The organism is Larkinella bovis (genome assembly GCF_042655385.1).
GTDB lineage: Bacteria > Bacteroidota > Bacteroidia > Cytophagales > Spirosomataceae > Larkinella > Larkinella bovis.
In genome coordinates, this window is sequence record NZ_JBHSMA010000017.1 from 1 (window position 1) to 57671 (window position 57671).

Annotated in this window: 42 protein-coding genes and 1 pseudogene (1 of these 43 running past the window's edge); 22 read left to right on the forward strand and 21 right to left on the reverse strand. The window is 54.0% G+C overall.

Annotated elements, in window-relative coordinates; genetic code table 11:
- Window positions 1-10 precede the first annotated feature (10 nt).
- From ACFPMF_RS26500 to ACFPMF_RS26510, 3 genes are all read right to left on the reverse strand, one after another.
- Window positions 11-3229 (reverse strand): SusC/RagA family TonB-linked outer membrane protein, encoded by a 3219-nt coding sequence (locus tag ACFPMF_RS26500; RefSeq protein ID WP_379850896.1) that lies wholly within the window; start codon window positions 3227-3229, stop codon window positions 11-13.
- A gap of 513 nt (window positions 3230-3742) precedes the next feature.
- The gene (locus ACFPMF_RS26505; protein WP_379850898.1) at window positions 3743-5233 is read right to left on the reverse strand and encodes a glycoside hydrolase family 130 protein; all 1491 of its coding nucleotides are present in this window, start codon (window positions 5231-5233) and stop codon (window positions 3743-3745) included.
- 101 nt (window positions 5234-5334) lie between these two features.
- Entirely contained in the window at window positions 5335-7677 is a 2343-nt protein-coding gene (locus ACFPMF_RS26510; RefSeq protein ID WP_379850900.1) for a glycosyltransferase family 4 protein, read from the reverse strand.
- A gap of 370 nt (window positions 7678-8047) precedes the next feature.
- Here ACFPMF_RS26510 and ACFPMF_RS26515 point away from each other — a divergent pair, with 370 nt between their 5' ends.
- A complete protein-coding gene (locus ACFPMF_RS26515; RefSeq protein ID WP_379850902.1) occupies window positions 8048-10411 on the forward strand; it encodes an efflux RND transporter permease subunit in 2364 nt (787 codons plus the stop codon).
- 137 nt (window positions 10412-10548) lie between these two features.
- On the forward strand, window positions 10549-10692 hold the full coding sequence (locus ACFPMF_RS26520) for a hypothetical protein (protein ID WP_379850904.1): 144 nt from the start codon (window positions 10549-10551) through the stop codon (window positions 10690-10692).
- Window positions 10693-10871: 179 nt separating this feature from the next.
- Here the strand turns inward: ACFPMF_RS26520 and ACFPMF_RS26525 are convergent, their stop codons facing one another.
- Both ACFPMF_RS26525 and ACFPMF_RS26530 read right to left on the reverse strand, forming a co-directional pair.
- Entirely contained in the window at window positions 10872-12344 is a 1473-nt protein-coding gene (locus ACFPMF_RS26525; protein ID WP_379850906.1) for an MFS transporter, read from the reverse strand.
- 79 nt (window positions 12345-12423) lie between these two features.
- Window positions 12424-12726: a DUF4286 family protein gene (locus ACFPMF_RS26530; RefSeq protein ID WP_379850908.1), complete on the reverse strand. Its 303-nt coding sequence runs from the start codon at window positions 12724-12726 to the stop codon at window positions 12424-12426.
- Window positions 12727-12881: 155 nt separating this feature from the next.
- On the opposite strand from ACFPMF_RS26530, the gene ACFPMF_RS26535 reads away from it, so the two are divergent.
- The 3 genes from ACFPMF_RS26535 (at window position 12882) to ACFPMF_RS26545 (ending at window position 16042) form a co-directional block, all read left to right on the forward strand.
- On the forward strand, window positions 12882-13337 hold the full coding sequence (locus ACFPMF_RS26535) for a cytochrome B (RefSeq protein WP_379850910.1): 456 nt from the start codon (window positions 12882-12884) through the stop codon (window positions 13335-13337).
- A gap of 385 nt (window positions 13338-13722) precedes the next feature.
- Window positions 13723-14895 carry a glutathionylspermidine synthase family protein gene (locus tag ACFPMF_RS26540; RefSeq protein ID WP_379850912.1) on the forward strand — a complete coding sequence of 391 codons (1173 nt, stop codon included), beginning with the start codon at window positions 13723-13725 and terminating at the stop codon, window positions 14893-14895.
- A gap of 109 nt (window positions 14896-15004) precedes the next feature.
- Complete coding sequence (locus tag ACFPMF_RS26545; RefSeq protein WP_379850914.1) at window positions 15005-16042, forward strand: alpha/beta hydrolase family protein; 1038 nt, start codon at window positions 15005-15007, stop codon at window positions 16040-16042.
- A gap of 15 nt (window positions 16043-16057) precedes the next feature.
- Here ACFPMF_RS26545 and ACFPMF_RS26550 read toward each other — a convergent pair whose 3' ends face one another.
- Complete coding sequence (locus tag ACFPMF_RS26550) at window positions 16058-16855, reverse strand: SDR family oxidoreductase (RefSeq protein ID WP_379850916.1); 798 nt, start codon at window positions 16853-16855, stop codon at window positions 16058-16060.
- A 150-nt stretch (window positions 16856-17005) separates the two neighbouring features.
- Between ACFPMF_RS26550 and ACFPMF_RS26555 the strand changes: the two genes are divergently transcribed.
- The gene (locus ACFPMF_RS26555) at window positions 17006-17353 is read left to right on the forward strand and encodes a DoxX family protein (protein ID WP_379850918.1); all 348 of its coding nucleotides are present in this window, start codon (window positions 17006-17008) and stop codon (window positions 17351-17353) included.
- On the opposite strand, the gene ACFPMF_RS26560 is transcribed toward ACFPMF_RS26555, so the two are convergent.
- Window positions 17346-17450 carry a hypothetical protein gene (locus ACFPMF_RS26560; protein WP_379850919.1) on the reverse strand — a complete coding sequence of 35 codons (105 nt, stop codon included), beginning with the start codon at window positions 17448-17450 and terminating at the stop codon, window positions 17346-17348. The two genes, ACFPMF_RS26555 and ACFPMF_RS26560, sit on opposite strands and share 8 nt — an antisense overlap.
- A pseudogene (locus tag ACFPMF_RS26565) lies at window positions 17428-17889 on the reverse strand (GNAT family N-acetyltransferase); the annotation flags it as partial. The pseudogene ACFPMF_RS26565 and the gene ACFPMF_RS26560, both read right to left, overlap by 23 nt.
- A gap of 323 nt (window positions 17890-18212) precedes the next feature.
- On the opposite strand from ACFPMF_RS26565, the gene ACFPMF_RS26570 reads away from it, so the two are divergent.
- Together ACFPMF_RS26570 and ACFPMF_RS26575 are read left to right on the forward strand one after the other, a co-directional pair.
- The gene (locus ACFPMF_RS26570) at window positions 18213-20249 is read left to right on the forward strand and encodes a M13 family metallopeptidase (protein ID WP_379850921.1); all 2037 of its coding nucleotides are present in this window, start codon (window positions 18213-18215) and stop codon (window positions 20247-20249) included.
- Window positions 20250-20394: 145 nt separating this feature from the next.
- Window positions 20395-20808 carry a globin domain-containing protein gene (locus tag ACFPMF_RS26575; protein ID WP_379850923.1) on the forward strand — a complete coding sequence of 138 codons (414 nt, stop codon included), beginning with the start codon at window positions 20395-20397 and terminating at the stop codon, window positions 20806-20808.
- A gap of 4 nt (window positions 20809-20812) precedes the next feature.
- Here ACFPMF_RS26575 and ACFPMF_RS26580 read toward each other — a convergent pair whose 3' ends face one another.
- The 5 genes from ACFPMF_RS26580 to ACFPMF_RS26600 form a co-directional block, all read right to left on the reverse strand.
- Window positions 20813-21469, reverse strand: a complete 657-nt coding sequence (locus tag ACFPMF_RS26580; protein ID WP_379850925.1) for an outer membrane protein — start codon at window positions 21467-21469, stop codon at window positions 20813-20815.
- A gap of 209 nt (window positions 21470-21678) precedes the next feature.
- Window positions 21679-22755 carry an aminotransferase class V-fold PLP-dependent enzyme gene (locus ACFPMF_RS26585; RefSeq protein ID WP_379850927.1) on the reverse strand — a complete coding sequence of 359 codons (1077 nt, stop codon included), beginning with the start codon at window positions 22753-22755 and terminating at the stop codon, window positions 21679-21681.
- Window positions 22756-22761: 6 nt separating this feature from the next.
- Complete coding sequence (locus tag ACFPMF_RS26590) at window positions 22762-23148, reverse strand: hypothetical protein (protein WP_379850929.1); 387 nt, start codon at window positions 23146-23148, stop codon at window positions 22762-22764.
- Window positions 23149-23207: 59 nt separating this feature from the next.
- Window positions 23208-25112: a phosphoglycerate dehydrogenase gene (gene serA, locus ACFPMF_RS26595; RefSeq protein WP_379850931.1), complete on the reverse strand. Its 1905-nt coding sequence runs from the start codon at window positions 25110-25112 to the stop codon at window positions 23208-23210.
- Window positions 25113-25206: 94 nt separating this feature from the next.
- On the reverse strand, window positions 25207-26232 hold the full coding sequence (locus tag ACFPMF_RS26600; RefSeq protein ID WP_379850933.1) for a YheT family hydrolase: 1026 nt from the start codon (window positions 26230-26232) through the stop codon (window positions 25207-25209).
- A 242-nt stretch (window positions 26233-26474) separates the two neighbouring features.
- Here ACFPMF_RS26600 and ACFPMF_RS26605 point away from each other — a divergent pair, with 242 nt between their 5' ends.
- The gene (locus ACFPMF_RS26605) at window positions 26475-27011 is read left to right on the forward strand and encodes a DUF2911 domain-containing protein (RefSeq protein WP_379850935.1); all 537 of its coding nucleotides are present in this window, start codon (window positions 26475-26477) and stop codon (window positions 27009-27011) included.
- A gap of 165 nt (window positions 27012-27176) precedes the next feature.
- On the opposite strand, the gene ACFPMF_RS26610 is transcribed toward ACFPMF_RS26605, so the two are convergent.
- Together ACFPMF_RS26610 and ACFPMF_RS26615 are read right to left on the reverse strand one after the other, a co-directional pair.
- Complete coding sequence (locus ACFPMF_RS26610) at window positions 27177-29192, reverse strand: c-type cytochrome (protein WP_379850937.1); 2016 nt, start codon at window positions 29190-29192, stop codon at window positions 27177-27179.
- Between the two features lie 5 nt (window positions 29193-29197).
- The gene (locus ACFPMF_RS26615; RefSeq protein ID WP_379850939.1) at window positions 29198-31054 is read right to left on the reverse strand and encodes a 3-keto-disaccharide hydrolase; all 1857 of its coding nucleotides are present in this window, start codon (window positions 31052-31054) and stop codon (window positions 29198-29200) included.
- Window positions 31055-31333: 279 nt separating this feature from the next.
- On the opposite strand from ACFPMF_RS26615, the gene ACFPMF_RS26620 reads away from it, so the two are divergent.
- Window positions 31334-32125 (forward strand): 3-keto-disaccharide hydrolase, encoded by a 792-nt coding sequence (locus ACFPMF_RS26620; protein ID WP_379850941.1) that lies wholly within the window; start codon window positions 31334-31336, stop codon window positions 32123-32125.
- A gap of 174 nt (window positions 32126-32299) precedes the next feature.
- Window positions 32300-33169 (forward strand): ChaN family lipoprotein, encoded by an 870-nt coding sequence (locus tag ACFPMF_RS26625; RefSeq protein WP_379850943.1) that lies wholly within the window; start codon window positions 32300-32302, stop codon window positions 33167-33169.
- 5 nt (window positions 33170-33174) lie between these two features.
- Here the strand turns inward: ACFPMF_RS26625 and ACFPMF_RS26630 are convergent, their stop codons facing one another.
- A complete protein-coding gene (locus ACFPMF_RS26630) occupies window positions 33175-33765 on the reverse strand; it encodes an RNA polymerase sigma-70 factor (protein WP_379850945.1) in 591 nt (196 codons plus the stop codon).
- A 250-nt stretch (window positions 33766-34015) separates the two neighbouring features.
- Here ACFPMF_RS26630 and ACFPMF_RS26635 point away from each other — a divergent pair, with 250 nt between their 5' ends.
- The 9 genes from ACFPMF_RS26635 to ACFPMF_RS26675 all read left to right on the forward strand — a co-directional run bounded on the left by ACFPMF_RS26635 (window position 34016) and on the right by ACFPMF_RS26675 (window position 48289).
- The gene (locus tag ACFPMF_RS26635; protein ID WP_379850947.1) at window positions 34016-35077 is read left to right on the forward strand and encodes a FecR family protein; all 1062 of its coding nucleotides are present in this window, start codon (window positions 34016-34018) and stop codon (window positions 35075-35077) included.
- Between the two features lie 228 nt (window positions 35078-35305).
- A complete protein-coding gene (locus ACFPMF_RS26640) occupies window positions 35306-38701 on the forward strand; it encodes a TonB-dependent receptor (protein ID WP_379850949.1) in 3396 nt (1131 codons plus the stop codon).
- Between the two features lie 11 nt (window positions 38702-38712).
- Entirely contained in the window at window positions 38713-40401 is a 1689-nt protein-coding gene (locus ACFPMF_RS26645; protein WP_379850951.1) for a RagB/SusD family nutrient uptake outer membrane protein, read from the forward strand.
- Window positions 40402-40409: 8 nt separating this feature from the next.
- A complete protein-coding gene (locus ACFPMF_RS26650) occupies window positions 40410-42818 on the forward strand; it encodes a hypothetical protein (protein WP_379850953.1) in 2409 nt (802 codons plus the stop codon).
- A gap of 33 nt (window positions 42819-42851) precedes the next feature.
- Window positions 42852-45323: a hypothetical protein gene (locus ACFPMF_RS26655; protein WP_379850955.1), complete on the forward strand. Its 2472-nt coding sequence runs from the start codon at window positions 42852-42854 to the stop codon at window positions 45321-45323.
- A gap of 294 nt (window positions 45324-45617) precedes the next feature.
- Entirely contained in the window at window positions 45618-46187 is a 570-nt protein-coding gene (locus ACFPMF_RS26660) for a hypothetical protein (RefSeq protein ID WP_379850957.1), read from the forward strand.
- A gap of 106 nt (window positions 46188-46293) precedes the next feature.
- Window positions 46294-46767, forward strand: coding sequence for a response regulator (locus ACFPMF_RS26665; protein ID WP_379850959.1), 474 nt, complete (start codon window positions 46294-46296; stop codon window positions 46765-46767).
- 36 nt (window positions 46768-46803) lie between these two features.
- Entirely contained in the window at window positions 46804-47229 is a 426-nt protein-coding gene (locus ACFPMF_RS26670) for a response regulator (protein WP_379850961.1), read from the forward strand.
- A 112-nt stretch (window positions 47230-47341) separates the two neighbouring features.
- Window positions 47342-48289, forward strand: coding sequence for a hypothetical protein (locus tag ACFPMF_RS26675; protein WP_379850963.1), 948 nt, complete (start codon window positions 47342-47344; stop codon window positions 48287-48289).
- 89 nt (window positions 48290-48378) lie between these two features.
- On the opposite strand, the gene ACFPMF_RS26680 is transcribed toward ACFPMF_RS26675, so the two are convergent.
- From ACFPMF_RS26680 to ACFPMF_RS26690, 3 genes are read right to left on the reverse strand one after another with little or no spacing between them, the layout of a single operon-like run.
- Entirely contained in the window at window positions 48379-51762 is a 3384-nt protein-coding gene (locus ACFPMF_RS26680; protein WP_379850965.1) for a DUF1080 domain-containing protein, read from the reverse strand.
- A 39-nt stretch (window positions 51763-51801) separates the two neighbouring features.
- Window positions 51802-53073, reverse strand: coding sequence for a Gfo/Idh/MocA family oxidoreductase (locus ACFPMF_RS26685; RefSeq protein WP_379850967.1), 1272 nt, complete (start codon window positions 53071-53073; stop codon window positions 51802-51804).
- A gap of 46 nt (window positions 53074-53119) precedes the next feature.
- Complete coding sequence (locus ACFPMF_RS26690) at window positions 53120-53497, reverse strand: hypothetical protein (RefSeq protein ID WP_379850969.1); 378 nt, start codon at window positions 53495-53497, stop codon at window positions 53120-53122.
- 176 nt (window positions 53498-53673) lie between these two features.
- On the opposite strand from ACFPMF_RS26690, the gene ACFPMF_RS26695 reads away from it, so the two are divergent.
- Both ACFPMF_RS26695 and ACFPMF_RS26700 read left to right on the forward strand, forming a co-directional pair.
- Window positions 53674-55077 (forward strand): Gfo/Idh/MocA family protein, encoded by a 1404-nt coding sequence (locus ACFPMF_RS26695; RefSeq protein ID WP_379850971.1) that lies wholly within the window; start codon window positions 53674-53676, stop codon window positions 55075-55077.
- A 96-nt stretch (window positions 55078-55173) separates the two neighbouring features.
- Window positions 55174-55875 (forward strand): 3-keto-disaccharide hydrolase, encoded by a 702-nt coding sequence (locus ACFPMF_RS26700; protein WP_379850973.1) that lies wholly within the window; start codon window positions 55174-55176, stop codon window positions 55873-55875.
- Between the two features lie 80 nt (window positions 55876-55955).
- On the opposite strand, the gene ACFPMF_RS26705 is transcribed toward ACFPMF_RS26700, so the two are convergent.
- The gene (locus ACFPMF_RS26705) at window positions 55956-56732 is read right to left on the reverse strand and encodes a LytR/AlgR family response regulator transcription factor (protein ID WP_379850975.1); all 777 of its coding nucleotides are present in this window, start codon (window positions 56730-56732) and stop codon (window positions 55956-55958) included.
- Between the two features lie 72 nt (window positions 56733-56804).
- On the reverse strand, window positions 56805-57671 hold the 3' portion of the coding sequence (locus ACFPMF_RS26710; RefSeq protein WP_379850977.1) for a sensor histidine kinase. The gene runs 330 nt beyond the window's last position; 867 of the gene's 1197 nt are visible here — the last part of the coding sequence; its start codon lies off the right edge, out of view; its stop codon occupies window positions 56805-56807.

Genomic DNA, 57671 nt, shown 5'->3' on the forward strand with positions numbered 1-57671 from the left:
TTTTAATCAATTACAACCCAATCTGCAGGCCGAACATCCAGGTGGTCGGTTTGGGGTAGTTGTGCCAGATCATCCCCTGCGAGAAGGCACTGTTGCCATCGCCCTGGTTGGTCGGCGTTACTTCCGGATCACCCACGATCGGATCATCCACTAACAAAAAGAAGTTCTGCACCGTCGCATACGCTCTGAGCCGGTTGAGCTTCAGTTTGCTCGTCACATGACTCGGGAAGCTGTAGCCCAGCAGCAGGTTGCGGCCCCGCAGAAACGAGCCGTCCTTGATCCAGTGGCTGTCCACGTTGGTCACATACCCCGCCCGCGTGTCGCGGATCTCGGCAATCATCGTGTTCTGGTTCTGGGGGGTCCAGGCGTTCAGTACCGAGGTGTAGCTGTTGGCCAGCGCCTGGCGGTCTTCGCTCGGGTGCAGGTTCATCAGCATCACATCATTGCCGTAGGAAAACTGCGTCTCCAGCGTCAGATCGAAGCTCTTGTAGCGGAACGTGTTGGTAAAGGCCCCCCAGCTTTTGGGGCTGCCATTGCCAATGATGCTGCGGTCGGCGTCGGTGATGGCTTTGTCGCCATTGACATCCAGGTATTTGATGTCCCCCGGCAGAATCGTCAAGCCGTTGCGGTAGCTGGTGAACTTGGCAGCTTCCTCCCGCTCGGCTTCACTCCAGACTCCCAGCCGCGTCAGGCCCCAGAAAGCGCCCACCGGCTCGCCGATGCGGATGACGTTGGTGGGATTGGTAAAGTTAGGTCCCCCCACGTTGAAGATGTCCGAGGGCGTCGCCAATGTAAGCACCTTGTTGCGGTTGAAGGAAATGTTGAAGGTGGTGTTCCACTGAAAACCGCCCGCATCGATATTGACCGTGTTCAACCCAAATTCAAAGCCTTTGTTCTGCATCGAGCCCACGTTCCGGCGGATGGTGGCGTAACCGCTGGTGCGGGGTACGGGGGCATCCAGGAGCATGTCGGTGGTTTTGCGGTAGTAGTAGTCAGCTTCCAGGTTAATGCGGCCTTTCAGTAAACCCAGTTCAACGCCAATGTCGGTCTGGGCGGTTTTTTCCCAGCGCAAATCCGGGTTGGCCAACCGGCTGAGGCCCGTTCCCGATACGCGGGCGTCCCCATAGATGGTGGCGTAGTTGGAGCTCAGCAAGGAAAGCGAGGAATACGGCGGGATCTCGGAGTTACCCGTCAGACCGAAACTGGTGCGTAGCTTCAGGTTGGAGATGATCGAGTTGCCCTTCAGGAATTCCTCTTCGGAAGCTCGCCAGGCCAAAGCTGCCGAGGGAAAGAAGGCAAACTTATGGTTTTCCCCGAACTTGGAAGAACCATCGGCCCGGCCCGTCACCGTCAGCAAATACTTCTCCACAAAGCTGTAGTTGATCCGACCGAAGTAGGAGTTGAACGAGAACCGCGAAGCGCCTGAACTCACGCCCGGATTGGTCGCTCCGGCCCCCAGGTTATTGAAACCAAAGTAGTCGGTAGCGAAGTTGTTGACACTGGCACTGATGCTGAAGATGTTAGTTTCCTGCCAGGAAATCCCCAGCAGGGCATTGATCGAGTGCTTTTCGTTGAACTGCTTGTTGTAGGTCAAATAGTTCTCCAGCGACCAGAACGACTCCTTGCGGTTGCTGGCCGAAGCATTCCCGTTGCCCCCAATGTTCAGCGTCCGGGTTTGGGACTGGTTGTTTTCCTGGGTCTGGATGTTGGTGCCCAGAATTGTGCGCATCTCCAGGCCCGGGGCGAAGGTGATGTTGGAATACAAGCTTCCCAGCGTCGTCTGCGTGTTCAGGATGTATTTACGACCCATCAGGCGGTGAACCGAGCTCATGGTGCCTTCGGCAAAGGGGAAGTCGCGGTTGTTGGCGTAGGTGCCATCCTGGTACTTGACCGGCAGGAAGGGAAAGTCTTCCACAATCTGGCGCGCTACGGCATCGCCCTGATCCACAATGTTCTCCGACTGGTTGTTATAACTGAGCGTCCCGCCGATTTTCAGCCATTTCTTGACCTGATCATCGATGGTGAAGCGGCCCGAGTAGCGTTTCATGTAGGAGGTCTTGACCAGCCCCTGATCATCGCGGTAGCCCAGAGAGATCGAGTACTGGGTGCGTTCGTTCCCCCCGCTGAAACCCAGCTGGTGGTTCTGTGACAACTTGTTCTGGGTTGCCTCTTCCAGCCAGTTTGTGTCATATTTCGGGCTGCCATCGGGATTCCAGACCCGGGGGTCGGTCCGGCGGAGTTTGGGGTTCAGATACGCCCACTTGCCAGCCGCCCAACCCACGGGATCATACTTGGCCATGTTGGCCCAGGCCAGGTCTTCGACGGCCATGTACTGGGCCGTGTTGAGCACCTGGGGCCGGTTGGGACCGATGGTGTTGACGCTGAAGTCGGCGTTGTAGGTCACCTGGCCTTCGCCGGCTTTGCCCTTCTTGGTGGTCACCAGGATCACCCCGTTGGCGCCCCGCGCCCCGTAAATGGCCGTCGAGGAGGCATCCTTGAGCACTTCCACCGAGACAATGTCGTTGGGGTTGATGTAGTCGATAGCCGAGCTAAACTGGTTCTGGGTGCCCTGGGGCAGCATTACCCCGTCCACTACATACAGCGGGTTGTTCGAGGAGTTGATGGAGCTGAAACCCCGCACGCGGATGGTGGTCCGGCCCCCGGGACGACCCGAGTTGGTGTTGACCTGCACACCGGGCATACGCCCCGAGAGGGCCTGTTGCAGCGAGGGAGCAGGGCGTTCCTTCAGTTCAGCTTCCTTGACGGTGCCGACGGCCCCGGTCAAATCGCTTTTCTTGGCGGTTCCGTAGCCGATGACCACGATTTCTTCCAGAACTTTGTCATCCGCTTTCAGGCTAATGTCAATCGCAGCGCGCGAACCAACATTGACTTCCTGAGAGAGGTAACCCACGAAGGAGAAGACCAGCGTGCCGCCATTATCGGGAACATCGATCCGGTACGCTCCATTGGCATCGGTGACGGTTCCGCGCTGGGTGCCTTTGAGGACAATACTCACACCCGGCAGGGGGGAATTGGTTTCGTCGGTAACTTTTCCCGTCAGGGTGCGGTCGACGGTTTTGATCGCCCGGAGACTGGTGGAAGCCAGGGCGCGGTTGGGGGTGGCAGCCGCCAGGGCGAAGTGAGAACAGGTAGCAGCCAGCAGGAGTTGAGGCACACAGACACTCACCACCCTACCCAGCCGAGCCGGTAGTAGTAAGGGTTTTATCATAAATGATCAGAACCGTATTGCTACGGAAATTAATAGATTGGTAGTAAATGATAAAAAAACGCGATTTTTTTGTAAATCTAGTGAATTACAAAATTCTAATTATACGATGGGACTGTAATTTGTAAAAAATTTAATAATAGTTGTAATAATTGAACTATAGAACCTACTTATTTGAGGTAACGCCCGAACGCAAGGGCTCCAGATCAGACGCATAGTCCGGCACAAATACTTCTCCCATGCCACCGATAACATATTAAAAATCAATAAGATAACAATCGGTTGACTTTTGTTAAGAAAACGGGCTCTGCCCCAACCTATCCTTCCTGGATCCGTTTTTGTCTGGTGTTCTCAAATTCCTGAACAAACCTGGATACGCCGGAGTCGTTCCCAGCCGTTCAATCACCCGGTTTTGGCAGAAAATACCGCCCTTGGTCCATCAGGGCAGATCGGAAGGACAAATAAAAACCGCACCCGAGGGCCTCGGGTGCGGTTTTTATTTGAAAGGAAATGGAATTACATCCTTTGGTCTTCGATACCGACTTCAACCGGCTTTTGGCTGCTGGTCAATTCATTAAGCAATTCCTGAACATTAACGGTAGCAAAACTACTGGCATAGTCGGACATCGCATACGGGATAATCAGGTCATTCCCGTTGATAATCCCCCCGCAACTATAGACGACATTCGGTACGTATCCTTCGCGTTCATTCTCGTCGGGGCTCAACAGTGGTTCTTTTGTCCGGCCAATGACAATGCTGGGATCATTTAAATCCAGTAAAAAAGCGCCAATGGCATACTTTCGCATGGGGCCAACCCCGTGACTAAGCACCAGCCAGCCCGCTTCGGTTTCGATGGGGGAACCGCAGTTACCGAGCTGAACAAATTCCCAATGATAAGTCGGTTTCAGCAGAACTTCTTTCGATTGCCAGAAATATAGGTCATCGGAGTACATCAGGTAAATGTTCTCTCCATCCTGGCGTGAAAGCATCGCATACCGCCCATTGATTTTCCGGGGAAACAACGCCATCCCCTTGTTCTGCACTTCGGCCCCGTTCAGGGTATTGATACTGAAGTGCGTAAAATCCTTGGTCATGAGCAGTTGCGGAAAGGTCACCTGACCGTTGTAGGCTGTATAGGTCGCATAGTAGGTCACTTCGCCATCGTCATCGACAAACCGCACAAAGCGGGCATCTTCAATCCCGTTGGTTTCGTTGGGCGAAGTCGGAAAAATACAGCGTTCATCCAGGCTCTGGTCGTCGTCAAAATCAAGTTCGTAGTTCGACCGAGCCAGTGTCCGCAAACTACTTGCAATAGACTCGTACTCAACATGATGCCGGTATTGACTCAGGACCCGTTTCAGCCGGTCTTCCATTTCTTCCAGCGCAAACTCTTCTCCCAAACCGCTCATCATCATGTCCGAAATGGAGTTCGACAGCCGTAGTTCGTAGAGTTTCCGCTCAAACTGCGCCCGATTAAACCGGTGATTCGGTACAATTTCCGGAGAGGTAACATACCGCGACGGTTTGCGAAGAATGATTTTACTATCCTGATCGATATAGCCCATGCGGAACGTGATCGACGAAATATGCCCTTCGCCGGTCGCCCGCATGCTCAGAATGAACCGTTTGAAACCCGGAGGAACGTTGGACTGGTCGGGATGCCATACGATCGACGGATTGAATAAGGCCGCCGATTCGAGCGAATATTCCATCGTAAAATACGCACCCAGCAGTAATTTCCGCTCCAGTGACAGCGGCTCGTCGGTCAGGAGCTGTGGTTTTATATGGTTAAACCGTTTCAGGAAAAACCGCTCCAGTTTATAATGTCGGCTGCCAAATTCACGAATTACTTCGCCTAATTTACGTTCGGCTTCTTCTTCCGTCATTGCGTTAACCCGGGCAATAATTTTCAGTACACGGGTTGAACTACTCAGTTCAAAAGGTCGGAAAAGAACACGGGTGGGATCGGGCCGGATTACAATACCGGTTCGGGTTGCCTTGATCATAGTTAATAAAAATAGTACCGACAGCAAACGAATGGAATAAGGGGCTAAACGGGCGTATCAGACGATCCCGCTTCACCCCCTCATATTACTGCCTTCAACGTTTATACTAACAATGTTAGTGCCGTATTTGCTTTTTCGGTATCAGAAATTTGTTTTTGAGTCAAATGAAGTTCCGTTAAGGCCAGCAAATAGGCCAGCGTCGATTCGGCCCCCTGATTCTGGTTGACGCGATCCACGTGCAAACCATCCCGGCAACCGCCCGTATTGGGATCAAAAACCGACAGGCCCAGATCATTATGGCCAGTAAACCATTTGAAGATTTTGGTGGCCCGTTTGAGCCAGATGGCATCGTGCGTCACCCGATAAGCGGCCAGACAGGCCGAAACCGAACCCTGGGCTTCGAGCGGTTGCTGATCAAAATAAGCCCGTTCGGCTCCTTTGACGTAAAAGCCGTTGGAACCAATCGGCTGAAAATACCCCGTACTGGATGCACTGCTGCCGGTCATCTGCAAACCAATCAGCCAGGTCAGGCTTTTGACGCCCAACGCCATCACGTTGGCATCCTGCAAGGTTTCACCGGCGCAAATCAGGGCGTGCGAAAGTTTGGCATTGTCATACGTCAGGTACCCTTCGAACCACGGCCATTCCTTCGACGTGCTGTCGTTGTACCGAATCAGCATTTTATCGACCAATTGCTGGAGAATGGTTTTCACCAGCCGGTCGTTCCCAAACCGCTTCAGGTATTCACAGGCCCCCAGAATGCCGAACGCCCAGGCCCGGGGCGACGGCAGATCAATCAGCGACGGCAGGGCCTGGTGCAACATCGGCATGGCCCAGGTCACAAGATTTTTATCGGCTGTCCGGCCTACACAGGTTCCAAGCGCCCACAGCGCCCGGCCCGTGCTGTCGTCGGAGCCAATATCTTCGAGCCAGCGCCGGTCGTAGCTCATGAAATTCCGGAACTGCCCGCGTCCCTGAATGTAAGCGTAGTTCAGAAAAGCTGCGTAATTATCCGCCAGTTGTGCCAGTTTACGGTCGCCCAGACCGGCCTCTTCCACCATGACAGCCAGAATGAGCGCCCGGGCATTGTCGTCGGTGCAGTAACCTTCTTCGTAATGCGGCAAATGGTAGCGGGCGTGCTGAATGATTCCCGTCGAATCAGAAAGACGGTAAATATGATCCAGTCGAATCGGCGGTAATTTATAGGTTCCGTTACCGTTTCCGTTCAGCATGGCCAGCGGACTGCCGGGAAGGGCGATGGGCTGCTGCCGGGCTTCCACGAACGTCTGGACATAACGTTCCATCACCCGCTCCCAAATCATACTCCGGCCCAGCATATAGGCTTTTTTCCGCATTCCGTGCCGCAGGGATTCGTCACTCATCAGGTTGATGATGGCATCGGCGACGGCCTCCGAATCGTTGAACGGCACCAGGACCCCACGCCCGTCGGCCAGCAACTCCTCGGCATGCCAATAGGGGGTCGAAACGACGGCCTTGCCGCATCCGAACGCGTACGACAGGGTTCCCGACGTAATCTGGGCCGGATTCAGGTAGGGCGTAATGTAAATATCCGTCGCTCCCAGAAACTCAATCAGGTTGTCCAATTCAACAAACTGATTGAAAAACCGGACGTTATTTTTAACTCCGCAATCCTCCGCCAGCTTTTTCAAACTCTCCCGGTATACTTCGCCCTGATCGCGAACCAGATTCGGGTGCGTCGCGCCCAGTACGATATAAACCGTATCCGGAAACCGCTCGACAATCCGGGGCAGGGCCTTGATCACATTTTCAATTCCCTTGTTGGGCGACAAAAGCCCGAAGGTCAGCAACACCTGTTTGCCTTCAATCCCAAACCGGTCCTTGTGAAAATGCGGATCGACGAAGGGCATATCGGGAATACCGTGGGCAATGACGTCGATTTTATCCTCGGGCACTTCGTAGATATCTTTCAGAAACTGCCGTCCTTTTTCGGTCATCACAATGACCCGTGCCGACAGATCGGCAATGGTTTTCAACACCATGAGCTGATCCTGATCGGGATTCCGTAAAACCGTGTGAAAAGTCGTGACCACGGGCATGGTCAGGTTCCGCAACAAGGTCAGAATGTAGTTCCCCGCCGTTCCGCCATAAATCCCGTATTCGTGTTGCAAACAGACGACTTCGGTATTCATCGAGTTCAGAAACTCGGCGGCTTTTTTGTATGAATTCAGATCGTGCTGGTAAAACTCGTAGCGTACTTCTTCCGGATAATCATAACCCTCCGGCACATCATTGACCGACACCACCATCGCCGAAGAGTCCGGATAAAAACCCGTGAACGATTTATACAAATCGGAGGTAAAAGTAGCGATTCCGCATTGCCGAGGAAGATAATCGCCAATGAATGCGACACTAGTGGGCATGTGCACACTGTGCGCTGCGTTTTGCAATGGGCTAGAATTCATAATTATTCTAAGGAATAATAGTAGATAAATTATCCGTATACCGAACTGGTTTAGCGAACAGATGGACAGGCATGCATCTATTAAAGGTTAACCCGGAAGGGGGGTAAGTTGTTTAGCCAATTTTTGTTTTAATTATCCTGAGCGCACTTTTTTCAACCGGCTCCCTCCGAAAAACCGGCTGCTTCCGCTCATTTTCAGACGAAAAAGAACGGAAAACGCAGTTTCTGAAGGGATTTGGAAAAGCCGCCCCCGGGGTGATTATCAAAATTGTACATTTTATTTAAAGCCCGGATTGAACAGGCTCCGCACGTTCCTTTCCAAAAATCACCCAATTTTAGTACCTTGCGCCCTTATCGTCTGCTCTGTTTTGATGTTCTGGCACCGCGTTTCGGATTTCATTCTAAAAAATCGCATCCTCCTGCTCATTGTCATTTTTGTAGGAACGGTTTTCATGGCGTACCAGGTTACCCGGATTCAACTCTCCTATGAAGTCGCCCGGATTCTTCCGTCGAACGACCCTGATTTTGAACTCTACGAATCTTTCAAAAAACGGTTTGGTGAAGACGGCAGCGTGATGGTCGTCGGAATCGAAACCCCGGACCTCTACAAGCTCCCGGTTTTCAACGGCTGGTACCAGCTGAACCAGGATCTTAAAAAATCGCCCGGTGTACAGACCGTGCTTTCGGCCGCCAGTCTGGTTCGGATTGTCCGCAACGACAGCATCAAACAGTTTCAGGTTTTCCCGATTACCCCCCGCCCCCTGATCTCCCAGGCCGAAGCCGACAGTATTCGGTCTCTGGTGGCGTCCCTGCCTTTTTATCAGGGTTTTGTCGCCGACAGCGCCGGGAAGGCGCACCTGATGGCGATTACGTTCAACCAGAAAACACTCAATACCAAAGACCGACTCGGTTTTGTGCTCGAAATTGAGAAAAAGGTCCGGGCGTTCGGTGCCAAACACAACATCCCGGTTCATCTGTCGGGGATGCCCTACATCCGGACCAAATTTACGGGCAAGGTCAGCAACGAAATGGTGCTGTTCATGGGGCTGGCATTTGCCGTTACGGCCGTTATCCTGCTCTTTTTTTTCCGGTCTATTGTGGCGGTTTTGGCCGCCATCAGCATCGTCGGCGTCGGCGTGGTCTGGTCGCTCGGTTTTCTGGTGCTGTTCGGGTATAAAATCACCTTGCTGACGGGTCTGCTGCCGCCCCTGATCATTGTCATCGGGATTCCCAATACGATTTTCCTGATCAATAAATATTTCGAAGAATACAGCCAGCACGGCGACAAAGTCCGGGCGCTCAACATCGCCACCGAAGCTATTGGCGAAATGACGTTTTTTGCCAACGTCACCACGGCCATCGGTTTTTTTGTCTTTTATTTTGCCAGCAGCCCCATGCTCGCCCAGTTTGGCTTAGTGGCAGCTTTGGGCGTTGTGGTTACCTATGTAATTTGCCTGATTCTGATTCCGATTGTTTTCGGGTATTTACCCGAGCCATCGTCGCGGCAACGCGGGCATATGGAAAGTCGCTGGGTGGTTTCGTTTCTCACCTGGGTCAACAAGACCGTACACCATCGTCGGCGGGTCGTCTACGCCGTGATCGGGATTCTGGTGGTCGTCAGCCTGATAGGCGCTTTGCAAATTAAGGCCGTCGGTTACGTTGTCGATGACCTGCCGAAGAACGATCCAATTTATACGGACCTTAAATTCTTCGAAAAGAATTTTCGTGGTGTGCTGCCTTTTGAAGTATCGGTTGATACCCGCCAGCCCGGCCGGGTGCTGACGCCCCCCACCCTGACCAAGATGCGGTTATTGCAGCGGGAGTTTGAAAAATATCCGGAATTCACGCGCCCGCTGTCGGTGGTCGAAGCCGCCAAGTTTCTCTACCAGTCCTACCGCGGGGGGGATCCGAAATATTACGTCTTGCCGGGGGCACTCGAAATGGGCAAGCTGGCAGCCTATGCGCCCCAGATGCAGGGGCAGGGCAATGTCTTCAAAGGCTTTCTGGACAGCACCCGCCGGTATACGCGTGTCAGTTTTCAGATGGCCGATGTCGGTACGGTCCGCATCCGTGAGTTGCTCACGAAGCTCCAGCCCAAAGTCGATTCCATTTTCAACATCGACGCCGAAACCGGCAAGCGGGTTTCCAACGGCGATATGTACGACGTTCGGATTACGGGCAGCAGTACCATTTTCACGAAAGGCAATGAGTATCTGGTCGATAACCTGAAGGAAAGTGTTTATCTGGCGGTCATTCTGATTACGGCCCTGCTGGCCCTGCTGCTGCGCGATGTTCGAACCGTGATCATCTGTTCGCTCCCGCGCATCGTTCCGCTGATCATCACGGCGGGAATTATGGGCTTTTTTGGCATTCGGCTCAAACCGTCGACGATTCTGATTTTCAGTGTGGCTTTCGGGATTGCCTCCGACGGAACGATTTACTTTGTGGCCCGTTACCGCGAAGAACTCCGGCGCGGACTGAGCATTTCCAAAGCGATTTCCAACACCATTCATCAGGCCGGAATCAGCATGATTTATACCGCCTTCATTCTGTTTGCCGGTTTTGCCATCTTTGCCTTCTCGACCTTCCAGGGAACCGTTGCGCTGGGTGTGCTGGTGTCGATCACGCTTCTGATGGGCATGGCGGCCAACCTCATTCTGCTTCCGGCTTTCCTGCTCTCGCTCGACAAACGAAAAAGTCGCAAGGCATTGATCAACAACGAAAGCCCGGTCTGAGACGGCGTTCACCACACCGGGTCCTTGTTCTTCAGAAAAGGGCGGTTTTGTCCGCCGTCGCCACTAATTTATCAGGCCAATAAACCGAACTACGATCCTGCGGTTATTGGCTTAATAGCCAGGAAGAAACCAGTAACATGCTTCAATTTAATGCGTACCATCCTTCGCTCGACTACATTGTCTATTCAGAATCGGACGGTAGTTACACGGCCAACCCCGTGGCCGCGCTTATTCTGACCGGTCGACGGAAAGATGTGACCTTTCTCTATTTTTACAATTAAAAAACAACGCCCGGCGGTATCCGTCGGGCGTGTCTGCTTTCTTAACCGTAACATTTTAGTCGTGCGAAAACCTTTAAACGCGCTCAAATGTACGGTTTTTTGTTCGAATATAATATACTTATCGCATATTTTTAAAAACATATTTATCTTATATCATATCCTTGGCTGGTAGTCGTTCGTTAATTGTCTGCCTTCACCCCGGATGCATCCGACACCAGCGGAGGAGAAGCCGGCAGAACGGTATTTCCCCGGCTAAAGGAGATCAGCGCCCCGACCAGGACCAGACCCGTCATCGTCAGATACGTATAATGCATCCCCCGTAATTGGGCCGTAATGGATTCAGACTCCAGCCCTTCGGCCAAAGCAAACCGGTTGCGGGAACTGTACCAAACGGCAGCCGCCAGGGCAATGCCGACCACAAACCCCAGGTTTCGCATAAAGGCAATCATACTGCTGGCGATTCCCCGCTGGGCAACGGGCGCCGAATTGAGGGCACTGCTGCTGTTAGGCGACTGAAACAGCCCAAATCCCAGACTAACCAGCGCCGTGCGCCAGACCACATCGGTCCAGATCCAGTGGCTATCCAGAAACGAAAGGGCAAAATAACCGCAGGCCGCGATCAACAGGCCGGTACTGGACAACCAGCGCGTCGAAATTCGGCTGGACAGGTAACCGCCCAGCGGAGCCACCAGGCTCAGGGTCACCGGACCGGCCAGTAACACCAGGCCCGCCCGATCGGGCGTAAGATCCAGCACCTGTTGCAGAAAAAAAGGAATAACGAACAGATTGCCGCCCGAAGCCAGAAAACCGCAAAAAGCAGCCAGAATGGCTGCCGTATAGGGCCGAATCCGGAACAGGCTCAACTGGAGCATCGGTTCCTGCACCCGGTTTTCCCAGAACAAAAACAGCAGCAGCAAGACCAGGCCGGTGGACAACGACGCCACCACGAACGGGTGATTCCAGCCGTAGTGCGGGTCCGAGCCAAAATCCAGACCGGTGAGCAGCGTGGTTACGCCCACCAGAAACAGACCCGCTCCCACCAGATCGAAGCGTTGGCCCGGCATCTTCGGGCTCTCGGGCAGGATGGCCCACGCCCGCCAGATGGCCAGCAAGCCAATCGGTACATTCACAAAAAAGATACTGGACCAGCCGAATTTCGCCAGCAGAAAACCGCCGATCACCGGTCCGGCGCTGGAGCCAGCCGCGACCACCGAGCCCATGATGCCCATCGCCTGCCCGCGTTCGTGGGGTGCAAAGGTATCCCCGATGATGGCCGGTCCTACGGCGTAAATCATGGCCGCACCCAACCCCTGCACCACCCGAAAACCTACCAGCGACCAGAGGTTCCAGGCCAGTCCGCAAAGCAGCGACCCCAGCACGAACACGCAGAAACCGGAAATATAAATCTGCCGCCGGCCCACCCAGTCGGAGATTTTCCCCATGATGAGCAGCGTGCTGGTGGTGGTCAAGAGGTAACAGATTACAATCCACTCGACGCTGTCGCCCGCGCCCAGTTCCCGCCGGATGGTGGGCAGCGCAATATTGACAATACTGCTGTCGAGCGTGGACATGAACGTACCAAACATGAGGGTCCCCAGAATCAGCCATTTGCGGGAAGATGTCGGTGGTGGACCAGTAGTGGGAGCAGACACACGCAAAACCGTTAATTCCGTGGTATAACCGGGCCAGGCCGGTTCTTGTTCTTAACAGACCACTCACGAATTCGCCGTTTTACACCTCTTCCAGCAGACTCTGAAACGTGACGTATTGATTGCCAAACCGTTGCTGGAGTTTTTCCAGCAAGGCATCCGAATGATATTTTTGAAAACGGAAGAAATCCAGCTTGCTCCGGAACGAATACTGAAAAGTATAGGTCGCCCCGTTATTATCGACTTCGGTCAGCAGGTGCAGGATTTTATGGTCCAGCGGCAGCCCGGTTGCCAGCACCGCCGGCTGGTGCTCGGTCCGCATCCAGTGTAACCATTCGCGCTCGACGGCCTTGTCGATGTTTACTGTTAAGTTGTAAAGAATCATGAAAGCGAATAAAGAAGTCAATCAATAGACAAAGAACGCCCGTTCCCGAGGATTTAACAGCAAATTCCCGGTTTTTGTCCGCAATCTTCCTCTGTTTCTCGTCCGATGTAGCCGCAAATGTTGTTTCTTTGCCATCAGACAAATCCTTCTCACTCATGTATAATATTTTACTTCACCTACATTCGGGACTTCGCTGGGTTGTATTGTTGCTGTTGCTCGCTGCTATCGCCACCGCATTTCGGAAATGGCAGGGCCGCGATGAATACACGGCAGGCGACAACAAATTGTACGTCTTTGCCATGGTTGCCACGCACACCCAATTCCTGATCGGCCTGATCCTGTATTTCCTCAGCCCCAAAGTAGGTATCGGTACGGGTATGGACTTCGGCACGATCATGCGCGAGAGCCTGTACCGGTTTTACACCGTCGAACACATCGTGGGCATGCTGATCGCAGTAGTCCTGATCACCATCGGGCGGTCGAAATCACGGCGGCTCAATGGCCCGATTCAGAAACACCGCACAGTTTTCATTTTCTTCGGTCTGGGGCTGCTCGTTATTCTGGCTTCCATTCCCTGGCCATTCCGTATTCCCGGCGCGGGCTGGTTTTAACGGTCGGGCCGGAACGGAAGTCCAGAGAGCGGGTCCGTTGGTTGTTCCTGGGTGACGCTTTTCGTTTTCTGCCCATGCCCCCAGCGCTCCGTACCGAACGGCCCTAAACCGGATTCAGCCCAATGCCGCTGAACGGGAGGAGATTAAGTCGGAACTAAGGCTTCCACTGGCTGTGCTGACCATCCGGGATGCCCCTTCGCGAAGGCCTTTCAGCCCGGCTAACCGGGCTTAGTATGCATGAAATCCGAAACCGTTCGTCAATTTTCTGGCGGTTTCGGATTTAATTGTTTATAGCTTTCGGTTTACGATTTCGGTGAGCGGCCTTCATACACCGCGTCTATCAACCCACCGTAACCTGAAAACCATACTTTTACTACCACACACCATGATCAAAACCCGTCCTTTACCCCTTGCACCAGACCAGCAACTACGGAATATTGGCTGGAACTGGATGCTCGGTACCGATACGCTATCATATTTAACCAACGAAGTGGTGGTGGTCAGCCCGGCGGAAGCGGACGCGTATTACGAAGCGGCCAATCAACTCTTTGAAATGCTGGTCGAAGCCGGTCAACACGTGATCGACCACAACCGGTTCAGCGAACTGGGCATTCCGGCCAACCTCGTCGAGCTAATCAAACTGTCGTGGAACGATGAGCGGAATATTCAACTCTACGGCCGGTTTGATCTGGCGGGTGGCATCGATGGGCACCCGATTAAACTGATTGAATTCAACGCCGACACGGCCACCTGCATTCCCGAAACAGCCGTGGTTCAATACGCCCATCTGCGCGCCAACGGACTGGACGAGGAGCGCCAGTTTAATTCGGTGTATGAAACGCTGGTTACGCAGTTCCGCGAAATCCGGACGCAGAACAGCGACCGGGAGCCGACCCTGCTCCTGTCGGCCATGCGCGGTTTTCCGGAAGACGACAGCAACGTGGCGGTGCTGGGCGAAGCCGCCCGCGAAGCCGGTTTTACGGTTGATTTCGAATACATCGATAAAGTTGAATTTTCGGCGGGGGAAGGCATTTTCCGGCAAAATCCGGAAACCGGTCATTTCGAAAAATTCGATTTCTGGTTCAAGTTACTGCCCTGGGAATACATCGGGTACGAAGAACCCGACCTCGCCCAGATTTTGACCAATGCCGTCCGTCAGCGCCAGGTCGTCGTGCTCAATCCGGCGTATTCGCTGCTGTTTCAGTCAAAATACATCCTGAAAATTCTCTGGGAATTGTATCCCTATCATCCGCTGCTGCTCCAGACCGAAAACCGCCCGCTGACCGACCGGCCTTTCGTCGAGAAAGTGCTGTTCGGGCGCGAAGGAGCCAACGTCCGGATTCTGGATGAGCAGGGACGCGTCCAGGCTGAAGCCGACGGAGAGTACGATGAACACCCTAAAATCTACCAGGAGTATGTCGATTTCCCGACCGATGCCGCCGGAAACCACTACCAGGCCGGAGTGTTTTTCGCGGGTGAAGGCTGCGGGCTGGGCTTCCGGCGCGGGGGCGTGATTCTGGACAATAGCGCCCAGTTTGTCGGCCATGTGGTGGAATAAATAGTCGAACCAGCATCGATGCTACGATCCCGTCTGTTAACATTTCTTAACAGGCCGAAGTCCATGAATCCCTGCATCTTTGCCGGAACGTTAACATCCTGCCCGGCCGATGAGACTTTTTCTGGTTTCCATTTTTCTATTTGGCTCCCTGAAGGCATTCGGGCAGTATAGCCAACGACAGGTCGGCCGGTGTACGGTTTTTACCATTCCGTTTGAAAACGACTCCGCTACGTTTGCGGTAAATGTACCCCCGGCGGAATTAAAAGCGCCAAAGGCTATTCTCCTTTTCAGACAAGGTTCTTTACCAATTCCCCTGTTTACGAAAGATTCCAAATCGCAGGTACCCGCGCTAACCGAGTTACCCGGTACATTTTCCACGTATAAAGCCGAGTATTATAGCATCATCATTGCCAAACCGGGCGTTCCGCTGGTTGTCGACGAATCGTACCTCGACTCCCTGTTTTCATCCTCGCACTCCGCCAGGCGAAACTCATTTTCGGCCACCTATTTTGCGCATAATTACCTGGATTACTACGTCCGCCAAACGAATGCGGTTTTAGCTTTTTTAGTACAACAGCCTTGGGTGGATGCAAAGCGGGTCGCGCTGGTGGGTGGTTCGGAAGGGTACCATGTGGCCATTAAAACCGCCTATACCAATCCAAAAGTAACGCACCTTGTCGCTTTTTCGGGGAGTTTGGAAGGCCGGTTGCAGGGAATGATCCGAACGGAAAGAACAAAAGGGTATACCGGCGAATACACGCAGGAAGAAGCGCAGCGCCGGGTCGAGGAATTGCAAAAAGAGTGGGTTGCCATTTGTGCCGATTCGCTGAATACCCGCTCAATTACGGGCGATCCAAACCGGACCATGTACTCTTTTTCACATAACCAGAACATCAACTATCTGCTTGCGCTCACGATCCCGATCTGCATCGTTTATGGCGCAGCTGATGTCCACGCCCATTCGAACGATATTCTTCCGCTGGAATTCGCCCGCCGGAAAAAGACCAATTTAACCGTAAAAGTATACCCCGGCCATGATCACACGTTTCACAAAATCACCTACGATTCGGCGGGAAAAGCGATTCGCAAGGCGTATAACGGCGAGCAGGTGCAGCACGATTATTTGGAGTGGCTAATGCAGCACTGAGCTTTGGGGATGGGCTTACCCCATCAGCAGCGACTCCGCTCCGTCGATCCAGATCGGTGTGCCGGTGATGTGGCTGGCCCGGTCCGACGCCAGAAACACCACCAATTCGGCCACCTGTTCGCTGGAGCCGGGTTGGCCGTCGGTCAGTGGAATGGTGCCCTCCGGAAATTCGACCGGTTCTTTGGCCGACTCAATGTCGCGTTTTTCGGTGCTGTCGTCGATCTCGGTTTTGATCGCTCCGGGGCAAATAACGTTCACCCGGATGCGGTGCTTGGCCAGTTCCAGCGCGGCCATTTTCGTAAACGCTACCTGCCCGGCTTTGGTGGTTGAATAGGCGGTCGCACCCGTGTTACTGAAAATCCGCGTGCCGTTGACCGACGAGGTAATGATGATCGAGCCACCGGTTTCTTTCAGCAGCGGAACAGCGTATTTCACCGTCAGGAACGTTCCCCGCAGATTGATGGTCATGGTTTTGTCCCATTCATCGGGTTCCAGTTCTTCGATCGGTGCCCATACCCCGTTGATGCCGGCGTTGGCGAAAACGATGTGCAACCCGCCAAACTGGTTTTGTAGTTCCGCAAAGGCGTTCTGCATTTCGTCCGGTTTGGCAATGTCGGCCAGCAGGGCAATGGCTTCGCCCCCCTCCTGCCGAATCTGCCGAACCGTTTGCTGCAATTCGCTGTTGGTGCGGCCCAGAGCAGCCACACGCGCTCCACGGCGCGCCAGTAACAAAGCTGCGGCTTTGCCAATTCCCGAACCCGCCCCTGTTACCAATGCTACTTTTCCGGTAAATTCCTTATCTTGACTCGTCATCTGGTTTCAAGTTGTATTGCCCTCTGCCTATCTACCCGGACCTTGCTCGTTTTGTTAGAAAATCCTTGTTTTCTTTTTAAACTTCCTATCCAATGTCCAATTTGGAGCTGGTTTAAACCCAGGCTGTTCCCGCCTAACCGTCTCGCATCCATGAACAACCTGAGTCTTTACAGCATTGCCAGTGTTTACATTCTATCGGGCTTTCTCCACTTTTTCCGGCCCGAACCGTACCGCCGGATCATGCCGCCCTACCTGCCATACCCCTCGATTCTGGTGTTCGTCAGCGGAATGGCCGAGCTGGTGCTGGGCGTGGGACTGCTTTTTCCGGCAACCCGCACCCTGGCGGCCTGGGGCTTGATCCTGTTGCTGATTGCCGTTTTCCCGGCCAATCTCTACATGGCAACCTCGGACCAGTTTCCGGACACCCCGGCCTGGCTGCGGTGGGGGCGACTCCCCCTGCAACTGGTCCTGATCTGGTGGGCCTGGCGCTTTACCTAACGGCCTGAATCCGGGCGGTTTTTGCGCCACCGCAGCCCTTCCTCCACCGGTCCTTCCAGCGAAAAACCGTTCTTCTGCAAAACCCGTTGCGACGCAATATGGTTTTCGGGCGTATCGGCCACCACGGTTTTCACGGTCGGTTGTTCAAAAATCCAGCCCAGAAAGGAGGAAACCGCTTCCGTTGTGAAGTTCTGTCCTTCAAACTTTTTATCCACGAAATAGCCAATCATCGTCTGCCCGCTGGCATCCGGCAAACCGGCCACGCCAATACCGCCAATGGTCAGGTTCAGCGCCCGGTGAACCACCAGCCAGTGGGTATACCAGCACCAGTGATCGGGATAGGCCCGGACATTAGGAATGACATACTGCCTGATCGCTTCGTCGAATTCGGCGGCAAAGTTTTCGTCGGTCAGTGCTAAACGGGAAATGGCCAGCCCCCGCGCCGTTTCCATTCTCGAACGGCTTATGGCCAGTTGTTCGAGGGAGGAAAGGGGTAAGGGAATAAGTTGTAATCGGGTTGAAATCAGAGAAGTCATTGGAGTAATGGTTAGCAAATTGAACGTAAAAGCACTAGGAGATCAGGCCACGCTACGCAGTGGCCCTTGATCCCGGCGGATCAATTAGTAAACCAGTCCAGGCAGAGAGCCGGAAATCAGTGAGGTTTTCAGAGGCTGTTGGTTAAAACCGCCCTAAAAGTAACTCCGAAACGCATACGGTTTTTAGTTATGTCCGTTGTTTTGAGGCAACGGTACAACCGGAAAAAGGACCAGCGGTCGTTGTCCCGCGTCGATGGCGACCGAGTGAATCAATAAAAAAATTACTTTTACGGTTTTCAAGCCATTAACAACTGAACCACAACATGAACCTCAGAGAATCGCTTCTCCTGGCGGTCGGCGGAATGTTACTGTTTGCCGCCTGTAAATCGGAAAAGGAAGAAACCGCCCGCACCGTATTTTTCGATAAAACCGGGATGGATACGACCGTGACGCCGGGCAATGATTTCTTTTCGTATGTCAACGGAACCTGGATCAAAAACACGCCGATTCCGGACGATCAGTCCGGATGGGGTTCTTTTTACATCCTCTACGAAGAAAACCAGAAAAAAACGCGCGCCATTCTGGAAGAAGCCGCAGCCGCCGGAGCCGCCAAGGGCAGTACCGAACAGAAGGTGGGCGATTTTTTTGCCAGCGGGATGGATACAGTGGCCATCGAGCAGAAAGGCTATGAACCGCTCAAACCGGAACTGGCCAAAATTGCTGCCCTGCAGGATTACAAACAAGCTCTGAATTACATGGCTGCCGACGAAGCCAACCGGGGCGGAGCGCTGTTTGGCTTTTACGTGAACGCCGACGACCGGCGGAGCGATATCAATCGAATCAATTTCGTACAGGCCGGATTAAGTCTGCCCGAAAAGGAGTATTATTTCAAAACCGACGAGGAAACCAAAAAAGTCCGGGCCGCTTTTGTCACCTACATCACCCGGCTCTTCACGCTCACCGGCCTTGATTCAACGACGGCCCGCAAAAAAGCCGACGGCATTCTGGCGTTTGAAACCAACCTTGCCAAGTCCCACAAGGCCGCTGCCGACCTGCGTGACCCGATCAGGAATTACCACAAATACGCCGTTGCCGACCTCAACAAAGTGACGCCCAACATCGACTGGACAACCCTGCTGAGCACGATGACGGCCAAAACCGATACCGTACTGGTCAGCCAGCCCGAATATTATCAGGCGCTTGGCAACCTGCTGGCTTCGACGCCCATCGATGTCATCCGGGACGTCCTGGCGTTTGATTTCATCGACAATAACGCATCCCTGCTGAGCAAACCGTTCGTGCTGGCCAAGTTTGAGTTTGCCGGCAAAGTGCTGTCGGGCCAGAAATCGCTGTCGGAGCGCTGGAAACGGGTCGCCGACAATACGGATAACTACCTGGGCGAGCTGCTGGGGCAGGTTTGGGTAAAAAAATACTTTACGCCTGAAGCCAAAGAACGGATGCTGACGCTGGTGGATAACCTGCAGAAAGCCTACCGGAACCGGATTGAGAAACTCGACTGGATGTCGCCCGAAACGAAAAAAGTGGCCCTGGAAAAACTCGACGGCATCACCCGTAAAATCGGCTATCCCGACAAATGGAAGGATTATTCGGATGTAGAGATCAAGCGGGACGACTATTTTGGAAATATTCAGAGCGCCCGCAGGCACAACAACAAAGAGAATATGGGCAAAATCGAAAAACCGGTGGACCGCAGCGAGTGGGGCATGACCCCTCCGACGGTGAACGCCTACGCGAACCCGACCTTTAACGAAATCGTGTTTCCGGCCGGGATTCTGCAATTCCCTTTTTTCGATAAAGACGCCGACGACGCCATTAACTACGGGGGCATTGGGATGGTAATCGGCCACGAATTGACCCACCTGTTCGACGATCAGGGCCGGCAGTACGATGTGAAAGGAAACCTGCGCGACTGGTGGCAGAAGGCCGATGCGGACAAGTTTACGGCCAAGGCCAATCAGGTGGTGAATCAGTATAACGGTTATACGGTTTTGAACAACCTGAACCTGAACGGTCGCCTGACGCTGGGTGAAAACCTGGCCGATCTGGGTGGTTTGGCCATTGCTTATGATGCTTTCAAACTAACCGACCAATGGAAAAGTGACGAAAAAATCGACGGTTTTACGCCCCAGCAGCGGTTTTTTCTCGGTTTTGCCCAAATCTGGCGAACCAAAATCCGGGACGAAGCCCTGCGGGTTCGGGTGCAAGCCGATCCGCATTCGCCGGCCAAATTTCGGGTGAATGGCCCGCTGTCGAACTTCGCCCCCTTCTACCAGGCGTTTAACGTAAAACCGGGGGAGAAACTTTATAAACCGGAAGTCGATCAGACGCGGGTCTGGTAGTCTACTTTCCTCCGCCGACCGTACTTATTGAAATGTATTTTTTGAAAGGGGTGGACTTTGGCCCTCCGCGCCGAAAGCCACCCCTTTTTTATCGCTCTGCCCTAAACCCATTTCGTTGGCAGAACAACGCAACGAACTTACTGTCATGGACGAAAGTCAGATTTCGCTGATCAAAAATTCCTGGAATTCCCTCCTTCCTCAGAAAGAAGAAACCGGCAGCCTTTTTTACCAGACCTTATTCCAGGATGACACCTCCCTCCGTTACCTGTTCGGCACGAATTTGACGGGACAAATCCGGAAGTTCATGGACATGATCAACTTCATTGTCGATCAGCTGCACCACCCTGATCAGCTGGAAAAAGAATTAAAGGCCCTGGCCCACCGGCATTTTCAGTACGGCGTTCTTTCGGTCGATTACGATACCGTCGGAAAGGCGTTACTGAAAACCCTGGCCAGCCAATTGCAGGAAGAATGGACGCCCGAAACGGAAACCGCCTGGCAGGAACTCTACCGAACCGTCACGCAAACGATGTTGAATAGCCTCAAATCACCCGCCTGAACTTTCAGCGCCGGGAGCTGATGTGAAAATTGGCCCCCAGTTTAATCTGCGGCCCACGATTGTTGCCCGCATAGACCGGGGCTTTATCGTAATAATTGTTTTCGATCATCAGTTCGAAACTCAGGTTATCGAGTGCCCGCACCCCTAACCCGGCTCCGATATTCAGACTGCTAAAGCCGCGTTTATCATTCGGGCCGACGTCGCTGGAACGAAACTTCCCGATATTAAAACCGCCTTCGCCAAAAACGTAAAAATTGTTCTGAACCGGATAATACCGGACAAAGGCACCCGCCGAATTGGCCCGGTAGCTGGTTTTGGCCCGGCTTTCAAAGGCCCCCCGCAACCCAATCGCAAAGCCACGCTGGAGAAAAAAGCCCACCCGGGGCGTAAAAGCCGTATACAATCCCTGTCCTTTGCCGATGGCAAACCCTAAACCCAGGCCAATAAAGGCCGCATTGCGCTGGAACCAGGGCGAACCGGGTCGCTCGAAATCCGATAGATTTTCGTCCGATAGGCGCTTGCTGGTGTTGAATGTGGTATCCGGTTGCGTTGCGACGGCGGGCTCCCGACGGAGCGTGTCGGTTACCTGCGCCTGCGTGACAATGGCATTTATCAGACAAAGGCTTGTCAGAATGATAAGCCGGTTGGTGAACGTTTTCATGGGACGGTGTTGAATTGTCTCCATAAAACCCGGCCAGCCGGAAATTGTTATTCAACGGGAAGGCGTAAAAAAACGGCGGATAGTCCGTTGGGGCCATCCGCCGTATGGCGAAAACGTCCGTTCTATCCAGGACCAGAGAAAAACAAGCCTGGGCAACCGACTAATCCACTATCGATCAACACCCTACGCCTTTCCTGGCTTACCGTCAACTAGAGTTTGCTCAGGATGTCAATAAGTTCGCCAATCTGCTCCGCGCTGGTCGCGGGAAAGTTGGCAATCCGAATCTGGGTATCCTTGAATTGTCCGTAGCCGCTGCCGATGACCAACCCGGATTCTTTCACTTTACTGATCACCTCCGCCGACGGTTTTTGCGTATTCGCCACCACCACCGTCCGCGAGCGGTGCCGTTCTTCTTTCACAAACGGCGTAAACTGCGGGTGGCTTTCCAAGAATTTGTACAGCATTCTCGCCTTCTCTTCCGTTTCCTTCCGCATGGTTTCAATCCCGATCCGGTTGAAATCCTGCGCAATTTTGCCCAGCAGATAAATGAACAGCACGTTCGGCGTAGCGGGCGTTTCGTAGGTTTTGAAGTTTTTCCAGAGTGTCGGCAGGTTGTGGTGAGCACCGATATGCTGATCGCCATGTTTCAGCAACTCCGCTTTTTCGAGGCACTTGTCGCCGGCAATCCAGACCCCCAGACCGGCGGGCATCCCGAAGGCTTTTTGCACCGAGAAGAATGCCGTATCGATCAGTGAAAAGTCCAGATCCGGGTACGGCGCCGACGAGACCATATCGACCGCAATCAGTTTCCGGGCGTTGCTGCGTTTCAGTTTATGAATATCAACCGTTCGCATCTGCACGCCCGAACTGGTTTCGTTATGCGTTACGGCAATCAGTTCGGCGTATTCCGGCACCTGCACCTCGGCATAATCAAACCCCTCGCCGAACGGTTTTTCCTGCTTGTGCGTGTACTTCTGAAGCGCCGTCGCGTATTCGCAGAACTTCTTTGAAAATGACCCGTTCAGCAGGTGAAAACTCTCGTATTCGACACAATTGAGCAAAATCCGTTCCCACACTTCGGAGGCCGACCCGGTGAAATAAATGCCATGCGTCTCGGGAATGGTGAGCAGTTCGCGCAGTTGTTCGACGCAGAACTGGTACAGACTCCTGAATTTGGCACTCCGGTGCGAAATTGACCCAATCTGTTCATCCATCGCCGTTTGCAGATGTTGGTAAATCGTCGGATACAATTCCGCCGGTCCGGCGGTGAAGTAGGTTTGTTTCATAGTCGATCAATAAAAATACTGCCTCGTCCAATGCAGGCTATCCGGAAACATAAACTCAAATTGCGAAAACTTTTCTTCGGTCGAGAGCACAACGTTATTGGACGGATTACCCTTTTCATAGATAACCGGCAATGTTTCGCCCCGCAACCCCTGCAATTGGCCCTCCGATAGGGTACGAATCACCCGGCTTTTCCCCACAAACGATTTTTCATTAACCAAAAACCGGGTGTTCGCCCGATAATACTGCCAGTATCGGGTTTTGACCAGCTCAAAATGCGATACGGTTCCCACGGTTACGACCGATTCCTTCCGAATCTGCTTTCGCTGATAGATGGAATACATCCTGGGAGCAGCGGCCAGCAGCAGAAGAAGGGGAGTAAAAGCCAGAAGCATGACTTTTGAAGAGGGCCACTCCATTCTTTTTACTCCCTGTTCCATATCCTGTCAATGCATTAGTACAACAATCTGAATTTGATCGTATTGTCGATATGCCGCAGTTCACTGACGACCTCGTCCGAATAATCCTTGGCAATATCCGTGATCACGTAACCGATCTGATCGGTGGTTTTCAGGTATTGGCCCTGGATGTTGATGTGGTATTGGGCAAAAATAGCATTGATTTTCGCCAGAATCCCCGGTACGTTGGCGTGAATGTGCAGCAAACGGTGCGAATCTTTCAGCAACGGCAATTGCAGTTCCGGGAAATTGACACTGCCGTAGGTGCTTCCGTTGTTGATGTATTCGAGGAGTTTACCCGGCACGAAATTACCAATATTTTCCTGCGCTTCTTCCGTACTGCCTCCAATATGGGGCGTCAGAATCACGTTCGGCAAACCGCGCAACTCATTGAGAAACGGCTCGTTATTCGTTTTAGGTTCGTACGGAAACACATCAATTCCCGCACCGGCCACCTTACCACTTTTCACGGCTTCGACCAGCGCCGGCACATCGACGATATGCCCCCGCGACAGGTTCAGGAAGATGACCCCTTCTTTCATCAATCCGAATTCCCGCGCACCAATCAGGTTTTTGTTGCTGGCCCGGCCGTCGGTATGCAGGCTGATAAAATCCGAAATGGTGAGCAGTTCGTCCAGCGTTTTGCATTTCCGGGCGTTACCGAGCGCCAGCTTATCGACAATGTCGTAAAAATACACCTCCATGCCCAGCGCTTCGGCCACCACCGACAACTGGGTGCCAATGTTGCCGTAGCCCACCAGACCGAGCTTTTTGCCCCGCACTTCGAAGCTATTCTGGGCCGATTTGTCCCAAACGCCCTCGTGCATCCTGTTGCTTTTCGGAACGATGTTCCGCACCAGCATGATGATTTCGCCAATCGCCAGTTCCACCACCGAGCGGGTATTGCTGTACGGCGCGTTGAAAACCGCAATCCCTTTTTCAGTACACGTTTTCAGGTCGATCTGGTTGGTACCAATGCAAAACGCGCCGATACACATCAGCTTGTTGGCGTGTTCGAGTACGCGGCTGGTCACCTGCGTTTTCGAGCGGATACCGAGGATTGACACATCCCGGATTTTTTCGATCAGTTCTTCTTCATCCAGCGCCCCTTTCAGGATTTCGACATTGAACCCTTCGCTTTCAAACAGATTGACGGCCACGGGGTGTACGTTCTCCAGCAACAGCACCTTGATGCGGCTTTTCGGATACGACTGACTGCGACTCAGCTTGTTATGATACAGAAACTCGTCGAGCGAAGGCGCTACGTGGTCGGCTTTTTCGATCACTTTCGGACGCATGACATTTTCGGTAAACGCGTAAAACCGGTTGGCCAGCCCCGATTCGCGAATTTCGTAATCGGTATAGCCGTCTCCGATCACATAAATGTCGCCGTCCAGTTTCATATCCCGGATCAGCTTCACTTTGCCCTTGTCGGTAGCAAGCGGGTTTTCGCAATCGCAGCCCACGATGTTGCCGTCGTTGTCGAAGACAAACGTATTGGCAAACACATTCTCTTCCTTGATGCCCAGCGACGTAACGATGGGCACGATAAATTCCTTAAAACCGCTCGACACGATAAAAATATGGTCGGCATGTTCGGCCAGAAAACTCCGGTTTCGCTGGAACGAATCCGAAATTTCGTTTTTCAGCGTTTCGATCAGGGCGGGCAGGTGATCGCGGTGGGCGTTCAGCAGTTGCAGCCGCATTTCAATGGACTGCGCCAGCGAAATTTCCCCCGACATCCCCCGGTCGGTAATGATCTTGATTTTGTCGAGGATGGCGTCGCGGTCCCGGTGACCGGCCAGTGAGATTTCACCCAGCACATCCAGGGCTTCTACCTTGGTAAAGGTGCTGTCGAAATCAATAACGAAATACGTCTGTTCGAGTGTTTTGGTTAACATCGTTTTACTCCAGATTGTCGGCATTTAGTAATTCTTCCAACGCCTGCCTGAGTATCGGAAGATGCACTGTACTTATTTTCCAAATAATTCTTGTCTACCCCTTCCGGGATGGCGTCGGAACCATTCCCTGGTATTCACCCTTCAAAAACCGCAACGCCCGGTCTTCCGACCAGTAAACGTCCTTCGGATGTCCGACGGGTGTAAAACCGCAATGGCCACCCTGCGCCGGAAATTCCATCCAGACGTTCGGCAGCCGACGCCCCAGTTCTTCGGGGAAACACTCCCGCGACAAAAAAGGATCGTTTTTCGCGTTAACAATCAGGGTCGAAATCGCAATTTTATCCAGATACTGCAAGGCACTGCTTTGCTGGTAATAATCTTCGGCATCCCGGAACCCGTGCAGTCTGGCGGTGAACAGGTTATCAAACTCCCGCAAAGTTCGTACTTTTTGCAATCCTTCCGTATGAATTGTGCCCGGCATTAAGGCCGCTTTCGTAAAAACTTTTCGCTTCAGGGTCCGGTTAAACCGCTTGTTGTAAATCTGACTGTCCCAGGCTTCCAGTCGCCGGGCCGCTGTAGTCAGGTGCAACGGTACCGAAAACACCACCGCTTTCTCAATCGCCGGATGAATGGCCTCGCCCTGTTCGCCCAGAAATTTCAGCGTAATGTTGCCGCCCGCGCTGAAGCCCATCAGGTTAATATGCCGATAGCCTTTCTGCAGGGCATAATTGATCACCAGTTGCAAATCCGTTGTTTCGCCGAGGTGATAAAACCGTACCTGCCGGTTCATTTCACCGCTGCAACTCCGGTAATGCCAGGCCAGGCAATCAAAGCCGTTGGCCGTCAGGTGCCGCACCATACCGGCCAGATACTGCCGCCGGGAATCGCCTTCCAACCCGTGGGAGAGAATCGTTAAGCCGGAAGAGGAAGGCGCTGCACCACCATGTTTACCTTCTGAAAAACTCCAGTCCAGATCCAGAAAATCATCATCCGGGGTATCAATGCGCTCCCGGACATACGGCACCTCTACTTTTCGGAATAAAGCCGGAATGATGGTTTGCAAATGGCCGTTCCACAAATGAGCAGGGGAACGGTAGTCCGACGGAGAAAGCAACGGCATAAACGTCTCAAATGAAGCACAAAAGTACGACGTTCAGCGGCAAAGGGAAAATTGATTTTCCCGGAAAGCAGACCGCCATCCGTCGGTCATGCCAATTTTCGGTAGTATTTCTGCAGGTGATTGTACTATTCCGACCATCCGTTCAGCTTATTTTACTGACCAATTAAACCAAACCGTTATTTTTTGGTCCAAGTTTTGTTTTATTTGCGACGATTCATTCACCAATAAACCTTCAATTACCGATGAAAAAGGGATTGTTATTCATTGTTGCGCTCCTGATCATGGCGACTTCCACGCTGGTTTCGGCGCAGAAAAGTCCACACTTGAAAGTTGAGAGTCCCGGCAAGAGTGTGAAAGTAGTTTACGGTCAGCCGTCCAAAAAGGGGCGGGTTATTTTTGGTCCGGACGGACTGGAAAAATACGGGAAGGTATGGCGTACGGGAGCCGACGAAGCCACCGAGATTACCTTCGCCAAAGATGTTGTGTTTGGCGGAAAACCGGTAAAAGCCGGAACGTACACCCTGTTTACCATTCCCGACGAAAAAGAATGGACGGTGATTCTGAATAGCAAACTGGGCCAATGGGGCGCTTATGACTACATTGATCCGGTAAAAGGAAAAGAATTGAAAAAACTAGACGTGGCCGAGTTCAAGGTTCCGGTCAAAACCAACGCCACACCGGTCGAAAAACTGACCATTACGCCAACCGAATCGGAGGTATCGATTGCCTGGGACCAGGCCGCCATCTCGATTCCCGTTAAACCGGCAGGTTCCAAGTGAAGGAAATCCGCCGGAGCGATTCGCCGACGCACCTTGTAGGCCAATCAATACCCCGGAAACACGACAGCCCGACCATTGGCCGGGCTGTCGTGTTTCCGGGGAGTGAGGAGTTAAGAATTAAGAGTTGGCAGACGCATTAACTCATCACTCTTAATTCTTAACTCCTCAAGGTTCATCCGCATTTTTGGCGGCTGCGGTTTTGCCGGGAGCCAGTGAATTGATCCAGGCGGCAATTTTCAGGGCATCGGCTTTCGGAACCTGCGGCATCGGCGGCATTTCGGTCGCGTAATCCGGCCAGTTCTGCGGTTTTGGATTGTAGATCAGTTCCACAATTTTCTCGTTCGAATAGCCTTTTTTCGCCACATCGGCAAATGCCGGGCCGACCTGCCGTTTTTCGGCATTATGACAGGCTGAGCACGTATGGCGGTTCAGCAACGGTTTTACCTCTTCAAAGGTCGGTGCCTTGGCCACCAGTCCTCCGGTTTTGGCCGGTGTAGTCGCAGCGGTTTTCGCGCCGGTTTTTACCCCCGCTTTGGCCGGAGCGCCTTTTTTCGTCGGGGCGGTTTTCGGGGCCGCCGAGTTCGTGGTGCTGACGTCACTCATCGTCAGTTTGGTACCCTCCGGAATGTTGTTCAGCGTGTAATAGGCCGTCGGGTGTACCAGCGAATACGAGCCTTCCGCCGACCGAACCCCATCCAACGTCAGGTTGTGGATGTAATACTGGCGCAGGTTTTCAACAATCACGCGGGCTTTCAGCCCATCCGCCGAAACCTTAACCCCTTTGATGGCGTGGGTTTCTTTGTTCACCGTCGGGCTGCCATAAACCGGGTGATACTTATAAATGAAGCTTTCGACCGAGTAGGATGCCAGATCTTCCGCCGATTTCTTGTCAACGGGCGTCGTGAATTCGACCTCAAAACCGTCCGGCATGGCCCGAACCGCCCGCATCTCGAACGGCATCTGGTTGTTCCAGGTCAGGCGCTGCAAGCCTTCGTCGGCCTCCCCCGCCGATCCCCAGCCCCGGTTGGTTTCGCCCACGAACAGCGAGCCATCTTTGGCCCACGCCATCCGCAGAACACCCGAGCGAAAACCGCTGCGAAAATCGAACGACGCTCCCTGGAATTCGCCGTTCACTTTTTCCATGAACACGCGCGTAATTTTGCTCTGGCCCTGATCACCCACCAGCAACTGCCCCTGGAAGGGACCGAATGAACCTTCCGGAATCTGAACGATTTCGGAGTTCGAAATGCCCTGAATGCCGTGCGGCAACCAAACCACCGGCAACTGGATTTCCGGAAACTCCTTCTTCATTTCGAACAGGGTCACGAATTTTTCATCGATCACGTTTTCCGGTTTGATCGCCCGGCCCCGCTCATCACGGTTGTCGCGCGGATTGATCCGGGCGTAGAGTTGCTCCTGCGTCAGTTTGACCGGCGATTTCGGATCGGCGCTCCAGCGCAGACCCGCCGGGTGGCCCATAAAGGCCCCTTTTTTAACGTGCCAGACCCCGCCGGAACCGATCCAGTCTCCCTGGTTATCGGTATAAAACAATTCGCCGTCGATCATCCCCAAACCGCAGGGGGAGCGAACACCCGTTGCCCAGGGTTCGATCTGACCGTCTTTGGTAATGTGCATGATCCAGCCGCGCCAGGGGACCCGGCTTTCGCCCGCCCACCATTTTTCGTCCCCAAACGCCACGTTGCCCGACACAAAATAGGAACCGTCGGGGGCGATTTTGGGGCCATAACTGTATTCGTGGTAATGCCCCGAAATCGGGAGGTTGGCGACGGTTTCCAGAATATCGGCTTTTCCGTCCTTGTTGGAATCGACCAGTTTGGTCAACTCTCCGCGCTGGGTGCAATACAAGGCCCCGTCTTTATAGGCCAGCCCCAATACTTCGTGCAGTCCCGAGGCAAACTTGCGGAAGAACGGCCGACGGCTGGTCGGGTTTTCCACAATCCACACATCGCCCCGGCGCGTTGCCACGCCCAGATCGCCATTCGGCAAAACGGCCAAACCGCCTACTTCCAGCAACGTTCCTTCGGGGGCCGATACTTTCAGAATTTTATAAAAATCTTCTTCCTTGGGCGATTCCTGCGCCCAACCCACCGAACAAAGCGTTGCTGACAGCAAAGCGCCCACAACCGTCCGGCGGAAAATAGATGGATACATTCGTTTCATAGGATTTAAAACAAGATCGAATAACTCAATTTCCCCTTCACCGGCACGATCAGTTCCTGCCGGTCTCCAACTTTGCGAACGGTTGGCGTAGCGCCCCCGGCCTCATCGATCCGAACGTAAAACGCTTTGCCATCCACGATGTACATACCGTTTTCCAACGGAGCAATGGTGCTGCCTTCGGCCAGCCGGGCGTACAGGTTATCGGACGGATTCTGAACCGTCAGTTCCCGCCGAACCCCCTGGCTGTTGTCGAGAACGCGAATCGCGTCGTTTACCGTAGCACCATAAACCTGATAGCGGAAGGTGGGCCGATCGTTTTCGTCCAGCACATAGCCTTTGGTTCGAAAACCGGTCCCCGTAGTGTCCATTACCCAGGCTGCCTGCGGAGACGACAGTTTGGCGACGCCCAAGACCGGTACGCCCATTCGCTGCACCATGCCCATCGGCCGTGACGATCCGTCGCCCCGGCTGTGCCACATCGGCGTCGAGTCCAGAAACTGACCCCGCCAGACCTGCACCAGCGCCCCATTGTCCATATCGTAGGTATAATGAACCTGTTCCGGGCTACCAACCGACACGGCATGCACCACCCGGAAAGTCCGGCCCTGCGCGTTGCGGTAACCGGGCAAATCCATAAAACTCCGCAAAATGGTATTGGACGGAGCATCGACCAGAATCGGGTCGGTCGGATCGCCATTCAGGCTGCTGCCCGCGTCGCTCATAATGTATTCCCGAATACCGGGGCCAGTCACCGCCAGTCCGATCGACGGTTTGGCCCAGTCTTCCATTTTCGCGTACAGCAACTCGAACGGAACATCACCGGCGGGGAGCGTAATCGTGCCCCGTTGCCGGCGGTCGCCCGCTGCGATCACAACTTTATTGTTGATTTTCATCATGCCGCCACCGCCCGCAGCGCCCAGATTGAACGCATAGTCACCGGCTTCTTTCACGCGCAGCGTCCCCGTGTACCGAATCAGAAAATCGTTCGGAATCCGGGTCACATTGGCCGTCAGCATGACCGCTGACCCTTCGGCCTCCGGCGGTAACTTACTGAAATCCGGTTCTTTATCGAAGCGACCTTTGTACACCCGGTACTTCAGGTTCATCAGTTCCGGGCGTGGTTTGTCGTAGTTCTTAATTACAATATTCCGGATGGCCACCGGCCCGTGGTCGCCCTGAATCCGGAGCGGTCCCACGGCCACCTCGTTGTTGCCCATGGCTCCGCGCGTCGGCCCCGAGAGTTCCACGTTTTCGTGAATTGCCACCCCGTTCAGCTCGATGAGCAGCATCCGGGCGTTCTCAATTTTCTTCCCGCTGGCGTCGAAACGCGGAGCCTGAAACGATATTTTCAGGTGTTGCCATAAACCGGGTGCCCGGCTGGCATTCTGACGGGGCGGGTGGCCTTCGTAGCCTTTCTGCCCGTTCGGCCGGCTTTCGTCCCAGCGTTCGTAAATACCGCCATTGTCACCCGCTTTGGGGTTTTTAACGCCCCAGCTATCGAGCAACTGAATTTCGTAGCGTCCCTGTAAATAGACGCCCGAGTTCGATCCTTTCGCGATTAAAAAGTCCAGATCCAGATCGACATCGCCGTGCTGGAAGTTCGAAACCAGGTCAATATTCCCGTCTTTCGCGGGCAGGTTGGCCAGCACACCGGTTCCCGGCACACTCTTCAGGACGTTGTTCTGGTTGAGATCAGCCGAAACGTCACTGACAATGCGCCAGTTGTTTCCGGGTTTTTGAAAGGCACTTAAATCGTTGAGCGGAAGAGCCGTCGGCTGATCAGTTTTAGGCTGGGCCATCGCCAGTCCGGCCGTAAACACCCATCCGACACCCATCACCAAACGGGCGAACATTGTGTTCATGAGGATAAAAAATAGAAGGTTTGATTTTAAGCCTGAAAGTTACCTCTTTTTTAAATTTTTTTATAAAATAGATTCACTTCCACCCGTAAATGTACTATTTCGACATCAAATTCGAGAAATCCAAGAATGGATACGATCGGGCCTGCTGCCTGAAAGCAGGGAGAAAACGGTGTCTGAAAAAAACCGGGTTCCTAACAGACGCACTGCGTTGACATTTCGGCTATCTTTGACGCCGGTATTTTCGTGCAAATCATTGTTCACACAATCCTATTTTTACGAATGAAAAAACGTTTCTTAGCCCTTACCTTGTTTCTGGGAATCGCGCAATTGGCTCTTGCTCAGGAAAAACGCCAGCAAAATCCGGAATCGTCGGAGATCTGGGAACCGGTGCCGCGCGTGGTAACGCCCGGCGTTTTGTCGCCCAATACAGCCTCCGGTACCACTGCTCCTTCCGACGCCATCGTTCTGTTCGACGGCAAAGACGGCAGCCAATGGGTATCCGTGAAAGGCTACAGCCCCGAAGCCTGGGGTGGTGTTACCGCCGGTACCAACCCCTGGCCCGTTCGGGATGGGGCAATGTTCTCGGCCAAAGGAGCATCGATCCGGACCAAGCAGGAATTCCAGGATTTCCAGCTTCATCTTGAGTTCCGGGCTCCCGACAAAGTGGAAGGAAACGGCCAGGGCCGGGGCAATAGCGGTATTTTCCTGCAGGGACGCTACGAGTTGCAGGTTCTGGATGGCTATAACAACCCGACCTATTCCAACGGGATGGTGGGTTCGATCTACAAACAGGCCATTCCGCTGGTGAACCCCAGCCGCAAACCGGGCGAATGGCAGACCTACGACATTATCTACTACGCGCCGAAATTCAACAAGGACGGCATGATGTCGGAAATGGGCAAGGTAACGGTTTTACTGAACGGCGTGCTGATCCTGTACGATTTCCACATCAAAGGAACGACGGAGTACATTGGTTATCCGAAAGTACAACCGCACGGCAAAGGCCCCCTGTTGTTACAGGATCATGGCAACCCGGTCGGTTTCCGTAATATCTGGATTCGGGAGCTGTAAGGTTTGCGCGCCTGATTCAGGGGTTGTTTCGCGGAGTTACGCGGAGAGTAGCAGAGTTGATCAGAGTTTTTCTCTGCGCAACTCCAGGAAACTCCGCGTAACTCCGCGAAATAACCCTTTTTTTTCGGCCTGTACCGGTCACTCGTTTATATTGCGTCTTCCTAAAGACTTCCCATGAGATACCTGCTCTCGTTTGCCATCCTCTGTTTCGCCTTCACCCGTGATAAACCGGCGTATCAGTTTTACAATCAGAAACTAAAAGCCGTCGATTATCAAAAAGTATTAAAAGAAGCCGAAGAAGCTGACGTTGTTTTTTTCGGAGAGCTACATAATAATCCGATCTGTCACTGGCTGGAATTGCAGCTAACCAAGGATTTATACGCCAGCCGTAAGGATCAGTTGATGCTGGGGGCCGAAATGTTCGAAGCCGATAACCAGACGGCGCTCTCTGACTATGTCTCCGGAAAAACGACCGACAAGGAATTTCCGAAACAGGCCCGGCTGTGGAATAACTATAAAACTGATTACCGCCCGCTGGTTGACTTCGCGCGCGAGCACAAACTGACGTTTATTGCCACGAATGTCCCCCGCCGGTACGCCAGCGCCGTTGCCCGGCACGGTCTGGCGTCGCTGGATACGGTTCCGACGGCGCAGAAAGCCTGGATAGCCCCCCTCCCGCTAACTGTTGATCTGACCTTGCCCGGCTACAAGGCCATGCTCGATATGATGCACAGCGGCAATTCAAAACCCGATTCCGAACAGGCGGCCAACTTTGCCCGCGCCCAGGCGATCAAAGATGCCACGATGGCGTATTTTATCCTGCAAAACCGCAAACCCGGCACGACGTTCCTGCACTACAACGGGTCTTATCACTCCAACAACTTTGAAGGAATTATCTGGTATTTGCGCCAGAAACAGCCGGATTTAAAGATTGTAACCATTGCCTCCGTTGAGGTACCGGATGTAGCCAAGCCGGACAAAGCCAACCAGAACCTGGCGAATTTCATTCTGCACATTCCGACGGATATGACCAAGACGTATTGAGTCTATCACCCCTGCGCAACCAATATCAGCAGCAGCACAAAACTGTAATCCCGCAATTGGGCACGCAGGAGTTTGAGAGCTTTCGAAAGGTGGTATTCAACGGCTTTGTCGGTCAGGGCGAGCCGTTCCGAAATTTCGGGGATGGTCTGTCCTTCAAACCGGCTCAACCGAAAGACTTCTTGCGTTTTGGCGGGTAGTTTTAACAATTCGGTTTCGATGGTTCCGACCAGGTCATGGTAGGCCAGTTGCTCTTCCGTGGATTCGTCCACCTGTGAACCAAAGGTCTGTTGGTATTGCTGGAATTTTTCGTGGACAATCTGCCGCTTGATGTAATCGATTACCGAATATTTCAAGGCACTGAATAAGTAAAAATCCGCCCGACGCACCGCCAGTGATGCCCGCTTTTGCCAGAGTTGGACAAATAAATCCTGAACCAGCTCCTCGGCAATTTCCTGCGATTTGGTTTTTTGTAAAGCAACCCGATACAGAGCGTACCAATAGCGTTCGTACAGCTCCGCCAGCGCCAGCCGATTTCCCTCCGACAAAGCCTTCAGGATCAGCTCATCATCCAACTCTTTCAGTGATGAAAGTCGCACTTCTTCCGTCATTTGTCACCGGGCCTCAAATAATGAACACCAAATTACAATTTTTTTACAAAATAGTGCCACAAGACGCGCTCTGAACCCCGTTCTGATCCAGAAACGCCTAACTTATTAATTGAACAAAACGAATAACATTCGGCAAGATAAACGCTATTTATATAAACATTTCATGGTTTCATAAAAACATTTAGGGCAATCAAGGGGCTTGATCGACTTCTCTACCAAAGGAACCGGTCAACTGCCGATGCAAAAAGAAGAATTTGTCCAACTGCTGGCCCGCTACAACAAAGGGCAATGCTCCGAAGCGGAAATTCGGCTGATCGATCAATGGTATGATCGTTTAGGCACGGAGAGCAGTGTGGCATTAAGCGAGGAAGATCGGCAAAAGCTGAAGAAAAAACTTTGGCATTCCATTGATTTGCAAACCAGCGATGATGCAGAAACGGTTGTCCAGGCGGAGGAAAAAACCGTCCGGTTGCCCCTGTTCCGGGGCTGGGCTGCGGCTGCGGCCGTCATTACCCTGATCGGATTGGGTGCCTTGCTGTTCAACCGGTATCCATCCCGGTCCGCGAATCGGATCACCCAGCCAACCGTTCGGGCCGACGATTTTGTGACGTATACCAACACAACTCAACAGCCTCAGACCCTTACGCTGGAAGATAGCACTCGCATTTACCTGCAACCCCAAAGTACGATCCGGTATGCGGTCAAGGCACATCCGAACAAGCGGGAAACCTGGCTGAAAGGGAAGGCGTTCTTTCAGGTTCATAAAGACCCCAAACGGCCCTTTCTGGTGTACAGCGGCACCATCGTAACGCGGGTATTGGGAACCAGCTTCTGGGTAACCGCCCCCGCCGATGTTCCAACCGTCGAAGTGGCGGTGCATACGGGAAAAGTCAGTGTCTTTAAGAAACGACCCAAGGTACATGTCGGAAATGACGACGTTGATGAAACAGCCAGCGTAGTCCTAACGCCCAATCAGAAAGTAACTATTTATGTCGACGAAGACCGCCTGACCCGCGGCCTCATCGATCAGCCAGAACCCATTCGGGCTCCGGCTCGACCCGTACCAACCGCTTTCGTATTCGACGACAGTCCTTTGCCAGAAGTACTGCAGCAACTCGAACGCGCGTACGGTATCGAAATGGAGATGAGCAACGAGGCTCTCAATAACTGTCGCTTTACCGGCAAAATTGACCAGCAATCGCTTTATGTCAAGCTGGAATTGATTTGCCGGACGCTCAACTTGCAGTACGAAGTGCAGGGAAACCGTATTCTGATTACGGGCTCCGGCTGCACACCCTAAACCCTTAACTTTTTTAACGAACCCGATGCCTATGACCTAATCCATTACTCATCAAAAAAGGCCGACAGTGCGGCAACACAGTCGGCCCGGAAACACCCCAGAACACATATCATCACTCATCTGCCAGGATGAGTAGGGCTTTGTTTTGCCGAATTCTTCCATTTTTCCAACAAAACATACAAAAGTATGAAATTTTGTCGAATGCTCGGTTTGACCCTTCTAACCGTCATGAAAATCTCCTTTTTACCTATTTTCCTAAGCCTGCTGCTGGCCGGAGCGTCGTTAGCGTACGACGGGAAAGCCCAGGATTTACTCCAGCGCCCCATCTCGATTAAGGCGGAGGAAGTCGCCCTCAAAAGCGTTCTCACCCGCCTGGAACGCGTTGCTAACGTAAATTTTGTTTACAGCTCCAACGCCATTCCAACGAACCGCAAGGTTTCGCTCAACGCCCAAAACCAGAAGCTCGCCACGGTGCTGGAATCGTTGCTGAAACCGCTGGGGCTGACGTACCAGGTGGTGGCTGGTCAGATTATCATTCAGCTTCCTCCGGCGGGCCCATCGACCGGACGTGAATCCAGTTCGTACCTCCCGATCACCGCCCCACCAGCGGTTGATAAAACCATCACCGGGCAGGTTACGGCCGAAAACAACGAAGGCTTGCCCGGCGTCAGCGTCGTGATCAAAAACACGACGCGCGGCACCACGACCGACATGGACGGCAAATTCCGGCTGACGGTTCCCGACGATGCCAGCACGCTGGTCTTTTCGTTCGTCGGTTATGCCAATCAGGAAATTTCGATTGGCAACCAGACAACAATCAATGTACAACTGGCTCCCGATCAGAAAACGCTGGAGGAAATCGTCGTGGTCGGCTACGGAACGGTTCAGAAAAAAGACCTGACCGGGGCCGTTGCCTCCGTGCAGGGTGACGCCATTACCGCCCGCAAAACCACCCAGATTTCGCAGGCCTTGCAGGGCGCGGTACCGGGCGTTACCGTGACGCGCGGCAATAGCGCACCAGGAGCCACCGCGACCATCCGGGTTCGGGGCATTACCACCATCAGCGAATCCGGCCCATTGATCATTCTGGATGGGGTTCCCATCGACGACATCAACACCATCAACCCCAACGATGTCGAAAACATTTCGGTCCTGAAAGATGCGGCTTCGGCTTCCATCTACGGTTCCCGGGCCGCAGCCGGGGTCATTCTGGTGACGACCAAACGGGCCAAAAACGGTCAACTGAGCCTGGATTACACGGCGGAATACGGTTTTGAAAAGGCTACGCGCCTGCCGGAGTATGTGAATGCCAGGCGGTTTATGCAACTCACCAACGAACTACGCTGGAACGACAATGGTAACAACGCCAACCAATTCCCGACCTACCCCAAAGAGCTGATTGATAACTACGACAACCTGCACGCCCAGGACCCCGACCAGTATCCGAACACCGACTGGCGCGCCATGATGCTGAAAGATTACGCGCCCCGCCGAAGCCACATGCTGAGCATATCGGGTTCCGGCAAATCGCTGCGCTCGCGGGTTTCGCTCGGCTACGATAAGGCTGATGCCTTGTATGAAGGCCGGAGCTACGAACGGATTACGGCGCGGGTCAACAACGACCTCACCATCAACAACTATTTATCGGCCAGCGTCGACTTTAACTTCCGGCGAACATTTTCACCCCAGCCCATTACCGACGACCGCGACGGTTCGTTTCCCTTCTATAAAATGGGTATCATGCCGCCGGTCTATGCGGCCATGTTTTCGGATGGTCGCATCGGTTCCGGGAAAGACGGAGCCAATATTTACGCCCGTCTGAAATACGGCGGTTTTAACAATGCCTGGTACAACCAGGTGGGTGGTAAGATCAGCCTTGACTTTGCCCCGATAAAAGGGCTCAAAATCAGCGGGGTTCTGTCGCCGTTCTTCAACTTCGACAAGGTGAAAGTATTCACCAAAAAAGTCCCCTACACCCTGTGGAACAGCCCGGAAATCAACTCCGGCTTTATTGAAGGGCAATCGCAAACGAAACTGGAAGAAAGCCGCAACGACAGCTACCGCTACACGACGCAGGCCCTGGCCAATTACACCCGGCAATTCGGCGATCACAACCTGAATCTATTGGCCGGTTACGAATATTTCTACGCCTTCAACGAGGGGCTGGGTGCTTCCCGCGGGCAGTACATCCTGAGCACCTATCCGTACCTGAACCTCGGCCCGCTGGATTTCCGCGATAATAGCGGCAGTGCCAGCGAAAATGCCTACCGCTCGTGGTTCGGACGGGTGATGTACGATTACAAAAGCAAGTATTTCATCCAGGCCAACGTCCGCTACGATGCCTCGTCCCGCTTTGCGTCCGACTACCGTTGGGGCGCTTTCCCGTCCGTTTCGGCAGGCTGGGTGGTTTCGGAAGAGAATTTCATGAAGTCGACGGCATCCTGGTTGTCTTTCCTGAAAGTACGGGCATCGTGGGGGTCTTTAGGCAACGAGCGGATTGGTAACAACCTGTACCCCTATCAGGCCATCCTGAATTTTGAAAACAACTCGCTGTTTTACCAGGGTAACACGGTTCTGGCGGCTCAGGCAGCGGCCCAGTTTCAGTACGCGATCCGGAATATTTCCTGGGAAAAGACCCACTCCTTTGACATTGGCCTCGACGTCAATTTCTTCCGCGACCGGCTCCAGGTAACCGCCGATTATTACAAAAAAACCACCCGGGATATGTTGTTGCAGATCGAAATCCCTGATTATGTGGGCTTCGATAATCCCTACCAGAATACCGGTAAAATGTTCACCACGGGCTGGGAAATGCAGGCCGGCTGGAACGACCGCCGGGGCGATCTGCGCTACAGTGCTTCCTTCAACCTGTCCGATTTCAAATCCACGATGGGTGACCTGGGCGGAACCGCTTTTCTGGGTGATCAGATCAAAATTCAGGGTAGCCAGTTCAACGAATGGTACGGGTATGTATCCGAGGGCCTTTACCAAACCGCCGATGAGGTGGCCAATTCGCCCAAGCTGAACGCCAACGTAAAACCGGGTGACGTTCGGTACAAGGACATCAGCGGCCCGGCGGGTGTTCCCGACGGCAAGATTTCGCCCGAATACGACCGCGTGCTGCTGGGCGGTTCGCTGCCCCGGTATTCGTACGGAGCGAATATTAACCTCGGGTATAAAAACTGGGATTTTGGCCTGGTATTACAGGGCGTCGCCAAGCAAAACTCGCGGCTGGGCGCGGATATTGTGCAGCCGCTACGCGAAAACTTCGGCACGTTCCCGGCCATTCTGGATGGGGCGGCCTGGAGCACGTACAATACGCCCGAGCAGAATTTGCAGGCACAATACCCCCGCTACACCAACACATCGGCCGGTAATAACTACGCCATGTCCGACTACTGGCTGATCAACGGCGCGTATTTCCGCCTGAAAAATATCAGCCTGGGGTATAACATCCCGAAAGTGGTGACGCAAAAGCTGAAAATGCAGAGCATCCGCGTCTACAGTTCGGTTACGGATCTGTTGTCCATCAGCAAATTCCCGACCGGTTGGGACCCCGAAAGAACCTCGCTGGGCTACCCCATTACTACCTCGTTCGTCTTTGGAGCCTCCGTTAAATTCTAACCCGATCCCCTATGAAACTGAATATAGTTACCTTCCTGTTTAGTCTGCTTTTCCTGACGGCCTGCGATAGCCTGGATTTGAACCCGCTGTCGGACGGCTCCAGCGAAACCTGGAACTCGAATGCCGAGGAAATCGAAATGTCGCTGAACGGTTTGTACAAAGATGCGTTCTGGATGCTGGATCTGGACGACTGGACCGACGACTGGACGTACCGCGATGCCACCACCCCCGTTACCGGTGCCACCATCAACGGCGAAACTGATTTCGTCAAGACCTGGTGGACCAACACCTACAAAGCCATCGCCCGCGCCAATACGGTTATCCAGAGCGTGGATCGGGCGGCTGCGGTTTTGTCGCCCGCCCAGATCGAACGGTATGCCGCCGAAGCGCGGTTTATCCGGGCCTGCCAGTATTCGCGGCTGCTTTCGCACTACGGGAATATCGTTTATACCGAAACCACGTTGAGCATTGAAGAAGCGCTGGCACTGAAACAGACGCCGAAAGAGGAGGTGCTGCAAAAAATCTACGCCGACTTTGATTTTGCCGCTTCCAAACTGAAAACCACCTACGGCGGCTCGGAGTTGAAACGGGCCACGGCCGGAGCCGCTTACGCCATGAAGGCCCGGATTGCGTTGCAGATGGGCGACTGGAAAACCGCCCGCGATGCGGCCAAAGCCTGCATGGACCTGAAGGTGTACACGCTGCACAGCGACTTCGGCAACCTGTTTTTATCGAAAACCAAGAATTCGGTTGAATCCATTTTTGCGCTTCCCCGCTCGGTGGCACTGAAAGTCACGCTGGGCGGTCTTCAGGATTACGTCCCCCGAAATGCGGGTGGCTACGCGGCCAAAGATCCTTCCTGGGATTTGTTCTGTGCCTTCCTGTGCAAAGACGGTTTACCCATCGACGAATCACCGCTGTTCAACCCGCGCGAACCGTTTAAAAACCGCGATCCGCGCTGTACGGCCACCATCGTTGAATTCCAGACGCCCCACATCGGTTTTATTTTCCAGCCGCATCCGGATTCGGTTCAGGTCCTCCGAACCAGTAACAATACCCGGGTTAATAACAACGACACGCGTTCCATTGCCCAGTTTGCTTCCTTCAACGGTTTGATCTGGAAAAAAGGCGTCGATGCCGACTGGACGCTGAACTCCTGGACGGCGGAACCCGACAAAATCATCATCCGCTACGCCGACGTGCTGCTGATGTATGCCGAAGCCAAGATTGAACTCAACGAGATCGATCAGTCAGTGCTGGATGCCATCAATACCGTTCGGGCGCGGGCCTACGGCGTAGCGGTTACGGCCACTTCGGCGTATCCGGCGGTTAAAATGGGCAATCAGGCGGCTTTGCGCAAAACCGTGCGCATCGAACGTCGGATGGAGTTTGCCCTGGAAGGCATTCGTTACATGGACATCATCCGCTGGAAGCTCGCCGAAAAAGTCCTGAACAAACTTAACTACGGCCTGCTCGATCCCGCCGATCTGCGCACGAAAGTGGTAAAACCGGGCCTTTGGTTTTTCCCGCAGGTACCCCAAATTGACGACGACGGTGTGGCCGACTTTAGCCCCATGTACAATGCAGGGCTAATCAAGCAGTTGACCATCCGGAAATTCGACGCAACCCGCCAGTACCTCTGGCCCATACCGTCGAAAGAAGTGCTGACAAGCGGTTTGGTTCAAAATCCTGGTTATTGATCGGCACCATGCGAACCAAACTCTTATTCTGCGCACTGCTCCTCGGTGCTGCCGGGTCGGTTTTTGCCCAGAAAAAGGTCGGTAAACCCCTGCAAATTAGCGGGGTTTACCCACACCTGGCGGCATTCAACGAAGGCGACGGCATTCCCTGTCCGCGTCCCGGCACCGGCAACGGGGGCGAAATCGGCATCGGGGCGGTGGTTCCCTGGGCCGGTAAACTGTGGATGATTACGTATTCACCCCACTGCCCGGAAGGAAGTTCCGATAAGCTCTACACGATCGACGAAAACCTGCGGATGGAAATCCGGCCCGAGAGCGTCGGCGGAACGCCCGCCAACCGGATGATTCACCGGGAATCCAATCAGTTGCTCATCGGGCCTTATCTGGTCGATGCCGGCGGGAACGTGCGGACTATTCCGCCCTCCCGGATGCCCGGCCGCCTGACCGCCACCGCCCGACACCTGAAGGACCCCGCCAACTGGGTCTATTACTACGACATGGAAGGCGCGCTCTACGAAGCCAACGTGCATTCGCTGGCCGTTAACAAATTGTACACCTACCCGATTCCGGGCTGGCACGGCAAAGGCGGTTACACGGCGCAGGGTCAACTGGTGCTGGCCAACAACGGCGAACGCAGCAAATGGAACGCCAATGCGCCGGATTTACAGGTTGGCGGGCCACCGAAAAATGCCGACGAAAAAGGCGTACTGGCTTCCTGGGACGGCAAAAACTGGAAAATCATCGAGCGTCGGCAATTTACCGACGTAACCGGCCCCGGCGGAATTTACGGTTCGCCCGACGACAAAAGCCCGCTCTGGAGCATCGGATGGGACAAACGCTCGGTGCTTCTGAAACTGCTGGACGACGGACAATGGTACACGTTCCGGTTGCCCAAAGCCACGCATACCTACGATGGTTCGACGGGCGTGTACACCGAATGGCCGCGCATCCGTGAAATCGGCAACGGAAAAATGCTGCTGGATATGCACGGCATGTTCTACGATTTCCCCCAGACCTTCAGCGCCCGCAACACCGCCGGCCTTGCACCGATTGCCAGCCACCTGCGCTACGTACCGGATTTCTGCCACTGGAACGGCCAACTGGTCATTGCCACCGACGAAACCAGCCTGCTGCAAAATCCGATGGCGGGCCGGTCGCAATCGAACCTCTGGTTCGGAAAACCGGAAGAACTGAAAAACTGGGGAGCCACCAGCGGCTGGGGCGGGGTCTGGATCAACGATGACGTGAAAGCCGGTGCCGTTTCCGAACCATTCCTGATCAACGGTTTTGGCCAGAAAATCGTCCACCTGAGCCATAATACGGGCAAAGCGACCACGTTCACTCTGGAAATCAGCCAGAAAGGCACCAACGACTGGCAGCCGTACCAAACCGTTACGGTACCCGCGTCGGGCTATGCCTACCACATTTTTCCGGCCACGGTTTCGGCCAACTGGATTCGGGTGAAAAGCGGCCAGGACGGCAATGCGACGGTTTTCTTTCATTTTCAGGGGACGGGCCATTCCGCGCAAACGGCCAGGAGCCTGTGCAGGGCATTGGCGGATATTGACGACAAAAGTCCGGTTACGGCGGGCCTGATTCGTCCGGCGGGTCACAACAAGAACCTTCAGTTTCTGGACCTTTCGGCCCCGTCGGGACCAACCTACTACGAAGTAGACGAAAAACTCGGTTTTGCCCGTCCGGCCGAAAACCGGGAAAAAGAAGTGGCCGAACTGTGTGCGCTGAAAAAGGAATTTGAACTGGATGCCGCTTCGGTCATCGTGAAGGACAAATCCGGTACGTTCAGGCTACCCAAAACGTCGGCCCGCTACGACCAGCCGTTTGCCGCCGGCTGGCCCCGCGACCGCCGGGAGCTGGAATCGGAGCGGTATATGTTCAACGCCCACGGCACGTTCTACGAGGTGCCGCGCGAAGCCGGTTTCTCGTCCATGCGTCCCGTCACCACCCACAAAAAACAGATTCAGGATTTCTGCACCTGGCGGGGTCTGCTGGTGTTGAGTGGAACGGGCAAAACCGCCCAAACTGACGGCCATTTTTTCGGCAGCAACGCGGCTCAAACCGGCCTCTGGTTTGGTGCCATCGACGACTTGTGGCAATTAGGCAAACCCGTTGGCGAAGGCGGTGTCTGGAAGGATTCCGACGTGAAAGCGGGCGAACCGTCCCTCCCCTACCTGATGACGGGATATGACAAAAAGAAAGTCAAACTTCTGTCGGACAAAGACGCTGAATTTACGCTGGAAGTCGATTTTGACCACAATGGCTGGCATGCCTACCAGACGATCACCGTACCGGCGGGCAAAGCGGTCGTACACGAGTTCCCGGCGGGCTTTAACGCCCATTGGGTGCGAATTACCTCCAACCAGGACAGTAAAGCGACGGCCTGGTTTACTTACGAATAATAGTAGCACGTTTTTTACCAATATCCATTCAGAATGAGAAAACACATTCTTTCCGCTTGCCTGATCGGCAGTTTATTTGCTGCTCAGGCGCTGGCGCAATCCAAAAAATATCCATCCTACAGCGGCATTTATCCGCACCTGGCTATGTATAATAACGAGGGCGAGTGCGGAACAGGCGCGGTTGTCCCCTGGGCCGGGAAGCTGTGGGCCATTACGTATGGTCCGCACCTGCCCTTTGGTTCGTCGGATAAACTCTACGAAATCACGCCGGACCTGAAACAGACCGTTTATACCGAAAGTATCGGGGGGACACCCGCCAACCGGATGATTCACCCTGAAAGCAACCAGCTTTTCATTGGCCCCTACGCCATTGATGCCCAGGGAAAAATCCGGGTGATGCCGTACAAAACCATGCCGGGACGCCATACCGGCAACGCCCGCCATCTGACCGACCCCACGAATAAAATTTATTACGGTACGATGGAGGAAGGATTTTATGAGGTGGATGTCAAGACATTAACACCAACCCTCCTGTATGAAGACGGCAATGTAAAGCAGAAAAAAGGGGCCGACGAATCGAACAATCATCGTGGTGAACTCCTGCCCGGCGCCCACGGTAAAGGGCTGTATTCGGGTCAGGGCGTGATGGTTTACTCCAACAACGGCGAACCCGGTCCGCAGGCGCTCAAGCAGTTCGACATCGAGTCCGGCTCGTTGTCGGAATGGAACGGCAAGGAATGGAAAGTCGTGCGCCGGAATCAGTTCGTGGAAGTGACCGGCCCGGGCGGCATTTACGGCAACAAGAATCCGGCGACCGACCCCATCTGGGCGACCGGCTGGGATCATAAGTCGGTCTTGCTGGGCGTTCGTGATGCCGGCAAATGGACTTTTTTCCGCCTGCCCAAAGCGAGCCACAGCTACGACGGTGCCCACGGCTGGAACACCGAATGGCCCCGCATCCGGGACATCGGAACCGCCCAGAAACCCGATTACCTGATGACCATGCACGGCCTGTTCTGGCGGTTTCCCGGCCAGTTTACGTCCAAAAACACGGCTGGCATCCGGCCCCGCTCGGCCTATCTGAAAGTGATTGGGGATTATACCCGCTGGAACGATCAGCTGGTGTTTGGCTGCGACGATTCGGCCCAGAAGGAGTTCCTGAATAAACGGAAGGCCAAGGGCAACATCGAAGGCCCCGGTCAGTCGAATTCCAACCTCTGGTTTACGTCCGTGAACCTGCCGGATCAGTTAGGCCCCAACACCGCCGAAGGAGCCGTCTGGCTGAACGAAGCCGTCAAAGCCGCCGAACCGTCGGAACCGTTTCTGTTTGCGGGCTGGCCTAACCGCACAGCCTGGGTCCAGAACAACGGCAACGCCAGCGTAACCTTTACGTTTGAAGTGGATAAAACCGGCAACGGTTCCTGGACGACCTTGAAAACCGTGACCGTGGGGGCCAAAAAAGCCGCGAACGTGGAGTTTCCCGCCAACGCGCCCGGCGAATGGATCCGGATCAAACCGGGCCAGGCTACCAACGCAACCGCGCACTTTTCGTACACAGCCAACGATCAGCGCACCACCACGCCCCACGCCATGTTTGCCGGATTAAGCAACGTGACAACCGCCAAAACGACGGGCGGTTTGCTCTACGGTTTGGGTGATAACCGGCGCGCGCTGGGTCTGGTGGCGCAGACGTATTCGGGCGGACAACCGACGGAAGCAGGCTATTACGAACTGGATGGCGCCATGCAGCTCGTTCGGAAAGACGATGCAAAAACGGCTTCGTTTATCAAGAGCAAATTTGCCATTCCGCAGCAAGCCGTTTCGGTCGAAGAATCATCGGTGCTGGTGGTCGATGACAACGGTCGGCGCTGGCGGTTGCCGCTCGGCAATGCTGCCTATACGGATCTGACCAATCAGGCGGCTCTGCGGATTTGCCGGGAAGTGGCCACCGAACGCGATCTGTTCAATGCACACGGCACATTTTACGAGCTGCCCGCCGAAAATGCCGACGGTTACGCCAAAATCCGGCCCGTTTCGTCGCACAACCTCCGCATCAACGACTACGGTTCGTACCGCGGGCTGCTGATCATGACCGGTCTGGACCCGCAAATAAGCCAAAACAGCGAACACATCATCGTGTCGGACGACAAAAAAGCCGCCGTCTGGGCCGGGGCTATTGACGATCTCTGGAAACTGGGCAAACCGACCGGTCACGGCGGTCCGTGGAAAAATACCGCCGTGAAGGCGGGCGAAGTGTCGGATCCGTACCTGATCGGTTTTTACGACCAGCGCAGCCTGCAACTATCCCATAAAGCCACTGCACCCGTGACGTTTACCATCGAAGCCGACCCCGTCGGCAACGGTCCCTGGATGACGTACAAAGAAGTGACGGTAGCACCGGGACAGACCTTCAGCTTTACCTTTCCCAAAAGCTTTCAGGCCCGCTGGATTCGGTTCAAGACCAATAAAGATTGCCAGGCAACGGCTTTTTTGCAGTATCGCTAAAAAAACGCTTATCACTTAAGCTCAGCACTTAAACTCTGATGAGTACGATGCAGTAATTTTTTTATTTTTTTTCATTTTCCGCAATCTAACCATCCGGGTCGTTCGTACGTATTCACACGCGATGAAGCCTGTTATGGAGGTAGCACTTTCATCTGCAATACACGTTTCCGACAGAAAGTCCAGAAGCTCAGCTACTGGGCTTTTTCGTTTTATTCGGTGCAGGGGGTAACGACTCGTCCAGGATAGTTTTGCTATCTTTGTCATAGCCGGTTTCTACTAAACAGCCGAAAAAGTATGCACGAAATTGAGCCTTTTTACAATTGGGAGAAGTGGTATAGCGCGCCGGACGATCCGCAGTCGCCGTTTTATGGCCGCGTTTATAACATGAACCAGTACACCAATACGATTTACGGGTATTATATCCACCCGCTCTGGGACGAAATCGGCTCGGAGACGTTGTTTTGCAAGATTCTTTTTGCCGATTACGACCACCGGTTTGTGGTCATCGAGCTGTTTGGCGAGTGGAACGATACGCTGCATAACGATATCATGTACCTGAAACGGCAGGTCATCGATCCGCTGGTGGAAGAAGGCATCAACAAGTTTATTCTCCTCGGGGAGAACATCCTGAATTTCCACGGTTCCGACGATAGTTATTACGAAGAATGGTTTGAAGACGTGGAAGATGGCTGGATTGCCGCCGTCAATTTTCGGGATTTTGTCGAAACCGAATGGAAACGCTACCGGCTGGATTATTACATGAATTTCGGCGGTACCCTGGACGAAATTGCGAATTGGCGAACGTTAAAACCACAGGCTTTCTATGAACTTGTTAATAGCCTCATTGTCAGAAGACTTGGATAAATATCTTTTTATCAATGCGTAAAATTTAACCGGCAGACTCCAACTTTTTTTCCACAGGATAGTTTTGTCTTTGAAAATTTGGATAAGTTCTTAATTCCACGGAAAGATGACCGGCCCCTTATCAATATTACTTATTGGCACCGACAGCCTGGAGCAGAAAACGCTGGGTCAGGCGTTTCGGAAATACGGCGTTCCACACCGGTATCTAGCCGCTAATGAAGATTCTGCCGTTCGCGGCTATTTCCAGAAAGGGCTGGCCGACGCCCTGTTTGTTCCCACCCTGATCATGCTGGATCGGGATACCAGTCAACCCGAAACCATTCTGAACTTATTGAAACAACACCCTATTCTTCGGCGAATTCCCGTTATTCTGTACGGCCGGGATAAAGATCCGGAATCGGTTCAACAGGCGTATCAATGGGGAGCGACCTGCTATATGCCCCAGCCCGACAACTGGGATGCGGTTATGGCCCATTTCTGTTCATACTGGAAAAAACGCGTCGCCCTGCCGGCCATTACCGCCGAAGATATCTTATCTACCAATCTTACTGATAATCAGGATCGTCGTCAACGCCACTAGCTGACACCCGACCCCTATTTTTCTGACCACCATCGTATGCTGAACAGACAGGTTATAGCCGTCGTCGATGATGACGAAGATGACTTATTTTTGATACAGGAAGCCTTTAAATCGTGTTTAAAAGAGGAGAAAGTACTCATTGCCTCCAGCGGAGCAGACTTGCTATCACGGCTCGAAACGGCACGGACATTACCATCCTTTTTACTGCTCGACTTGAATATGCCCCAAATGAGCGGTTTTGAGGTATTGGAAAGGCTGCGCGCCGATCGTCGTTACAATTTGATGCCGGTTTTGATTTTCAGTACCTCCAATGCCCAGCCTGATATCGACCGGGCGTATGAATTGGGAGCCAATTCGTACGTCAAAAAACCGTCTTCCTTTGCGGATTACAAGTCCGTCGTCGAAGATCTGTGTAATTTCTGGCTACGCATTGCATCGACCCCTACGGGCTATCTTCCCTGATCGACGCCCGGAAAAACCACCGGCGGTTGTCCGGCTCTTCACTTTAACCCAAAAACTTTTTACCAAACCGTCAGTTATTAGGGTATCTATTCACTAAATCGTAACAAACGGTATGGAATCGAATGTGTTTCATGATTCGCAACCCGCGGACTTGATTAATAACGAAAACGCAGATACAAAATACGGCCAGGATCAGGCCGAAACTCATATGGTCAAACTGGTCGATGGCAAATTGGTTCCGACGGCGGATGTTGGCACTGAAGTGACGGATGATTTGAGTAGTCAATACGCCAATGACGAGGAGCGCGGCCTCTACTCCCCCAACCAGCGGACCTACGACCTTGTCGACATTCGGTCGGAACATCCTCAGGCGGATATGATCCCGGAACTGCCCTCGACGCCCGACCCGAATAACCCGATTCCGGCGGCTCCGGAAACCCCAACCCCACCAACTCCGCCCGCACCCGGCCCGGAAATTCCGGATATGCCGACGACTCCCAAACCGGCGCATCCCGAAATTACGGAGCCCAGCGAACCGGGTCGTTCACATGAAGTGAACAATTCCTCCGAAATCGACAACCAGGTTTCGAATCAAAAAGAACCGCAGGATACACCCACGAGCGCCCTGGCGGATACAATGCCCGGCGCGGATGTGCCTACCCAGAGCCAGGACCCGGCTAAGAATGAGGAGCTTCCGGAGTTCTTAGGAACCTACGGCCGGCAAAACCCGGTCAATAACGGCCCTGGTGCGGATGGCCCCGGGCCCGACAATTACATCAAGCCCAAAGCCGCCGAAGGCATGGAGGAACATCCGGATACGGGTACCTCTGCCCGGCCGTACGATGTCAACGAGAAAGACACGCATGCGTACCAGCCGGGTGAACGTCCGCAGGAAACCGCTCAGATGCTCGACCAACCCCAGGAGACCCTGGATGAGAGCGCGATCAAAAAAGAACCCATGCAGAAATCAACGGCTCAGGCTCCCTCGGATATGAAATCGACCGATCAACTCGACCGGAAGTACAACGACCCCGATGCCGCCCGGGAAGACGTTCTGTAACCCCCCTGATCAACTCTGATGTCCTCTGATCAACCCTGTGTAACTAAAAACGTTATCAAACAGAGTTAATCAGAGGACATCAGCGTTTATTACTTGAGGTCTTTTACCCGGATATTGCGGAAACGCAGGACCGAACCGTGGCCCAGAAAACCAATGTGGCCGTTGGTTCGCTTCAAACCGGGATGCTCCTTATGATCCAGCGTCCCGTTTTTGCTGGCTTCGGCAATATCACCATTCAGGATCTGGATCCCATTCAGCACCACTTTTACCTGGTTGCCTTTCACCGTTACCTCCTCATAATTCCACTCGCCGACGGGCTTCAGCGCCCCGCGTCTGGCCGGAATGACGCCGTAGACCGAACCGTGGTACTGGTACGGTTGCAGGTCTTTGTACATATCCGCACCGTCATCCAGAATCTGCAGTTCCATACCCACATAGGCGGCATCGCCTTCCAGCGGAGCCCGGATGCCCAGGCCATTGTTGGCCCCCGGCGTCAACTGAAATTCAAACCGGAACACAAAATCACTGAATTCTTTCTGGGTATACAGGTTGCCTTTTCCGCCGTTCTTGTACCAGACAATATCGCCATCCTCGACGACGTAATCCTTCGTATTGCCGACCCATTTGCTCAGATCGCGACCGTCAAAAAGCAGCTCAAAACCGTCCCGTTTTTCTTCAGCCGTCAGCTCATACGGTTTGGGCTGGGGCAATTCCCGAACGAAAATGTTCCGGTAAGCCACATAAGTACCATGAGCTTGTAGTTCCAGTTGTTCAATTGGAAAAATGGGCTGACTGCGATCCCAGTAATTTTCCAGGACGGTATTATCCGTTACCAGCACGCCGTTCAGGTAAACCGTCACCCGCTCGCCCTTCATGATGATACGGAACGTGTTCCATTCGCCGACCGGATTATCGGCCTTCTTCAGCGGTTTGCTTTCAAATACTTTATTATTATAGAGGCCGCCCGACCCCACCTGCGCTCCCACATCGACGCGGGCGGGATCCCAGATCTGGACCTGCGGAGTGCCCCGCAAATAAATACCGGCATCGCCTTCTTTCGTGATTTTCCAATCGACCAGCATCTCGAAATCCCGGTATTGCTTTTCCGTACAGATGTTGTTGCCGTGCCCGTTGAAAACCAGCAGACCTTCTTTCGCCGACCAGCCAATGCGCATCACAGAATCCGCTTTCTGCTGTTCCCGCGCCAGGGTAGCCGCGTCCATTTTCGACCGTTTGATCGGATCGGCCACCAGTCCTTTCCAGCCCGACAGGTCCTTCCCGTTAAACAGGGCCACAAAACCGTCGGGCGGCACCGTTTGCAGCCGGCGCAGAAGGGCCTGCCGCTGGGCTTCACTTTCGGGACCGGTCAAAACCGCACTGGCTTTTTCCAGCAACGACCGTACGATACTGCCCGAAAACTCCCGGCTGGCGTTCACCAGCGACCCCACCGTGCTGGCAGCCTGTTGCTTCAAAACCGGGTCGTCCAGGTAATGGCCCGCAAAAACAAGGGCCTGGAACGTCCGGCACCGGCTGACGGCTTTCAGAATTTCCACTTTCTGTTGGGGCGTACGGGCCACCTCCATCGCGTCCTGCAGCAGCAGCAACCGCTGATCGGCGGGAAACGCCGAGCGGTTGATCAGGGCGATATAACCATTCAGCGCGGATTCGGATGCGACCGTATTTTGCCGGGCAATGCCCAGTAAAGCCGGAGCTGCGTCGGGCGTCGACCAGTCGGCCAGAGCGGCAACGGCTGCCGGCTGCACCATGCCGTCGCCTTTTTCAAACGATTGCCGCACAACCTCCAGCGCCTTCGGCCCACCGATGTAGGCCAGCGTACCCAAAAACCGGCCCTGAGCCGCCGTCGGAGCCTGTTGCAGGTGGTTCACCACTAAATCCGTCCGCTGGATGGAATCCCCCACCGAAACCGTCGCGGCTGCTAGGGCCCGTTGGAGCGACTGAACGGTTTGGAGGTCTGTCGCACTGGTCAATAAGGCGACCAGTTGCGGAACCTGTTCGGAACGCACCAGCAACGGCAGGGCTGCGGCTGCGGCCTGGCTGACGGTTGCATCGGTTTCCCGCACCTGCGCGATAACCTGCTGCACACTCGCTTCAGCCGCGCGGGCTCCCAGCAGCGCCAGAATCGTCGCCCGGGCTTCGACGGGCATGCTCGGCAGACTGTGCGTCAGTTGCACGGCCACCTGCGACCCTTTCATCGACGCCACCGCGTCTTTGATCGCGGCCCGATCGGCCGACGTTCCGCGTTTCAATAATGCCAGCAAATCCGGCAAGGCATTTTCCTGCCCCGTCTGCGCCACCGCCGGAATCGCGGCCAGCCGAACCGCCTGATCGGTGCTTTTCAAACCCGGCAACAAGGCCGGAGTCAGCGCTGCATCGCCCGTAGCACCCAGTTGCGCGATTAAATCGGCCTGAACGCTCCCGGTAGTTCGTGCCACCTGTTTCGCCAGTTGCGCGTTGAGCACTTTATTATTCAAACCGGTTGTCAGTTTCAGGGCCGCCACGCGGTAGGCATGGGAAGAGTCCAGCACGGCTTTCGTCAGCACCGGCAGACTTTTTTCGCGGTTGTTATCGACCAGAATTTTTAAGGCCGCCGTCCGGGTTGGCACCTGTTTTTCGTCCGTGCAGACCTCCAGTAGTTTCCGGGCCAGGGCGTCAGCCTGCGGTTTTCGTCCCGAAACCGCCAGTTGTTTGAGATAGTCCAGGTAGCTGGCCGTTGCTTCCGTTACGTCGTACGCATACCCGCTTCCCTGGGCAGCCCGGGCCAACACCGCCCCCGCGGTGGGTGTTGCCATCCGGGCCAGGGCATACAGGGCTACTTTGCTCAGGTTTTTGTCGTCCGGCTGGACCAGCCGCGTCAACTCTGGGGCTGCGGGCACATACCGGGTATCGCCCAGGGCTTTGACCAGCGACAAACGGGTGTTACCCTGCGACGCGACCAGCGCCTGCATCAGCGTTTTCTGGGCGGTTGGCGTATTGATTTTAACCAGCGCCCTTACCGCCGGGGCACAAAGCTGTTCGTCCGACAAATACGGTTTTAGAAAGGCCACTGCTTCTTCCTTACCAACAATCTGCAATTGACTGATGATAAAAGCCTTGGCCTCCGGATCGCTCAGTTTTCCGAGCGCCTGCCCGTAGGCCCGGCTGGTCGTGGCCCGCTGGAGTTCTTTGCCCGGTTTGGTGACGTAATAGGAAAAACCGCCGAGCGCGTATTCGAGGTTGGTATTGTCGCCCCGGCCGGGAGCCGCCAGCCTCAGGACCATGTCCTGAAGGCCTTTCGCTCCCAAAGCCGCGATGGCTTCCATACTGGTAGTAAGTTGATTAGCATTCAGCGACGGCATCTGCGCGACGGCGTCGGCAACCCGGTTTTCCAACGGACGCGAATCGGTTTTGGTCTGCGCCCAGACAGGCGTAACGAGCAGAAGAGAACCGGCAAGGGTAAGGAGGGGTAATTTCATGAAGGGAACAAGTAGTGATGAAAAAGCCGTAAGCCGTTGTCAAATAATCCAGGGAGCGCGCATGGGTTGGTCGATCAGCCGGTTGGCGCCTTCATCCCCCACGAAAACCTGCTTCGCCGGATCAAATTTCAGCGAACGGCCCAGTTGCAGCGCCACTTTGCCGATGTTGACCAGCGTGCAGGAACGAAAACCATTGGCTTCGTTGAGCGCAAACCGCTTGCGGCCCCGAACGGCGTCTACAAAATTGGTGACCTGCGGCAGCGGATCGGGGAAAGCCGCCAGTTTCTTCTGCAAATCCGGAATGTCCGATTTAAAACCGGGGTACAATTTCCCTTTTGGGCCTTCGATATAGGGCCGGTTTACGTCCTTGCCTTCGCCGTCCAGAATGATTTTGCAGCCATCGGCGTAGGTGTATTCAATCCGGCGCCAGGTGCCGACCGCATCGGGATGTTGCTGGGGCGCGTCGATTTCCACCGAGATCGGGCTGGTGTCGTCCTTACCCAGAAAATACTGAACGGGGTCGAGGTAGTGCTGGCCCATGTCGCCCAAACCGCCCCCGTCGTAATCCCAGTAACCCCGGAACGTGCCGTGAACCCGGTGCGGATTGTACGGTTTGTAGGGAGCCGGACCCAGCCAGGATTCGTAGTCGAGTTCGGGCGGAACGGGCATGGGTTGCAGATTGGTTTGGCCGACCCAGTAAAATTTCCAGTCGAAACCGGTATGGCGGCTCACGGTTACGGTCAAGGGCCAGCCGAGCAAACCGCTCTCAACCAGCTTTTTAATCGGTTTTACCGGCGTTCCCATGCCGTAAAAATTATCTTCAAACCGGAACCAGGTGTTGAGCCGGAAAATCCGCCCGTGTTGCTGCACGGCTTCCATGACCCGTTTCCCTTCGCCGATGGTAGCCGTCATCGGTTTTTCGCACCAGATGTCTTTCCCGGCGCGGGCAGCTTCGGCGGCCATAATGCCGTGCCAGTGGGGTGGTGTCGCGATGTGGACAATATCGACTTCGGGCAACTGAATCAGTTCGCGGTAGTCGGCGAAGGTTTTCAGGCCGGGGTCTTTGATCAGTCCTTTGGCGATTTCCAGGTGGTTCCGGTCCACATCGCAGATAGCGGCCACGCGCGTTCCGGCGTACGGAATATGGCCCCGGCCCATACCGCCGACGCCGATGATGCCTTTGGCAAGCTGATCGCTCGGAGCCAGATAGCCTTTGCCCAGCACGTGCCGGGGTACAATGGTAAAAGCCGCCAGTGTACCCAGCGACTGTTTCAGAAATGTTCGTCTGGAAGGGATTTGTTTTTCTTGCATTTCGCCAAATTTCAGATTGTATACCCTGAATACTACTACTGCCCATTCATCCGTTTGGGCTATTTCCAACCAACAGGCAGGCCAGATTCAACCCCGGTTTTACGTTGACAAGGACCGGGGTGGATAAAGTATAGTTGTGCTTGTTATAAACCAGGCCCGGAATGGGGACGATTCCATTGCCATCCAGATACCCTCTTTTAGTCAGCACCTGGTGCTGACTGCCCGGTTGCAGAAAGGCATACGGTAGCAGGTCGAAATGGTCGCCGGCCCGGCCCCAGGTGCCGGCCACCCGCCCGGGATTCGGAGCCCTGTCCGGCAGCATTTCCAGGCTATAGAATTTAGTTCTTCGCCCTCCGGCATCCGGATTGATCTGACCATACACCGTGGTGATGGTCAACAGCAAGGCAATCAGGAATCGGATCATGGTGAAGGGGTATCGCAGGAAGGCCCCAAATTACAATTTTACCACACGAAAAGAAATATAACGCCCTCCGGATTCCATCGCGCCAGCGATTACTGGTCTATTTCGCCGGGTCTTTTTCCGGACTTATTATAAAAAGTCGTAAATTACGTGCTCCTGTAAACTCATTTTTTAGCATTATGGAAAACCCTGAACAGGTTCCTTCTCGTCGATCCTTTCTGAAAACATTGGGTCTGGCTGGAACCGCAGCGGCCGCCGTTCCCGCCACGCTTGCCCAAGCCGGAACCGCACCGGCGTACCTTAATCTGGTCAAAAGCCACCGTAGTACAGCCGCTAACGACAAAATTCGCATCGCCCTCGTCGGAACGGGCGGCATGGGAATTGGCGATACGCAAACGGCGTTGATGGTTGAGAACGTCGAGATGGTAGCCGCCTGCGACCTGTATGATGGTCGGTTGCGCCGGGCCAAAGAACTCTGGGGCGACGCCCTGTTTACGACCAGAGACTACCGCCAGATTCTGGAGCGGACGGATGTGGATGCGATCATCAACGGAACTACCGACCACTGGCACGAAAAAATTTCGTCGGATGCCATGCGCAAAGGCAAGCACGTCTACTGCGAAAAACCGATGGTGCAGAAAGTCGAAGACGGGCATACGCTGATCAAGGTGCAGAAAGAAACCGGCAAGGTCTTTCAGGTCGGTAGCCAGTTTGCCAGCTCCATCATCATCACCAAAGCCAAAGAATTGCTCAAGGCCGGCGACATCGGCGAGCTGGTGTTTGCCGAAGCCCAGTATGACCGGCACAGCGCCATGGGTGCGTGGCAATATTCGATTCCGCCCGATGCGTCGCCCCAAACCGTGGATTGGGACACCTACCTCGGAACGGCCAAAAAACGCGAGTGGGACCCGAAGCGGTTTTTCCGCTGGAGAAACTACCAGGATTACGGAACCGGCGTAGCGGGTGACCTCTACGTCCACCTGCTGACGACGCTGCACACCATTACGGGTTCGAAAGGCCCCAACCGGGTGTACGCCAGCGGAGGGCTGCGGTTCTGGAAAGACGGCCGCGATGTGCCCGATATTCACCTGGCGATTTTCGATTATCCGAAAACCGCCGAGCATCCCGAGTTCAACCTGACCACCCGGAGCAACTTCGTCGATGGTGGCGGAGGTGGGTACCTCGTGCGGCTAGTTGGCACGGAGGGGGATTTGTCCATCGGCTGGGACAGCCTGACGGTTCGGCACCACAAACTGCCGAAAGCCCCCGGTTTGTCGATCGACAATTTCCCGAAAGACCAGAAGGAAGCCTACCTTAAGGAATACAATAAACTGTATCCGAACCGTCCCGAAATGGAAGGGCCGCGCGAAATGGTGTACAAAACGCCGAAGGATTACAAGGGCGACCGCTACGAACACTTTGTCAACTTCTTCGATTCGATCCGGAACCAGAAACCGGTGATTGAAGATGCGACGTTCGGGCTCCGCGCCTGCGGCCCCACCCAGTGCGGCAACATCAGTCTGTTCAAGAAGCAGATTGTCAATTGGGACCCGAATGCGATGAAAATTATGAATGCGGTATAGGTAATTCGTCTAACGTTTAGGGTTTGAGGTTTAACGGTTTGGAGTAAGCCTTAAACGTTAAACTTCAGACCTTAAACGAATACAAACAATTGAACCATGAAAAAAGCATCCCTCGCTATCGGTCTGCTGGCCGGTGTGATTACCTTGATGAGCCTGTCGAACATAGGCAGCTCGAAACCCGGCAAATGGGTGGCCCTGTTCGACGGAAAAACGACCAGCGGCTGGCACAGCTACCTGAAAGACCACGTGGTGGGCTGGAACATTGAAGATGGCGCCTTGACCCCCGATGGAACGGGTGGCGACCTGGTCACGGACAAGGAGTTCGAAAACTTCGAATTTGAATTTGAATTTAAAATCCCGGCCGAAAGCAATAGTGGCGTGGTTTACAAAGTCATTGAAGACCCCGCTAACAAAGCAACCTACTGGTCAGGACCGGAATACCAGGTTATCGACGACAAAAACTACCCCCTGGGCAACGGCCAGAAATTGAAAGACAGCCAATTGACCGGTGCCAACTACGATCTTCAGGGCCCCAGCGACCCCAGCGCGGTAAAGGCTCCGGGCCAGTGGAACAAAGCCCGCATTGTTGTGAATAACAACAACGTGCAGCATTTCCTGAACGGCAAGAAGGTTGTCGAGTATGTTTACGGCAGTGATGCGTGGAAAGCAATGGTAGCGAAGAGCAAATTCAAGGATTTGCCGTATGCCAAAGCCCACGCCAAAGGCAAAATTGCTTTGCAAAGCCACAATCCGAAAGAGAAAGTATGGTACCGTAATCTCCGGATTCGGGAATTGTAAAAACCGTACGGTTTTCTGATGCTACGCAGCCGCAGCCCGGAAGTGAAAACTGGCTGCGGCTGTACGTTTTTTATGGGCTACTACCCCGACTGATTCAGAAACGCCTGGATTTTGTCGCGGTAATTGCGGGTCCATTTGAGGATCGAGCCGGTTTTTAGCCGGACGATGTAATCGCCGTTGAAGTGCGTTTCCACTTCCTGAATAGCAGCCAGGTTGACGATATGCGAGCGGTGAATCCGGACAAACTGGTTGGGGTCGAGCCGGGTTTCGAGCTTGGTCAGGCTGTCGTAAATAATGTGTTTGCCCGTCGCCGTGTGCAGCGTCACGTAATTGCCATCGGCATCCAGGTAGTGAACGTCGTTTAAATCCACGAAATACATCCGTCCCTGCTCCTTCACCAGCAGACGCGACAGAAACTCGCGGGGTGGAGCGGGCGTCTGGTTCGCCAGGAGTTGCGCCAGCAGGGCTTCAATCCGGGGCTGGTTCCGGCTGTTGAGTCGCTCCAGCGCCCGGCCCAGCGCCTGCCCGAACCGAAGGTCGTCGAACGGTTTGAGCAGGTAATCAATCGCGTTGACTTCAAACGCCTGCAAAGCGTACTGGTCGTAGGCCGTCGTAAAAACCACCGTCGGCTGGTGATCGGGCCAGACCTGCCGCAGCACGCTGAAGCCGTCGAACCGGGGCATTTGAATATCGAGAAAAATAAGATGCGGGCGGTGGTGCAGAATCTTTTGCACGGCCTCCTGCCCGTTGGCAGCTTCATCCACCACGTTCAGCATGGGCCTATCGGCCAGCAACGTACGGATCACCTCCCGGGCTGCCAGTTCGTCGTCAATGATGAGGGTGTGGTAGGGACTCATAGATCCGTAACATATGATAAATGGTATCTGTAAGGTACTATCTCTCCGGTTGTTTTCCAAAAAGAAAACCGCCTAAACAGCCTGTGAACGGGATTCCCGGGAAGTGGGTGGCGTTACCAGAGAACACTGGCACGGAATCAGCAAACGCACGGTGGTGGTGCCGCCCGGTGGCTGCTCAAACCGCAATTCGGCTTTCTCCCCGTAGGCTTTCTGCAACCGCGAAAGCGTGTTGGACAACCCCAGCCCGGTGCCGGACGTATCGTGCAACTGGTTCTGCCCCAAGCCATTGTCAAATACCTCAATGACGACCGTATCATCCATCCGCTGAACTGTGATCCGAATCAGTGCCCCTTCCGTCATGTCGGCAATCCCGTGGGTAATGGCATTTTCGACGAGCGGTTGCAGAATCAACTGCGGCAACAAACACTCCTCGGCTTCGGGCGGCACGATATACTCCACCGTCAGGCGGTCTTCGAAGCGAATCTGCTGAATGGACAGGTATTGCCGCGTCAGGGTCATTTCGTCCCCCAGGCTGATAAAATTGGCCTGCTGGCGCATCAGCACGCTCCGGAGCAGATCGCTCAGGGTCGTTACCATCAAAGCCGCCCGCCGAACCTGATTCCGCAGCATCAGGCTCACCACCGTATGCAGCGTATTGAACAGGAAATGCGGATTCAGCTGCATCTTCAGCGCCTGCAACTGCGCATTGGCCAACTGGCTTTTGAGTTGTTCGTTGACAAGTTCGGTCTGCAAATGCTGTTGTTTCAGCGATTGCAACTGGTACACATACGTCAGCACGTTGTAGCAAACCACCAGGAGCATGTACTGGGTAAAGGCGGTTCCGAAACTTAGGAAGAAAATCGTCACCACCCGCCGAACCGTGATGACCCGACCCTGTTCGTAGGCGATAGCCGATCCCAGCAGGAGATGTTGAATGGC

Coding starts and splice junctions, on each gene's coding strand:
- ACFPMF_RS26500 (WP_379850896.1), bottom strand. CDS start 3,229: ATGATAAAACCCTTACTACTACCGGCTCGGCTGGGTAGGGTGGTGAGT.
- ACFPMF_RS26505 (WP_379850898.1), bottom strand. CDS start 5,233: ATGATCAAGGCAACCCGAACCGGTATTGTAATCCGGCCCGATCCCACC.
- ACFPMF_RS26510 (WP_379850900.1), bottom strand. CDS start 7,677: ATGAATTCTAGCCCATTGCAAAACGCAGCGCACAGTGTGCACATGCCC.
- ACFPMF_RS26515 (WP_379850902.1), top strand. CDS start 8,048: ATGTTCTGGCACCGCGTTTCGGATTTCATTCTAAAAAATCGCATCCTC.
- ACFPMF_RS26520 (WP_379850904.1), top strand. CDS start 10,549: ATGCTTCAATTTAATGCGTACCATCCTTCGCTCGACTACATTGTCTAT.
- ACFPMF_RS26530 (WP_379850908.1), bottom strand. CDS start 12,726: ATGATTCTTTACAACTTAACAGTAAACATCGACAAGGCCGTCGAGCGC.
- ACFPMF_RS26535 (WP_379850910.1), top strand. CDS start 12,882: ATGTATAATATTTTACTTCACCTACATTCGGGACTTCGCTGGGTTGTA.
- ACFPMF_RS26540 (WP_379850912.1), top strand. CDS start 13,723: ATGATCAAAACCCGTCCTTTACCCCTTGCACCAGACCAGCAACTACGG.
- ACFPMF_RS26545 (WP_379850914.1), top strand. CDS start 15,005: ATGAGACTTTTTCTGGTTTCCATTTTTCTATTTGGCTCCCTGAAGGCA.
- ACFPMF_RS26550 (WP_379850916.1), bottom strand. CDS start 16,855: ATGACGAGTCAAGATAAGGAATTTACCGGAAAAGTAGCATTGGTAACA.
- ACFPMF_RS26555 (WP_379850918.1), top strand. CDS start 17,006: ATGAACAACCTGAGTCTTTACAGCATTGCCAGTGTTTACATTCTATCG.
- ACFPMF_RS26570 (WP_379850921.1), top strand. CDS start 18,213: ATGAACCTCAGAGAATCGCTTCTCCTGGCGGTCGGCGGAATGTTACTG.
- ACFPMF_RS26575 (WP_379850923.1), top strand. CDS start 20,395: ATGGACGAAAGTCAGATTTCGCTGATCAAAAATTCCTGGAATTCCCTC.
- ACFPMF_RS26580 (WP_379850925.1), bottom strand. CDS start 21,469: ATGAAAACGTTCACCAACCGGCTTATCATTCTGACAAGCCTTTGTCTG.
- ACFPMF_RS26585 (WP_379850927.1), bottom strand. CDS start 22,755: ATGAAACAAACCTACTTCACCGCCGGACCGGCGGAATTGTATCCGACG.
- ACFPMF_RS26590 (WP_379850929.1), bottom strand. CDS start 23,148: ATGCTTCTGGCTTTTACTCCCCTTCTTCTGCTGCTGGCCGCTGCTCCC.
- serA (WP_379850931.1), bottom strand. CDS start 25,112: ATGTTAACCAAAACACTCGAACAGACGTATTTCGTTATTGATTTCGAC.
- ACFPMF_RS26600 (WP_379850933.1), bottom strand. CDS start 26,232: ATGCCGTTGCTTTCTCCGTCGGACTACCGTTCCCCTGCTCATTTGTGG.
- ACFPMF_RS26605 (WP_379850935.1), top strand. CDS start 26,475: ATGAAAAAGGGATTGTTATTCATTGTTGCGCTCCTGATCATGGCGACT.
- ACFPMF_RS26610 (WP_379850937.1), bottom strand. CDS start 29,192: ATGAAACGAATGTATCCATCTATTTTCCGCCGGACGGTTGTGGGCGCT.
- ACFPMF_RS26615 (WP_379850939.1), bottom strand. CDS start 31,054: ATGAACACAATGTTCGCCCGTTTGGTGATGGGTGTCGGATGGGTGTTT.
- ACFPMF_RS26620 (WP_379850941.1), top strand. CDS start 31,334: ATGAAAAAACGTTTCTTAGCCCTTACCTTGTTTCTGGGAATCGCGCAA.
- ACFPMF_RS26625 (WP_379850943.1), top strand. CDS start 32,300: ATGAGATACCTGCTCTCGTTTGCCATCCTCTGTTTCGCCTTCACCCGT.
- ACFPMF_RS26635 (WP_379850947.1), top strand. CDS start 34,016: ATGCAAAAAGAAGAATTTGTCCAACTGCTGGCCCGCTACAACAAAGGG.
- ACFPMF_RS26640 (WP_379850949.1), top strand. CDS start 35,306: ATGAAAATCTCCTTTTTACCTATTTTCCTAAGCCTGCTGCTGGCCGGA.
- ACFPMF_RS26645 (WP_379850951.1), top strand. CDS start 38,713: ATGAAACTGAATATAGTTACCTTCCTGTTTAGTCTGCTTTTCCTGACG.
- ACFPMF_RS26650 (WP_379850953.1), top strand. CDS start 40,410: ATGCGAACCAAACTCTTATTCTGCGCACTGCTCCTCGGTGCTGCCGGG.
- ACFPMF_RS26655 (WP_379850955.1), top strand. CDS start 42,852: ATGAGAAAACACATTCTTTCCGCTTGCCTGATCGGCAGTTTATTTGCT.
- ACFPMF_RS26660 (WP_379850957.1), top strand. CDS start 45,618: ATGCACGAAATTGAGCCTTTTTACAATTGGGAGAAGTGGTATAGCGCG.
- ACFPMF_RS26665 (WP_379850959.1), top strand. CDS start 46,294: ATGACCGGCCCCTTATCAATATTACTTATTGGCACCGACAGCCTGGAG.
- ACFPMF_RS26670 (WP_379850961.1), top strand. CDS start 46,804: ATGCTGAACAGACAGGTTATAGCCGTCGTCGATGATGACGAAGATGAC.
- ACFPMF_RS26675 (WP_379850963.1), top strand. CDS start 47,342: ATGGAATCGAATGTGTTTCATGATTCGCAACCCGCGGACTTGATTAAT.
- ACFPMF_RS26680 (WP_379850965.1), bottom strand. CDS start 51,762: ATGAAATTACCCCTCCTTACCCTTGCCGGTTCTCTTCTGCTCGTTACG.
- ACFPMF_RS26685 (WP_379850967.1), bottom strand. CDS start 53,073: ATGCAAGAAAAACAAATCCCTTCCAGACGAACATTTCTGAAACAGTCG.
- ACFPMF_RS26690 (WP_379850969.1), bottom strand. CDS start 53,497: ATGATCCGATTCCTGATTGCCTTGCTGTTGACCATCACCACGGTGTAT.
- ACFPMF_RS26695 (WP_379850971.1), top strand. CDS start 53,674: ATGGAAAACCCTGAACAGGTTCCTTCTCGTCGATCCTTTCTGAAAACA.
- ACFPMF_RS26700 (WP_379850973.1), top strand. CDS start 55,174: ATGAAAAAAGCATCCCTCGCTATCGGTCTGCTGGCCGGTGTGATTACC.
- ACFPMF_RS26705 (WP_379850975.1), bottom strand. CDS start 56,732: ATGAGTCCCTACCACACCCTCATCATTGACGACGAACTGGCAGCCCGG.